Raw genomic sequence first — 57671 nt, 5'->3', positions numbered from 1 at the left:
ACGCGGTGTGAAGCTGTCGGGCGGACAAAAGCAGCGCCTGGCCATCGCCCGGATGTTCCTGAAGAACCCGCCGATTCTGATTCTGGATGAGGCTACCTCCGCGCTCGACACCGAGACCGAAGCAGCCATCCAGCAGTCCCTGGCCGAGCTGTCTGTCGGCCGCACTACGCTGGTTATCGCGCACCGCCTGACCACCATCAAGAATGCCGACCGGATTATCGTCGTGAACGAGGACGGCATCTCCGAGGAGGGCCGCCACGAGGAGCTGCTGAACGCCGGCGGCACCTACAGCCGCCTGTATCAGGCGCAGTATAACGCGTAACGTATACCGTACAACAAAATAAACAAGCAGAAACAACCTTCCGCTCCCCGGCCTGCTGGCCGTCCGGCGGAAGGTTGTTTTGTTATGGCGTGAAGCCTCCGGTGCCGGTATAAAAGGGCATATACGGAGACCGGATCGGCGGTGTTACACTTTTTTGTTTACTGCTTATGATTGCTCTAACACCACTGTTACTGCTAAGTTTGCTACTTCTGCTAACTATGCTAATACTACTGTCAATATTAATAATACTGCTTGCTCTGCTAAAACTACTTTCTACTAACACTAACACTGGCATTGCTATTATTCCTATTACTGCTGTTACTGCTATTACTGATCCTGCTGCTCCAACTTTCGGATTTCTAACGGACCCCAGTGACCTTATCCTACCAAAATAGCTTCGTTTTCTATTCTAAACATTCCTGTATTCGCTAAGTTATTGGCTTAGACAAAAACAAGAGCGCCTCGTATGATGAGAGTATAAGGGGTCGGAAGCCCAAAAACTCATCAGGAGGCGCTTACTATGAAGTTTAACCGAAACGAAACAACGAATCAACGTATTGAGCGAATTACGGTGCAGCATGTAGTGGTTGGGATCGACATTGCTAAGGATATGCACGCCGCGCAGATGACCGATTTTCGCGGGCGTTCGCTTACTCCCCGCCATCTGTCTTTTCCCAATACGCTAGAAGGCTTTGAGAAGCTTTTGCGTTGGGTAAAAGAAGCCCAGAGCAAGCACCGGCTAACATCCCTTCTTATTGGACTTGAACCTACGGGGCATTACTGGTTTAACCTTGCCAATTGGCTGCTTCAACAAGGGATTGAGGTGGTGTTGGTGAACCCGGTGACCACCCACCGTAATAAGGAAAACCGGGACAATAGCCCATCCAAGAATGACCCCAAGGATGCGCTTGTCATTGCAGACGTGGTCAGTCGCGGCTACTACACAGACTATGTGACTCAGGAAGCCACTTTTGAGCGTCTAAAGACACTCATGAGTGACAGAGAGTACTGGGTAAAGCAATCGATAAGCTTGGGCAATCGAATCGTCCGCTGGATCGACCTTTATTTCCCCGAATTCCGCCAAGTCTTTCCGGACTGGACAGTGCTTCGTTCGCTAGCATCGCTCCACGCTTGTCCTTTGCCATGTGATCTAAAGAGACTGAGTGTGGATGAGGTGATTAAACTTTGGCGCAAGCAAGGGATGAAACGGGCCTCCGGCGTCAGTGGCAGAGCGAAAGCAGGCGCGTTACTTGCAGCAGCAGCGCGCAGTATTGGGGATACGAGAGCAACGGAAGAAGCACGGCAAGACCTCTACCGCCTGATTCAAACCTACAAGCAGGTAACCGTCATGCTCGGTGAAATAGAGGAGGCCCTCGGGCGGATCCTGCAAGAAATTCCTTTGGCTGAGCAATTACGAAGTATCCCGGGTCTTGGCACGATGACGCTGGCAGCCATTCTAGCCTCAGCGGGCGACCTGCGCCTGTATGCGCACGGCAGGCAATTGTTACGACGAGCCGGTTTGAATCTGGCTGAGTGTACCTCCGGTAAGTTCAAAGGGCAAATCAAGCTCTCCAAGCGGGGGGACAGCATGCTCCGCAAGCACTTCTACTGGGGAATGCTGAATCTGGTGCGGCAAAACCCGGATTTTAAGCGGTGGCATACGCACAACCAGGAACGGGGCATGAAGAAGCAGGCGTCGCTTTTTAAACTGATTGGCAAGCTGGCTCGTATCCTGATCGGTATGGTCCAGCGAGGGGAATCATACCAAAGTGCATCTGCAGCCCCAGTTGCCGCATAAATTGGAACCACGAGAATTGACTTGTTCGCAGGATTCTACAACATTGCATGTATAAGAGAACCGAGTGTGTGTGTCCGGAAGGGCCTTGACCCGTTAACTAAACGCTATCGGTCTCCACGCCATGGACAGGTGTAACGAAGGAATGTGAGGGCATAGACCCGTAGAGATCTGGGAGGGTGAACCTCCATGGGCCAAGTGGAGTATGCAGGATATCCTTGGATTAAAGCACGTCATACGCTGCTTTTGTTCCTGCATGCCCCTAGCGCTCCTGGCAGCTCAACCCCCACCATTAACTCGCACTCCCTGTTACTCCAGTACGTTGAAATCCTGCGAATGAGTGAGTATTTGTGAGAGAAACTCTTAAATACGAGGGACGGACACCTGCGCCTTTATCTGGAGCTATTCCGGCAAAAAAGCTCCGTTTTGCGGCAAATAAGTGCATCTGGGTCCGTTAGGTTTGCGGCAGCCAGATTTTTCGAAGAATAACGTCCTCTGTGTCCGTTAGAATGAACAAATTCGAGGAATGAGGATGCATCCTACTCCCCAGCTGCTCCAAGAAAACGAACCGCCAGCTCCCGGTAAAAGCTGATCGATTCCAGATACGCTTCAATATCGATCCACTCATCCGGCTGATGGGCCAGCCCGGGGTCACCGGGACCGTAGATCAGCACGGGCAGCTTGCCGTGATTGTGAAGCACGGATGCATCCGTGTAATAGGACACGCCCTGCACAGCTGGAGAAGCTGTCCCCCGTCCTGTTGGAGCAATAACATTCCCGTCCACACCTCCGCCCGTTGTAGCGCCAACGTTCCCGTCTACTCCCCCAACCTCATGATCAACAGCCAAACGGGTACCCGCAGCGATCGCCTCAACTCCTTGTCCAGCCGTCCTCCCCGGCTCGCCGGCAAGCTCAAGTGCGGTCCGGATCAGCTCCTCGTCCGGCTGAGTATAGACTCCGCTGCGGTCCAACAGCTCCTGCACCTCATAGCGGAAGCCAGCCTTCAGCTGCTGAATATCGGCCAGCCTGGCTGTTATCTCAGCCAGCAGCTCCGCATGCTGCAGCGGCGGAACGGTGCGGATGTCCACGTCGATGGTACAACGGTCAGCTATGACATTCGTCTGTACACCGCCGGAGATGGTATTGACCGACAGGCTGCTTGTCCCCAGCACAGGATCATGGGCCTGCCACTCCAGCGCATGCCGGTGGAGCAGTGCGATGACTTCCATCATCCCCTCCACCGCATTCAGCCCAAGCTGCGGCATGGAGCCGTGGGCGCTCCGGCCAAATAACGTAATCCGCAGCCATAAGGCTCCCTTATGGCCGATAGCGACCCGGCTGCCTGTCGGCTCGGCAATGACCAGGCCGTCCAGCTCCTCGAGGTTATGCTCCTGTGCATACTGCCGTGCCCCGCAGCTGTCGACCTCCTCACCGGCTGTCGCCAGAAAGATCAGGTCACCGCCCAGGCGGATCCCCTCCTGCTGCAGCGACACCGCAGCGAGCAGCATGGCTGCCAGCCCGCCCTTCATATCAGAGGTGCCCCGGCCGTACATCCGGCCGCCTTCAATTACAGCGCCATGCGGCGGGTATTTCCCCGCTTCGGCAGTCCAGGCGCTGACCGTATCCAAATGTCCGCAGAACATCAGCTTTCTGCCTCCGGCGGCGCCGGCAAACACAGCCTCAAGATTACTTCGGCCCTGCCCGATCCCCCGGACCGTGCTGTCAACCCCGGCCGTTTGCAAAAAATCATACAGCAGCAGGGATAAGCGGTGCTCATTCCCCGGCGGATTACAGGTATCCGTCTGAATCAGGCTCTGCAAAAAGGGAACCGCAAATTCCCGGCTTCTCACGTCTATCATCTTCCCCATCCCCTTCAGCAGCATACTTGTGATAGTTATGTTGAAATGTACGCTAATCCGCAGATGTTTGCAGCCCAAAATATCACGTTACTTGCACCCGGCCTGCTCCGACAACAAAAAGCCCTGCTTCACTGCGGGATCAAATCTTCCGCAGTGAAGCAGGGCTCCCGGAGGGTCTCATTGAACTGCGCTTCACCGCAGCTGCCGCTTTAACCTTCTCCCGTTTTCCGGTATTACTTTTTCGCAATATGCACTTTAAGCAGCTTGCCCTTGATTGTTGTATCCTTCATTGCCTGCAGTACCATTGGGCCTTTACCGTTCAGAATATCCACATAGGTTACATTATCCTGGATAGTGATGATCCCGATATCATCGGCGGTCATTCCCTCAAGCCTGGCAATCGTGCCGACAAAGTCGACCGCACGCAGCTTCTTTTTCTTGCCGCCGTTGAAATAGAGCTTCATAATGTTCCGGTTCATAACTTCCGTTTTGCCTGCCTTGCGGACCTGCTGTTTGCCCAGCTTCTGTTCAAAGGCCGGCCTGGCATAGGCCACGGCATCCTCCGACGGGGCCTTCATCTGCGGGAGTTCAAACCCGATGTAGCCCTCGATGTCCTTCACCCATTTATGCTCATTAGGGGTAACGAGCGTAATTGCTTTGCCGCTTTTGCCTGCACGGGCGGTCCGGCCGGTGCGGTGCACGTAGCTCTCTTTTTCCATCGGGATATCGTAGTTGATCACATGGGTAATGTTCTCGATGTCAATGCCGCGGGCAGCTACATCTGTAGCAATTAGATAACGGAACTGGCCCCGCTTGAACGCGTTCATCACCTCAAACCGCTCATCCTGCATCATCCCGCCGTGCAGCTTGTCCGCAGGAAGCTCCTGGTCAGCCATCCCCCGGAACAGATCGTTTACCTGCTCCTGCGTCCGGCAAAAAATAATACAGCTGTCCGGATTCTCCACCGTCAGCAGGTCCAGCAGCAGCCCGAATTTGGCAGCCTGTCTGACCACAATCAGCGCATGCTCAATCGTCGCCGTCGTAATCCCGCTGGCTTCAATTTCAATATCCACAGGCAACGTCATATATTTGCGGCACAGGTTCTTGATCGCCTCAGGCAGCGTGGCCGAGAACAGCATCGTAACCCGCTCCTTAGGCAGTTGCTTGATAATCTTCTCAATCTGCTCGATAAAGCCCATGCTGAGCATCTCATCCGCTTCGTCAATGACTAGCGTTCTGATCTTGTTCAGCGGCAGGGTGCCGCGCTCGATATGGTCGAACACGCGTCCCGGCGTACCAACGACGACATGTGTTTTTTGGGCCAGCTCAAGCTTCTGTGGGGCAAAGGGCTGCTTGCCGAACAAAGCTACCGCCTTGATCCGTTTGAAACGGCCGATATTCGTAATATCCTCTTTCACCTGTGCGGCGAGCTCACGTGTCGGCGTCAGTACCAGCACCTGGGGCTTATTCTCGGCCCAGTCCACCAGCTCACAGACGGGAATGCCGAACGAGGCGGTTTTGCCGCTGCCGGTCTGGGATTTGACAATCAGATCCTGGCCGCCGAGGGCTACAGGAATGACCTTGCTCTGCACCTCAGTCGGGCTCGAATAGCCCAGTACGTCCAGCGCCTTGATAATCTCTTCATTTAAATCATAATCTCTGAATTGTAACTCGCTCATGTAGTTGTTCCTTCCGTGTTAAGCATTGTCCCATTATAACAGCTTCCGGCTGCCCTGATTCCATTCTTTATAAAATTGCTCCAGATACAGCAGCATGAAAGCATGCCGCTCTTCAGCCAGCTTGCGCCCGTAGGCGGTATTCATCAGGTCCTTCAGCTTCAGCAGCTTCTCATAAAAATGGTTAACCGCCGTCCCCTTGGAATAATCGCGGTATTCCTTCTGCAGTGATTCATCACGCGGAGCCTCCTCCGGATCGTATACCGGACGGCCCTTGGCCCCCGAGAAAACCATTGTCCGCGCAATCCCGATTGCCCCCAGGGCGTCCAGCCGGTCTGCATCCTGTACACATTCCCCCTCCAGAGTAGACATGGGAGACCCTCCGCCCCCGCTGAAGGACATGGTCTCTATAATGAGCATGATATGCCTGATCTGCCCCGCATCCTCCAAATGCTCATTAAGCCATTGCTGTACCTTCCTTAACCCGGCTTCCTTGGAAGTATTCAGCTTCTCATCGGCTACATCATGCAGCAGTGCGGCAATTGTACAGATGAGGACATCCGCCTCTTCCATTCCGGCGATCAGTGCTGCTGTATTCCGTACACGGTCAGTGTGAAACCAGTCATGTCCGGTGGTGTCCCGGCCCAGCTGTTCCTTGGCAAAGCCTTCGGCTGCAGCTATTATTTGTTCATAATTCATTAAAAATGCCTCTTTTCACGTTAGTCATCATGTAACCGCCCCCGGTATTTTGCCGCTTGCACGGCTCCTTCTCATCCGTTATAATGTGCATTAATCAAAATGTAAAGGGAGCTGATCTCGGTGAGCCTTATAAACAGCATTTCCATCATACAGAATCAGCTTCATCATCACAAGCAGCGTTAGCACACCTGAAGGCATTCAGGGAGGGCTAACGCTATTCGCGTTTGACCTCCCTGCGGAATAGGAACGCGCAGGACCACGAGGTCCTGCGCGTTTTTTTATATTCCAAACCCAAGGAGCTGTTAAGGATGCAAAATATTAAAGGAACCTATGATTTTTTTGGAGCAGAGCAGGCGGCCAGACAAAAGGTCCAGACTGTGCTGCGCAGGCTGTTCGGGCTGTATGATTATGAGCCGATGGAGACGACTATGCTGAATGAGCTGGAGCTGCTGGCCTCCAAATATGCGGGCGGGGACGAGATCCTCCGGGAAATGTACCAGCTGACCGATCAGGGCGGACGCACACTGGGATTGCGTTATGATCTGACCATCCCGTTCGCCAAGGTGCTCACGCTGAATCCTGGCATCAGCATGCCGTTCAAGCGTTATGAGATCGGCAAGGTATTCCGCGACGGTCCCGTCAAAAAGGGCCGTCTGCGCGAGTTCCTGCAATGCGATGCTGATGTGGCCGGCATTGCCGGTCCGCAGGCGGAAGCCGAGCTGATGCAGCTGGCCGCAGATGTGTTCCGGCAGCTGGATATTCCTGTGGTGCTCAAATGGAACAACCGCCGTTTCCTGGGGGAGATTCTGTCCTCAGCCGGCGTGCCTGTGCAGGACAGCCTGTCCGTAATGCTTACACTGGACAAGCTGGCCAAAATCGGCATTCCCGGTGTGCTGTCTGAGCTGCAGGCTAAGGGGCTCAGTGGAGCCGCGGTTGAGTCCATTGCCCGGCTGCTGGAGACTGACAACACAGACTTTAGCAGTCTGACAGACAGCTATAAGCTCACCGGGCAGCCGGGAGCTCTTGAAGTACAGGCGCTGCAGCAGCTGATTGCTGCCACCGGACTGTCTGCCATCTGCGTCTTCGACCCGTTCCTCTCACGCGGCCTGTCCTTTTACACCGGAACGGTATATGAAATCTTTGATGCAACCGGCAGCTATACCTCAAGTCTTGGCGGCGGCGGACGGTATGATAACATCATCGGCAGGCTGGTGGGGCGGGATGATCTGAATGTCCCGACCGTTGGCATTTCCTTTGGCATGGAGTCGATCATGGCACTGCTGCTTGAGCGTCCCGCCCGGGAGGAATATTCGGGCGTGCTGCTTATTCCTGTCGGTGAGACGATGCCCCTGGCACTGTCAGCCGCTGCCGGGCTGCGGAATGCAGGCATCCGGGTCAGTGTGGACACCGGCACGCGTAAGCTCAAAAAAGTACTGGCCGCCGCCTCGGCCCGGGGCATCCGGTATTGCCTCCTGATCGGAGAAAGCGAAGCTGCGCTTGGCAAGCTCCGGCTTAAGGATATGAAGGAGCAGACTGAGCGGCTGGTTACAGCGGAGGAGGCACAGCGGATTATTTCCGCCTGAGCCCGTGCCTGCGTGCATGACTAACCGGCTTGCAGACGATCTCTTTGATCCGCCGGTTAGCCTGTTAGCCTGTTACCCGGAGGCAAATGACTTAGCGGCTTCTCTGGTACCGCTCACGGTATTCCTTCGGGCTTCTGCCGCTGTATTTCTTGAAGGCGCTCACGAAATGACCCGGGCTGTCATAACCGACGAGCAGGGCCAGATCGTTAAGCTTCAGGCTGGCGTCCGGCAGCAGCTGCTCCGCTCTGCCCATTCTGATCTTGACGGCATAGTCAGCAAGCTGCATGCCGACATGCTGTTTGAAATGCCTCAGCAGACTGTCCTCCTCCATCCCGAAGAGCCGGGCTGCTAATGCAGGCTGGAGCTCCCAGCCGTAATTTCGTTCTATATATCTTCTGAGCGCCTCGGCAAGTGCTCTTTCCGGGGACTGGCGGGCCAGCCTCACTTCCTCCATGACAAGCAGGGCCAGCGCTGACAGCTGAGCTTTCAGCTCCGGCGCATTCGTACAGGCTGCAAGCGTGCTGTGGCTGTTCCACACATATTTGGACAAGGCAGTCCCCCGGAAGGCGAACTTTCCGGCAGTAACGGCCAGCAGATGCAGAACCCGCAGCCCCTGATACAAATGCAAGTCTGACAGCGGCGCTTCCTGCCTGCCTGCTTCAAACAGCGCATCCAGCTCCTGCCCGAAGGCGAAGGTATCCGCAGTCCCTATCAGGTGCAGCAGCCGGCGTTCCTCATCTGCGGACAGCCAGGTCACGGCGGAGACAGCCCAGCTGCCTTCTACCTGCTGCGTCTCCGCCAGGCTGCTCCTGCCGAGGGCACACAGGCAGGAGACAAATGCATTTTTCAGCCGCTTCAGGCCCTTGAGCTCAACACCTGCTGTAACCGTACATGCGTATTTCAGGCTGGAGCCCAGCCTCCGCTCCAGCTCTTCCATAAACCGTCCGGCGCGGTCCGTATGCTCCGCCCCTTCCTTGGCAGGGATCAGAAAAAAAAGCTGCAGCGGATTCGCTTCACTGGCAAACGGATAAATATGCTTCCAGCCTGCTGCCGCCTCCCGGCAGGCAAGCTGAAACTCCATCCCCGCGGCATGCTGTCTGCGTCTGGAGGCGGGAGACAGCTCCTCCGGGGGCAGCTTCAGCTCAGCCGCGGCAAAGCGCAGCCTGAGGCCCTCGGCAGCCAGCTGGGGGAGCTTGAGCTGGCGAAGCCGGGCTCTGGCCTGCTCCGTACTTAGCCAATCCTCCCGGATCAAATCCAGCAAAAAGCTCTCCTGCAGCTGCTTCACCTGTAAGCTTCCCGGCAGCTGCTCTTCTTTAAGTGAGATTTCTACCATGCTGTTCCCCCCTTTCAATATGCAATAAACGGTAAACCTGACATCATATTATATTCTTACTATAATTATGGACTGAAATACCAGGAAGAACCGCTGCAGCGCCAAATTTATGGTGTACCCGGAATAATCCCCCGGGAAAGCGCAAAGAAGCGGTCCCTGCAAGCAGGAACCGCTAATTGTTTTTCGGTTATATTTTGAATTTTTCGACCAGGCTCTGGAGCTCCTTGGCGCTTTGGGTATTCTCATCCGCCATCGCTGCTTCGTGGAAGGTCTTCTCAACGATGTCAGCGGTTTTCACGGCAATATCCTGTACTCCGATCGCTCCTTCATTAACAGTAGCAGCCACTTCATTCACAGCAATGGCAATACTGCCTACGGTTTCATTCAGATGATCGGCGGCCTCGGCAAATTGTCCCATCAGCCCGTTGATCGTTGAAGCATCCTCGTTATACTGCTGGCTGACTTCATTTAGCCGCTCATAGTCGGCAAGCACGTTCCGGTCAATAAAGTCCAGTACGGCTTCCGAATGCTCCTTCATCAGTCCGACGGAGGTGTAGACATTTTTGACTACATCGTGAATGCCTGATGCGGTCTCCGAGGATTTCTCGGCCAGCTTGCGGATTTCGCCGGCCACAACCGCGAAGCCCCGTCCTGCCTCACCCGCCCGGGCGGCTTCAATCGCCGCATTGAGCGCGAGCAGATTGGTCTGGCTTGTAATCGACAGGATGGTATCCGCGAGCACGTTGATCTCGTTGATGGCTCCGGATTGTTCGATTGCCTGTTCCATTTCAGTGCGTACCGCCTCGTAGATCCGCTTGGCTCTGTCCGTCGATTCCAGGGCATCATGCTGCAGGGCAAGCGCACGCTCTGTAATGTGGCCGGACACCTCCGCTCCTTCTCTGACCCGGCCGGAAATCAGCTGGACATTGGTCTGCACCTCATGGATCGCTGCCGTCATCTCCTGGGTGGAAGCCGCCGTCTCCTCCATGCCTGCAGACAGCTGCTCGGTTGTAGCCGAGTTGTCATGCGCGTTCTCGCGCACGTCAACCGAAAGCTTTTCCAGAGTCACCGCATTATCCAGCACTTTGGTTGAAATGTTCACCAGACTTCCGGCCATATCGCGCAGAACCGCACGTGTGTGGAACATGGCTCTGGCAATTGTACCGGTTTCGTCCTTATTCCGTACCAGATGCTCATATTGCATATCATATTTCAGATCCAGCTCGGCCGTACGGTTAATCAGCTCGGTCAGCTTGATGATCGGTGAAGATATCCGGGTTGCCACAATCATTCCGATCAGAAGCGTCAGCAGCAGGCTGCCTATACCGAGCAGGATAATAAAGGTTGTCATATTGTCGACAGGCTTCATGATTTCACCGATGTCACCGGTCAGCACAAGCGTCCATTTGGTATCCGGCATTACGGTAAACGCGGCCTTTTTTTCCACTCCGTTAAAAAGATACTCCACATTATCGTCCGGAACCTCAGCCCCGGTCTTCACCTGCTCTACCACAGCCTTTATCTGCTCATTTTCAACAGGGAGGCCAATCTTGGTTTCATCAGGATGATACAGCATATTCCCGGTCTCATCCACCAGATAAGCGTAGGAGGAAGGGGCATTGGCCACCTTGGCGTCCGCCAGATATTTAATAATGCTGTTCGCGTTGACGGCTGAGGCGACGAACCCGATCATCTCACCGTCCTTCATTACCGGATGGGCAAAAGCCAGCACATAAGCCCCTGTCGATTTGGACTTCAGTGTTTCGCTGATCACAGCCGCCTTGGTCTTGATCACGTTAATCGTGTAATTACGTTCGCTGAAATCTGTGCCCACCAGAGCAGTGTCACTGTCAGCAACCGCGATGCCCTGCATATTAACTACAAACATGTGCTCGAGGTTACCCGCATCCTTGACCTGTGTCTGCAGCCGTGTATTAACCTCAGCCTGCAGCTCATCACCGGCGCTTAATTCACCGGCCGCCTCCCTCGCCAGCAGCTCAATAATTTCTGATTCGCCGGCCGCCTGCTGCATGCTCCGCTTTTCTTTGTCGATCATTGCCTCAATTGTCTGTGCTTTGTTGGTGTTAACCTGTGCCATCGCGGATTCGGTGAGGTCCATTATAGTGCCAGTGGATTTGTTATACGTGAAAACCCCCATCATTGCTGTAGAAATCAGTGTAACGACGATCATCATAACCGATAGCTTCATCCGAATTTTCATTTAATAAGCACCCTTCCGCCCTCATCTTATCCATCTTCTTTAAAAAGCCTAATTTTTGTAACATTTATTACAATTTATATCGGATTGTACTGGTGGATAGTGAAGATGACATGAAGAATTTCAGCGAATAATATCACACTTTGTCGAATTATAGGGTTATTTGGCATGGAAAATAGAAAAGGACCACGGCATAGAAGCCGCAGTCCAAATTAAATCAGGCTATAGCCCCATATCCGGAGCATGCCGTCTTACCCCTCTGCGGGGAAAAGAGCGTCCAGCGCCGGGCAAGGCAGCTTTTCCAGGTACCGCTCCAGCGGCTTCGGCATATTGCTGTAGATTTCAGTAAGTGAGGTGCCTTTATAAATGTTGCCGATAATGACCGGATGACACAGCTCGGAGATCAGAATATCGCCGTTGCCGTGCAGATGCAGCTGCTTCTTGCCTTCAATACAGTGCGGGAAGTAGACGCCCGGCTGCTCTTCAAAGCCCAGTCTGTCCATGAACCGGTCCATACAGGTAAAGTACAGCGTGGTGTCCTCCTTCCGGTTAGCGATCAGCTGGTTCACGGCATTCTTCAGGTTCTCCTGCGCCGCAATTGCCTTCCAGCCGGTATGGCCCATAATGATGCTGTTTTGGATTTCGTGGGTCCGTACTCCCATGGAATATACATGGTCGCTGATCTCCTGCATGTTATCCTGCGTCTGGTCGAACAGCAGCGTTTCCAGCACAACGTTCACGTCTGTTTTGGCGAACAGGGTGATGTTCTCTCTGATTTTTTCGTAGACTGTCGGGTGGATGTTGTAATATTTCGAGAAGCCTTCAGCCGTCGTAAAGTTAAATGAAATATGTATCGTGGTCAGGCCGGCCTTCACCAGCTGTTCAATCCGCTCCGCGTTCAGCAGACTTCCGTTGGAATTAAGCTGGGTCTGGATGCCGCGGGAGGAGCAGTAGGACACAATCTCCACACAATCCTGGAACTTCAGCGTAACCTCACCGCCGGAGAGACGGACCCGCTTCAGCCCCGGAAGCTCCTCCAGAATGCGGATAACCTCCTTGCCGTTGATGGCCTCCCCGTCATTTCTATTATAGGCGCAGCAGTAATCGCAGCGGAAATTGCAGTTCGAGGTAACGCCTACTTCAAGCCCCTCCAGCTCATACGTCAGCGGCTTATCAAGCTCCAGTGCTTTATATTTTATGCTCATGCTCAAATGTCCTCCTGTAAGTAAAGTAGTCAGCCCAAGGGTCAACCTTAAAAATTATAAAGGTTTCGCGCCCAGGTTTATGTGACATTTGTTGTGTTGAGCTTGTTCCATATGCCGCGAGCAGGCAAAAAAAAGAGACTGCACGCAGCAGCCTCTTCATTATTAATAACCTTATAATTCCACGGATTTACTCATTTCGTTCCATACCGGCTGGCCGATCAGGCCCAGACGCCAGATGGCGATGCCCTTCAGCCCGTAACGCTTCGCCAGGCCGATCTTTGCATTAACAGAGGTCTCGTTCTCACTGTATACCGAGATGCCGAGAATCAGCTTGTCCCTGCTGACCTGCTCCAGCGCCAGGCGGATTCCCTGATCAACCAAAGCCAGCGGCTCCGGTCTGGATTCATCTTCATAGGCATACGCCATTATGACCAGATCATCAGCCAGCGATGCCAGCGTCTTGTAATCATACCCCTTATAAGAGCCGTTCAGCGGCGGCAGAATGACCGTCAGCTTGAGTCCTGCCGGACGGGCCACCGCCGCCAAGTTCTTCACGAATGTATTGAACTGGCTCTGCACCAGCTGCTTATCACCGGTCAGCCCCAGTCCCTCCAGATCAAGCCCGATGCCCTGGAAGCCCTTCTCCGTTGCCAGCGACACGATGCTCGAGATGGTCTGCTGCTGCAATGCCGGGTCCTCCAGGTTCTTCGTCAGCTCAAGCTCCTTATCTCCCGAATAGACCATCAGATAAGGGGCCGTGCCTCCGGCTGCGGCGTTCTGGACAATCGACTCCGGCGTCACATCACCGTCAGCCTTCGGCCACCAGAAATCCGTACTGCTTGTCGTAAACTGGCCGCTGCGGTCAAGCCGGCTCCAGCCGAAATGAACAGCATCGAAGCTCTGAATCAGCGACACCTCACCGTAGGATTTCTGGGCATAGAAGCCGAGTGTATACAGGTCTCTTTGGGGCGAAGTGATGGATACAGTCTTTGTAGCCTGATTCCAGCTCACCCCGGCTCCGAACTGCTGGCCGAAGAAGCTGAGCGGGATCATCGTCGTGCCGCGGATATTCTGCGGTGCTACAGCCAGCTTAACTGCTGCACCGTCTACTGTTGCCGTTGTACTGCCTAAAGTGAGAGTGACCACCTTGGAGCCTGAGGCTCCGGTGCTGGTAGCTGTAATTTTCTTGGCTGTCTGGTTCCACTCCACCTTAATGCCGAGTGCTTCGGAAATGGCCCGGAACGGTACCATTGTTGTTCCGCTCATTACGGCCGGTGACACGGGAAAGGGCAGCGGATAACCGTCCAGCATAATGGTCACGCTGCCTGCGGCAGCAGCTTGTGCCTGCTGTACAGGAAAAGCAGTAAAGCCGCTCATCGTTATCGCAGCGCATAATATCAGCTTGCTCAGTCTTTTCATATCTTCTATTCTCCAATCTGCAGATTCTGAATGCCGGACTATCACGACCCTATCATTTTACCAAACTAGCACAATTTAGCAAATTAATAGATTGTCACTTTTGAATGCCGGCGCTGACATTTCTTCAGAACCCTGCAGACGGGAAAGCTTACATAAACGCGCTTAAAAAGACACCGACCGCACGCCGGGCATCCACTCCAACAGCCACCTCAATGAACTCTCCGACCTTGGGCTGCGCCCGCAGATCGGCTACGACCATCCCGCAGGTATGCTCCCCCTGATGCTCAACACGGACCTTCATCCTCCGGCAGGTCAGCAGATCCGGCTGCAGCGCAGCCATCAGTGCCAGCGGATCGTGCAGCGGTGCTGCGTCAATAATGTAGTTCGCCTCCCGGTAAAAGTTGAAATAATGCTGCAGGGAACGGTCCATAAAGTCAATGATCGCCCGGTTCTCTTCCTTGCCTTGGCGTTTCAGCAGCTCCATATGCTCTGCAGTAATCAATGTCTCCAGTGTCACATCCAGACCCACCATCAGCACGGGCAGGCCTGAAGTAAACACCCGGTCAGCAGCCAGCGGATCTCCCCATAGATTGGCTTCGGCTACCGGTGTCACATTCCCCGGCTTGAAAATAGTACCGCCCATCACGGCCACCTTTTTCAGCTTGCCTGTCAGCCCGGGGTCAAGCTCAAGCGCCAATGCCAGATTGGTCAGCCGGCCCAGTGTCACCAGCACGAATTCGCCGGGATGCTCATTTGCCAGCTTTACGATAAATTCTGCGGCAGTCTCCTTAACCGGCTGCCGGGAAGACGGAGGGAGCTGAACGCCGCCAATGCCGTTCTCCCCGTGCACATGGGGCGAGAAGCCGCCGAGCTCCCGGGCCAGCGCCTTGGGAGCGCCGATGGCAACAGGAATATCGTAGTCCGGTTGAGCGAGATCCAGCAGCCTGAACGTATTCTCTGCTGCCTGTTCAACACTGGTATTGCCAAAGCCCATAGTAATTCCTTCTATTACAACACCCGGGGTACGAAGCGCATACAGTATGGCAAGTGCATCATCAATGCCGGTATCACAGTCAATTATCATTCGGGTTGTGCTCATGTACAGTTTCTCTCCATTCATCTCTGTATTCCGCATAGTCAAGCAAAAAGCCTGCCGCGCTCCCCGCGAACAGTATGTTCACAGGAAGCAGCGGCAAGCTTACTTGTAATGTGTTATAGCGATAGGTTATTTGGCTGCTGTAAGATAAGGTGCAGCCGCCCGGCTGAACCGCTCCAGTGCCTCAGCAAGGATAGAACGCGGACAAGCGAGATTGATCCGCAGATGGCCTTTGCCTTCTGTACCAAAAACGGAGCCTTCATTAAACGCTACCTCCGCCTCCTGGTACATCAGCTTCTTAAGTCCGGCTGCATCAAGCCCGAAAGCAGAGCAGTCCAGCCAGAGCAGATAGGTAGCCTCCGGGCGCATAACCTTAACTTCAGGAAGCTGCTCTGCGAGATAGCTGATCGCATAATCAGCATTACCGGCAATATGCAGGACCAGCTCGTCCAGCCAGGTCTCCCCTTCATTATAAGCCGCCTCTACCGCCTCCTGGGCAAAATAATGCGACATATGCAGGCTAAGCGTCTTCAGCTTGCGCTCAAACTGGCGGCGCAGCTGCGGATTTTTGGCTACTATATAAGAGGTTTGCAGGCCCGGCAGGTTAAAGGTTTTGGTTGCTGCCAGTGTGGTTACCGTAATATCTGCCAGCTCCTCCGACAAGGAGGCAAACGGGATGTGCTGATGTCCGGGCATAATCATGTCACAATGAATCTCATCGGAGATGACGGTGACGCCGTAACGCAGGCACAGCTCGCCCAGGCGCAGCAGCTCCTCACGCTTCCATACGACTCCGCCCGGGTTATGCGGATTGCACAGCAGCAGCAGCTTGGCGCCGCCCTGCATCAGCTCCTCGAGCTGGACATAATCCATCTCATAGCGTCCGCCGCTTAAGATCAGCGGATTCTTCGCTACCTTGCGGTCATTCATATTGATGACATCATAAAAAGGATAGTAGACCGGCGATTGCAGAATCACCTCATCCCCCGGCTGTGTGAACAGCTCAACTGCCAAGCTGAGCGAGGTGACGATTCCCGGAGAATCTGTAATCCATTCCGTCTGAAGCTCCCAGTTATGGCGGCGGCTATACCAGCTTACAATCGCCTGTCTGTATGATTCACCAGTCACGCTGTATCCGTAAATTCCGGATTCCACCCGGCGCAGAATAGCTTCCTTCACCGCCGGCGGGCTCTCAAAATCCATATCAGCCACCCACAGCGGCAGAATATTGCTGTTGCCAAACAGCTTTTCGCTCTGGTCCCATTTGTAGGAGCGGGTATTGCGGCGGTCAATTATGCGTTCGAAATCATACATTCCTTCCATCCCCTGTTCTTTGGCTTTTCAGAATATTGTATCACAGGGGAAGTCCTTCCGGCATCCTTTCCTGCGGTCAGCTGCCCTTACGCAGCCGTTCCAGGGACTGGACCAGGCGTTCCTCTTCAAACGGCTTTAACAGATAATCCACAATAGCCTGGTCAAAAGCCCATAGCGCGTGCTGTTTACTCTCTGTGGTGACAACAATCTGGATCGCAGGCAGCAGCTGCTTGATTTGCTCGGCAACAAGTACTCCCTGCAGGCCCTGAAGCTGGAGATCCAGAAACAGCACATCCGGCTGAAGCTGGGTCATCTGTTCCAGAGCGCTCTGCGGATGAGAAGACCTTCCGATCACAGCGACTTTTCCTGACCTGTGCAGCATCGCATCCAGCTTATAGAGATCCTTCTGATTCACATCCAGCAAAAACGCTCTAATCATTCCTCTCCCGCCTTTCTCCAGGAAATTGTTTTTAAAAAAAAGCTGTCCTGCACGCCTAAAATCAGACGCCTTGGGACAGCCATCATTTTGTAATAAGACCTGTTTATTCAGCTGCACGGGATGGCAGCTTATTTCAGCACCGCCGGCAGCAGGCTGCGGAGATCATCATTGTTAACGATCAGATGAATATTATTCATCGTCCGTAAAGAGCCGGAAATCACGCCGGCCAGCTGGCCGTGCGCATCCATCAGCGGTCCGCCGGACATTCCGCTTGCTATCTGTGCCGAGGTCAGAATTCTGCTGCGGCCGTTAATCTCCGCTGCAGGCGTGTTGACGATGCCCTCGGTAATAATATTCGTATTCTTTAAAGGATAACCCAGTGCGAATACAGCCTCGCCATGCTCTACCGCATCTTTGCGCACCTGAAGATAAGCATAGACATTGTTCTTCATCTTCATCGCGGCGGGCGAAGGCAGCTCAAGCACTGCTACATCCTTCAGCTCATCGTATTTCGTAACTTTGATCGGACTGATCACAGTCCCGTCTGCCATTACACCTTCCATCCGGTCAGCACCTTTTACAACATGGTACGCGGTTACCGCCGTGCCGCCGGGGGACAGGATGACTCCTGTACCCGTGGCACTTGCCGTCCCGTCACTTTTCAGCACCCGAAGGTAAAACATCGCCTTTTCGGTAAGCTGATAGGTCTGTTCGGCATTGTTGACTACCTGCGTATCGGCACTGGTTGTGCCGTTGTAGAAAAGGGCTGCGGACAGCAGGGATACTATGATGCACAGATAAGCCAGCTGTTTTTTCATCCGCTACTCATTCCTTTTTCGTTTATTGCACTGCAGACATGATATCTTTGAACGCCCAGTGTGTGGCTGGCAGATCCTTGTACTTCACAGCCGATACTGTCAGCTTTTTGGTGCCGACAATGCGGTTGATCATAACTACAGCCTCTGCACGTGTAATCGGAGCGTTCGGTTTGAAGGTGCCGTCAGGGAAGCCTTGCACATACCCGGCCTTAGACAAAGCATTCACATACTGCTCTGACCAGTGGCCCTTCAGATCAGACTGCTTCGTCAATCCGGCAGCTGTAACATCCAGATTCAGGACAGTGGTCATGATCTTCGCGAACTCGGCTCTCGTCAAGCCTTTGGTGCCGCCGAAGCCGCCGTCAGGGTAGCCCTGGATAATGCCTGCCGAAGCAAAGAATGCAGTCAGCTTGTCGTGCTCCGCTGTCACATCGGTGAAGAGATTGCCTACATTTACGTTCTCCATATCAAGCAGCGGTGCCAGGGAAGCAATCAGCTCATATCTTGTGATCGCTGCGCTTGGTTTGAACGTACCGTCTGTGTAACCGGTCATGTACTTAACCTCATCCGCTGTGCTCTTCAGATTGTACTTGGCGTTTTCAACCGCGTACTCGATAGTGATCACCTTATCATCCTGATCGGTAATCATTTTGATCGTCATGTTTCCGGTAATCAGAAGCTCACCGGTGTATTTCGTGCTGTTCACCGTCGGTGTGCTGCCGTCCAGCGTGTAGTAGATGACCTGCCCTTCCGGAGCAGTCAGCTTCAGCTTGCTGTTTCTGGCAACCTTCACCGGTGCCTCGCTGTCACCGTTAATGCTTGCGTTGCTGGTGACTGCTGTGATTGCAGGTTCTTTTACAGGGATAATCGCTACCCCGCCACCACCACCGCCGCCGCCTGTGAATGGTGCAAGCGTCCATACACCTGTCAACATATCACTGCGTACTTTTCCAGGCGCAATTGTAATTGCATTAACTGTTGTTGTGTCGGTCAAGAGAATAGGATCTTTGTAAAGCAATGATGTTTCATTCGGCGTACTTCCATCCAGCGTGTAATAAATGATGCCGTTCGGTTCCTTCGTTGCCAGCTTTACACTAACACTGTGCATAAAGTTTTGCTCTCCCGATACCAGTTCAGGAGCTTTTGCCTTTTGGAACCAGGTTTCCGTAAGCACATCGCTGTACACTTTACCCTTAACAACCGTAATTGCATTGATTGTAGTGGTTTTTTCCAAAACAATCGGTGTACTATAGCGCTGTGATTTTTCATCTGGCTTACTGCCATCCAATGTGTAGTAGATACTTCCGCCCGGCTCTTCTGTTTTCAGAACAACTGTCAGATTATCAACAAAGAATCTGTCAGCGGCTGCAGCTGTTGGAGCTACTGCCTTCTGGAACCAGGTATCCGAAAACACATTACTATACTCTTTGCCCGGGATAATTGTAACTGCGTTGATTGTAGTAGTGCTCTTCAGTACAACCGGCTTGCTGTACAGCAGCGAGGTCTCATTTGGAGTGCTTCCGTCCAGAGTGTAATAAATTCTGGCTCCCTGCTCCTGTGTAACCAGTTCAACTGCCATCTCAGTAATAAAGTACTTATCTTCCGAGTTCGCTGACGGTGTTACCGCCTGCACCGGATATTTTACGGCCGGCTCGTTAATTACAATGCTTCTGCTTGCCCCCTCAACGGAGACGGTTAACTTAACACCGCCTTCGGTAACAAGCTTTCCTGCATTTCCATTCCATTCAACCTGGCTTGGCTCTGCGCTCCAATTAACGGATTCATTGCCGCCGAGTGTAAAGCCGGAAGCCACACGGTTGATCAAATCCTTGGAATCCAGGATAACTGAAGCCGTGCTCAGACTGCCTTCAGCAGTTTCTGCAAATGCCTTAAGCCCGGGATTAAAGGCTTGGACAGCTGTCCAGTGCTCTTCATTCAGACCCGCATAAAGCGTACCGGTTACCAGGTCTACACTATTAGCTGCGTATACCTTGTCTGCAACTTCCATATTGCCGTCCGCAATAACATTATCTTCCGGATTGCTTGGGTTACCTGCTACCGGCTTAGACGCTGCATCAAAGTAAGCAATATTATTCTTCAGCATCTGGAAGTTGAATACGGAATCGCTTATATCCGCAGATGCACTCTTCTGGCCTGCAATTCCTCCGAAGAATGCTGCTCCCGGTGTCAACAGACCGTTAACGGCTGCTCTCACTTCTCCTGTATTTAACGAGGATTCGATAGAACCGCTAATTGCAAAGCCTGCAATACCGCCGCTCCAGGCGTTCACTTTACCTGCGGAGGAAATTCTTCCAGCGTTCAAGCTGTTGTCAATACTGCCGCTGTTAAAGCCCGCGATACCACCGGCGACAGCTTCGTCAGCATTCACATTGACATCTGCATAAGAGATTGAGTCAGTAATACTGCCCTTTGCCTCATTAAGGCCTGCAATTCCTCCTGCAGTCTTAATCTGTCCGCTGAAGCTTCCGCCAAAGCTGGAGGTGCTGATTGTACCAGCGTTTGCTCCGGTAATACCGCCGGCCGCTTCAGCACTGCCGCTGATGCCTCCGCGTGCGCCGGAATTTTCAATTGTACCTGTGTTCTCTCCTGCAATACCGCCAAGCAGCTTCCATTCACCGCCTAGCATAGCACTCGAGGTTGAATCTTGAATAGCTCCTGTATTCAATCCGGCAACACCGCCGGCTGATTGTCCCCAGCCGCCAATTCCCTGGTCTGAGGCAGAAGAATCTATGCCGCCTTCATTCACACCCGCAATACCGCCGGCATAAACTTCGGCTCCGTAGGACTCAACCACTGCATTGGACACTGCATTATTAATAGTTCCATTCTCTGTGTTCCGGCCGGCAATGCCGCCAAGAGCTTTTCCGCTGCCGCTATCTGCAGAGATAGAGCTATTGATGCCCGTTGGGATAACGCCGCCGCCGCCGGCGGACGATTCCATGAGACTGCTAATTCTTCCGCCTGAGCTGGAGTTATTGATTGTCCCAGTATTTATTCCGGCAATACCGCCGGCACTGAACTCAGAGCCAGGAGCATTTACACGCGTATTGGATTCCGCAGCTGTAATGGTACCCGCCTGGGCATTTCGGCCGGCAATACCGCCAAGCGCCGTCCAGTTGCCGCTAATGCTTGCTGTGGAGCCGGCATTTTCAATTGCTCCGGCATTTACTCCGGCAATACCGCCTGCTGCGTCTCCGCTGCCGTTAATGTTTCCGCTGGAGCTGGAAGCACTAACAGTACCTGTGTTCATTCCGGCAATTCCGCCAAGGCGGTCTGTACCGGTCAGCATCAGGTCTGTAGCCACAACCTCATTGATAGTACCTTCGTTAACACCTGCAGCACTTCCAGTTGCTTCAGTACCCTTCAGGGTTGCACTGATTGTAACACCGGAGATCACTCCAGTACTGCGGTTAATTCCCGCAACTACACCTGTGTTCTTACCGGCACCTGCTGCTCCTGCAACATTAACATTTGTAATTTCCCCAAGGTTTTCTGTTACAAAGCCTGTATACTGGCCTTCTGTTACAGCCAGCTTCAGTCCGGAGAGCGTATAGCCCTGTCCGTCAAACTTGTCCTTGAAGCTGTCAAACGCTACCCAGGCTTTACCGCCAAGGTCAATATCCCCGCCAAGCAGCAGTGTATTGATCTCAGGTTTCCCGTTAGCTGTTCTGTTGTACAGGTGGTAGTAATCCAAACCTGTCTCGTTATAGAGCAGAACCGCTCCAATCAGTTGTGCCGGTGTGTTAAGAGTAACGGCACCTTCGTTAAAGCTGTCCAGGAAGGTAATGTCATAGTCAATATTCCACATTCCTGATGCAAGCGGATTAAGCGCCTGACCCTTCGCAAGCTTCACTGCATCTTCGTTTGCGCCTGCATTTTTGCCTACGGCACTTAGTTCTCCTACATACCGTGAGCTGTTCACCTTACCATCCCGGAAATTGTAGCCGACCAGCGATCCCTGCTGGAAGTCTGCTCCCGGTGCACTTGCACTGAGTCCCGGCACATTTGCATAAACATCATTCAGCGTACCGTCGTTATAACCGGCAAAGCCGCCGGTAAATGAACGGGTTGCCGATTTGATACCCGTTGTAGAAACCTTAGATTGCAGCGCATAAGAGCTGCTGATGCTGGCATTTCTTTCTACTGCTGCTGCAAAACCGCCGCTGCGTGTATCTAGAGCAGTATTGGTTACATTGCCTGCAGCATATGAATCACTGATGCTGAAGCGATCGACCGAGCCAACAAAGCCGCCGACATAAGCTCCAAGCTTACCGCTGATATTCAAAGCGCCAGTAGCGTAAGAGAGCTTGATCTGACCTTCACGAATATCTGTTTCGCCCAGCAAACCACCGAAGCCGCCTGCATATATTGTGTTGTCTTTATTAGTATCGGTGATATTAACCGGAATACCGGCATGGGTGTACGTAATAATCATATGGTCGCCCAGACCCACAATTCCACCTGCACGTGTCGAAGGCAGCGAATTGTCCAATGTCAGCGCCGTTCCAATTGTAATCGATTGGCCTGCTCCGGAGGCTGCTTCACTGTGATGAATTTCCCCATCTGCTCCCCAGCCGACAATACCGCCGACATTATAAACACTGCCGGATTCTGCAGTCAGGCTGTTATCGGCAAAAGCATCAACGATGATGCCATTGCTGTAGCCTGCGATTCCGCCTGCATTCACAGTCTTTCCGCCGCTTACCTTAAGGTCAACAGCCGAATTAGAAAGATAGATGGAGGCATCCGTGTTGCGGCCGGTCAATCCGCCTGCATACAGATCCATCTTATTGTCTGTTCCGGTTACTGTAATAGCACCGTTATGAACATTGGCCAGATAAATGCCTCTGTATAGCGGATATGCTTTACCAAAATCAAAGCCAAGATCAATGTCATCACTGTAGCTCGTTCCGGCAATACCGCCTGCTGCAGCTTCACCCGTTTGGGTTGTAACAGTCATTACAGGAGCTGCTTCTACTTTATATAGAATGGTATTCTCGGATTGGCCGACAATCCCGCCTGCTGCCACTGTTTCACCAGGAGCTGCTACCGTGCCTGCGAACGAGCTGTCATTCATGGCTACATTTACAGCCCGGCCGGTGATTCCGCCGATTACTGCTTCCAGAGAATCTGTCACCGTAGCCAATTTAACATTCTCTACTTTTACATGCTCAATATCGAAGGTATTGCTTTCTGAGCCGGCACCCAAGAGTTTCATGCCGCCAAGAGCTCCCTCTTTGATCCCTACAATACCGCCAACTGTGCCGTTACCGTTCAGCTGCACACCGCTGGCTGGTCCTGTTACTGTAATATTCTTAAGCTTAGTGCCGGCAGCAGCCTGTCCGATCACTCCGCCCAGAATGGAGTCAGCGCCCCGTGCTTCGAGCACACCGTCAGTGAAATTCACTTCCAGATCACTAGCCGAACCAGTGCTATAAGCACCGATCAGTCCGCCGGTCATACTGTTCATACCGGATGCGGAGACCCTCAGGTTTGAACTTACTTCAGCCTTCAGACCTGTTACATCACCTGCCTGGCTGCCGACGATTCCGCCCACAACAGCCTGATCAGCAGAGCTGCCGATGCTTCCGTCAATGGCCTGGACAGAATAAGTATCAGCAATCAGATCAGATACGTTCTCACCGATAATACCGCCGGCGATACCTCCGCTATATACGGTCTCAATCCGGCTTCCGCCGTCCAGGGTAAGTTTTAGTCCAGAGACATCTCCAGTATTCTTACCGATGACACCGCCAACGGTTCCGCCGCTGATTTTAATACCGTTCAACAGCTTCAAATCAACGTTAGATACTGTACCAAGATTCAAGCCTGCCAGAGCGCCGCTGAATTGATTGCCTGTTACAGACAGCGGTTCAAGATTAATATTGGATACTGTCCCGTCCACCCCTATTACTCCGAACAGACCGGAATACGTGAAGACTGGCTGGAGTGTAAGACCGTCAATCAGCTGATTGCCGCCGTCAAAGGCTCCTTCAAAAGCATTTTCTTCCTTGTCGCCGATTGGAACCCATTGCTTGGATTGGATATGAATCGGATTCAGGACCGTGATTGTTCTTCCTGTGAAATTGAACTTGTCCACCCCTGCAATTGTACCGTTAACAATTGCCGCAAGTCCTGCAAGCTCAGCTTCAGTAGTAATCTGGAAGTCTATAGCATCCTTGTCCTTCATGTACCAGTTGATGTTGGCATTCACCTCATTGCCGACATCCCCGCCTGTATTCGCTTCGCGGTTCACTTCAGGATATTTGTAGCTGGCGTTCAATGAGCCGTATTTCCAGGCGCCGTTGAAATCCCAGCCGGACAATTCAGGGAATACAGTGCGATCCTTCAGTGTAGCTGAAAGAATAGTAGTGAGCCGTACATGCACGTTCAACCAGCGGTGGTTGCCCTCTGCAAAATCCGGCAGATCCTTGTTGATGTTCAGTGAATCATCTTTAATATAGTAGGTTTTGTATAATAGCTCTTTGCTGGCATTGTCATAACGACCCGCAAACCCGCCGGCATAAGCCCCCGCTTTAGTTGATACTTCTGCTGCGGAGTAGGCGTTAGTTACTTTACCGTCTTTAATTCTGCCGATGAAGCCGCCGGCATAAGAATTAGCTGCAGTTGCAGAGACGCTCTTTGCTACGTAAGAGTTCTTCACGGAACCGCCGGTAAGCTCACCGATTAGTCCTCCGACATTTGTATAGACACCTTCTGCCGTAACTTTGGAGGATGTATACGATTGTTCTACTGTTCCTGCACTGTTACGCCCGATCAGACCTCCAAGGAAGACGGATTGGCTGGCTGTACCCGTAGCTTTTCCCGTAACATCAATATCGATATAAGAGCCTTTCACTGCTCCGGTATTCTCTCCAACCAGACCGCCGGCCAGAGTTCCCGCACCTTCAATGGTCAGATTCGCATTGGAATACGTGTAATACAATGTTCCTTTTTCAGTGTTAATTCCTGCCAGGCCGCCAAAGATAACATTATTTCCTCTGGAGGAGACAGAAATTTTATCTGTGATGCTGTTGTTGGCAATCAGAGTGCGGTTCTCACCAACCATACCGCCGAGCTTAGAATTCGGTGCCGTTACTGCGATGCTTCCCTGCGTACGGCTGTTCTGAAGAGAGCTTACTGCAGTTCCCGGATTCAGTACAGGGTCACCTGTACGGGCATCGTTCAGGCCGGCAATCCCTCCGATTGTAGAGTTTGTTGCTGTAGCATTCACCTTAAGGCTAAGGCCGGTGATGTAACTGTTTGTGATAACTGCTGAATCTGTACCCAGATTATAGCCGGTCATCCCCCCTGTAGTTGCGGAAGGACCATTAATTGTAAGGTTCAGTGCTTTACCGACCAGACGCTCAATTCTGGATTTGTCATTGTATCCGACAAACCCGCCGGTATAGCCGTTGGCTGCTTCTTTTGTTGTATTCAGAAGCAAATTTTCCAGATTGACTGTAGTGGCATCTCCGCTTAAGCTACTGTTCTCCAGAACACCAACTAAGCCTCCTGCGTTAACATTTGCTGTCTTCACTGAGATGCTGGCATAATCCGGTACTGTCGCACCCACTACAGGATTAACAATATCTGTAGCTGTGGCATATCCGACCAAACCGCCGGCTTTGATATCCGGCGCGTTAACAGTAAGAATAGCTTCCTCACCAGCATGGAGTACCGGAGTAATAATGCTGGCCCGGTTTGATGCATCTGCACCTGCTGAACGGCCGGCAATTCCTCCTACCTCAGTCCGTGCGCCTTCAGCTGTAATGTTAACTACATGCGCCGTCGCATCTGTCAAGGATCCGGTATTAAGACCGGTAACCCCTCCCAGCAGCGCGTCAGTGCTCTGAGCGTTAAGGGTGATATTTTGAGCCAGTACATAAGGAGCTGCCCCATGGTTCTCACCGAAGATTCCCCCAACATGAGCTGCTGTTCCTTTGGCATTAACCGTAATCCGGCTTGCTTCAATATACATTGCTGATGAACGGCTTATCCCGATTGCACCGCCGGCAATGCTATTATCGGCATTCAAATCTATTAAATAATCCTGTACAACAACAGGAGCCTCTTTTGTCCCGATCACGGCCAGCGCGTTCAGCTTCCCTGCTGCTGCTCCAAGCGTATAGGCGCTTTTTCCGCTTTCGTTAAGAAGTCCTACTCTGAAAGCACGGCTGTCTGTAAGCGCCAGCGCTTTATCATTGATACCAACCAGACCGCCGAATGTAATATTGTCTGCACCGGCAGACGTATTACTAACGGCCGCCTCAATAATCAGGCTCTTATAATCTGAAGATTCTGAATCACCGGCAATTGCGCCGCTGATTGTACCTTGTGCACTGCCTGCGATCCCGCCGACAATACCTCCTTCAGATGTAGCCTTAAGCTTAATGTATTTAACGGATACGTTATTAAGCGTTCCATCCAAATAACCTGTGATCCCGCCGGTTGTACCATCTGAAGTAATAGTTGGAATAGAAGCAACATCGCCCGCCTGGGATGCCTGTATGCTTCCACCCAGCTCATAGCCGGTTATTCCGCCTGTATACACTTCGGATGTCCCTACAGCATTGATGCTGCCTGCAAAGGAAGCATTACTGATAATCCCGCCAGCATCATAACCGGCAATACCGCCTGTATAAATTACAGTATTACCGCTAGCCTGAATATCAGCTGTATTCTTATAGGCGTCTGCGGTTGTATTGTTCAAAATGATACCTTTGGCTGCGTAACCGATTAATCCGCCGGTGTAGATATTCTGTACACCAGTCGCGGTTACATCCGTAGCGTTAGTATACGGCTTAGTCCAGGTAACAGTGCTGCCTGCGTAGCCGGCAATACCTCCTGTATGCACATTGCTCCCGCCATTATTAATAATAGCTGCAGTATTGTCGAATGCAATACTCATATCCGGACTGGTTATCACACCAGCCGCACCAAGCAAGCCGCCTGCATATGTTGCGTTTGCGGCAGGAGCCTGAATAGTAACCGGTCCGCTATTGCTGGTTGCGTCCGAGAATACTGCCGTATTGTCAATTTTACCGGTAATGCCTCCCGCAAAGACTGTAGCACCACCGTTTACAGTAACTGGAGCACTATTACTGATTACCGTGTTCTCATCATTGAGGACCAGCGTACCGATTGCATAACCTGCGATACCACCGGCGTAGACGGTGTCCCCGCCTTGTGCGTTAGCAAGTACAGAGCCTGAGTTGGTTACTTTCTTTACATTCAGTCCTGCTGCATCAGCGTAGCCAACAATTCCGCCAGCTGCAGAAGAACCGTTAGCAGTAACTGCACCATAGTTGAAAGAGTTGGCAATAGAGCCTTCCCCCATCCCTACAATCCCGCCTGCGTAGGCAGTGAAGGGAGCACTATCCGTTGTAACAGTAATGTAGTTGTTGATGTCATAGACGATACTGGAACCCGACATTTTTCCGACTGCCGCTCCTGCATAGACATCATAGGTAACACTTGTTACACTGATCGATCCGTTATCCCGGAACTGAAATCCCCCAACGGTACCCCCGATCATATTACCTACCAGCCCCTGGTAGGACAGATCAGGCTTTACGTTCATCCCGGAAATTTCGATTATTTGTCCATCCTTTGATATGAGCGTTCCTAGAAAAGGATACTCTCCGGTTCCGATAGGTACCCATAGATATCCGCTCAAATTAAGGTCCTGGTCTACTTCCATAATTTTGCCGCTGAGACCGTTAATCTTATTTCCATTGTCATCCGTATCTTCATTTACAAGCTTCGCTACCCCAGCGAGCTTCTGAACCGTATCAATCTTAAAGGTCGTATAGTCCGGGTCGTACCATGACGTATCTGCCGGGGTTAACCAGGTTTGGCCGTCAGCTTTGGCCATCAAGCCGCCGGTAACTGCCGCGATAGTCAGTACGATCAGTACAACCGCCAACCCGAGGATTGATTTTGTCTTTAATGCCATCATGACACCACCTTAAAATAGAAATGTAATTCAATACAGTAGGATACCCACACCAGTTCTTCAACAGGTGTGGGTCCTCTGATCTATTGTTTGTCTGTAATATACTGGCTGAGTCTGATTGCAATAACTGCAGCTTCGGCTCTGGTTAATACGCCGGATGGATTAATGCTGCCGTCAACACCACGGATAATACCGTATTTGATGCTGAGCGCGGTCGATTGCTTAGCCCAGGCCGGGATTGAATCTTTATCGGCGTAGGTACTGAGTAATTGCGTAGCTTCTGCATCACTAAGGATCTCACCGCCGGCACTGACCACATTCAGCAGTCTTCCAACCATCGTCATTGCTTCCATTCTTGAAACAGTATCCTGAGGAGCATATTTACCGGCACTTTGTCCGGTGACGATACCAAGTCCGGCTGCAATGGATACACTGCGGTTATACCAGCTGCCAGCTGACACATCCGTGAAGTTCTGCCCGATGAACGTATTGTTCATAAGACCTGCTACTCTAAGCAGAATAGTCGGCAGCTCTGCACGGGTAACTTGTGCCTGTGGAGCAAAGCTGTCAGCTGATTTACCCAGCACGAACAATTTGCCGGAAGCTTCATTAATACCTGCTGCTCCCCAGAAGCTGCTGGATACATCTTTGAAGAGCTTGCTGTTGTTAATAAAGAACAGGCTGCCTTCTCCGGTAATCTGCACATCCACATTGCTTCCGCTGCTATCCTTCTTCCAAGGGATAGTTGTCCAGTTGCCTTGTCCATCCTTCAGTACCACCGCTGTAATTTCAGCTGCTGTTATTCCCGCAGGAATGGCTACTTTAGCCTTCATAGACGGTGTCCATTTGCCGGAAGCCAGATTGGCTGTAACTGTGGCTCCTTGTCCAGACCCCAGTACACTGAAGTTCTGCGCTTTCGCCAGTGCCGTCATTGCATTCTTGTCTGATACAGCGTTGTTTGCAACCGTAATCTTGAGCGGGCCTGTAAGTCCGGCCAGGTTCTCCGGTGTCAGCACAAACTGCCCAAGCGGTACATTGACCGCAATATTCTTCTTCGCTGTAACAGCCTGCTGTACCACACTCAGATCCAGTGTTATATCGTAGCCTGTTGCTGTAGCATCAGTGCTGTTGATCACAATATCGCCACTGCCTTCTGCAGCTTTACTGCTGTCAGTAACATGGATTACTGCTGTCGTATTATTCCACGCAGCTTCAACATCCTGACCGTTTAATGTTACCGACGGCAATACGCCAGGTGCTGGTGTAGGTGCCGGCGATGCTGCCGGTGCAACAGGGCCTCCACCTCCAGGACTACCACCCGGTATACCATTAAAGATTTTCGCAGTGGTCATATTAGACGAAACAGCCTGCTTCTCTTTGGAAGTCCGTTTAGCTACAACAATTACATCATCAGGCTTGGCAGCAACTACTCCGGTTGCCGGCAGCAGACTCCAGCTGCTCAAGTCCGAATTGAATTGCGGAAGCACAGCATTCTTACCACCGATGAAAACTTTGTAGACAAGTTCTTGACCAGCCAGATCACCAGGTTCAAGGATTAATTGAGTATGTCCGGTATCATTGGTGAGTTCTGTTGCTGAAACCGATATTTTGGAATAAATAATTGCTCCAGCCATTCCTGCCCCCATAGAGAGCTTGTCCTGGGTAGTCCGTTTAGCTACGACAACGACATTACCGCTGCTTACAGGAAGCAGTCCATTATCTGGAAGCTTACTCCATGCGCTTAAATCAGACTTAAATTCCGGAAGTACTGCTGTGGCAGCACTATTGTATACCTTGTATACCAGTTCCTGGCCAGCCATATTACTAGGGGCTACTTCAACCTTTGTATGAAGCTCATCTTTGTTGACTGCCTTTGTTGAAACAGACAGACCAGTAAAGACAATTGCCGGTACGGTAGCAGCCGCCATGGCCAATTTGTTCAGGGATGTCCGTTTGGCTACTACAACGACATCACCAGTCTTAGCAGGAACCTTTCCGTCCGCAGGGAGTATACTCCAGTCACTCAAATCCGCTTTAAACTCCGGAAGAGTAACTTTGCTGTCTCCGCTGTAAACTTTATACGCCAGCTGCTGGCCGGTCATATCACCAGAATCGGAAACAATAACTGTACTATGTGAGGTGTCATTGTTTATTGCATGTGATGAAATAACCAGACTGCCCAGCTTCACAGGCTCAGGCACTTCAACCGAAGCAACCGTAAAGCCCTGGATTGTTACTCCATCCGCTACTGTGTACTCCCCTGTAATCAGGCTTGAGCCTGTTGCAAGGGCGGTGACGGTAGTGGTGCGCTGCTGTGTTGCTTCATTAACCACGGTCTCCACATCAACCGAATCTCCGGATGCTACAGAGTAGGTGATTTTGCTCATGTCTTTTTGACTTACTTCGACTTGCTTATACTTCGTTTTACCGTTCTCGTCCTTGCCGTCGGCCACTTTTAGATAAGCCTTAGCAATGATGCTCTTGTCTCCAGGCTGAAGAGAAGGAACCTGCTCGAGAATCAGTGCCGAAGGAACATCAAAGCTTTCATTCGAGATGTTCACAACAGCCGAGTTTTCATTTCCCGCACCGTCTGTAGCAATGAATTGAAGCGCAACGGTCGGATCAGCCGATGCTACAGGCACTTGTGCATTAAAGGTCCCGTCCTCAGCAACCGGAACTACCGTGCTGCCTACTTTCAGCAGAGTTCCTTTTGTAGTAGTACCTGCAACAGTGATCTTATTGCCCGAACCGTCGTTAGCCGTTCTTGCTCCAGTCGCTGGCTGGTCAATGTAGAGCACAGGCGCAATGGTATCAACTGTCAGATAAAGCATGGTTACGGAAAGGTCCTTGGTTACTGTATTCGTTGCACGCAGTTCTACAGCAAACGGTCCGTCTGTCTGGAACTTGGTCAGCTTCAGCGTGCCCTGGCTTCCGCTTGCAGTGTTGCTAAGCGCTGCCTTACCGATCGACTCTTCCGCGTAGAATGCTTCAACGGTTACATTTTTCTGATCTGAAGTAAACGTCAGTGTCTGTTCCGTTTGCTTGGTAAGCAGATTGATGTAATCTCCGGTGTTCTCCACGGTACCTTGGCCTGTCACATTCAGCTTAGGCTTAACAGGTACAGGAAGCAGCTTCTTCGCAGCAGCAATCCGGTCTGCGTAGTGGTAATTCTGGTTCTTGTCATCAGCCTCTGTCGGAACTGTTGCTGCCGACACGCCGATTTCGTATTCATATCCGACTTCAAGACCGACATACTTCACATCCTTCAGGTCCATTGTGGTACCTTCCAGACTTCCAAGCTCCACAACATCTGATGTGGAGGTTGCGGACCAGCCGCCGATCAGAATGTCTTCATACTTGCCTGTTGCCGCATTCCAGTAAGGGGCAAGCTCCGATTCTGTAAACAGGATTTCACCGAAATTGTCATAATCCTTCATTTCGCCGTCCTGCAGACGTTTTGCATCAATAATATAGCTGTGCTCATAGCCGCTGTGTCCGGCTTTCTTCGCTCCCGGCTTGAAGGAAAGGGCAAACAGTCCGTTTCCTGCCGGTTCTACCTTCAGATCGCTGACGTTCTGCGGTGCAAACGGATCAACAATCTCAAACTTCTGCACCGAGGTCTTCGTAGCGAAGGTCGCGCTGGATTTCAGCTCGGCACGCAGATAGTAATTCCCTTGTCTCAGCAGTCCGCGGATATCCTCCGGATTGCCCATCAGGGTTACATTCGTTACGTCAATACTGGTGCTTCCGCTGGTTACTCCGCCGCTGACGCCGCCGTTCTGGCCGACCGGAATATCCTTGGCAATAAGCAGACCAGGATCACCTGCTTCAAGCACGGACTCTCCGTTATCCAGCGTTGTTGTTTCCTTGGAAACCGCATCCTGGGCCAAATACAGATTGATTGTATCCCCTTCGGCTGCATTGGCTACTTTCCAGGAAGCGTTGAACTTATTCGCATTCGAGCCGTCCTTAGCCAGAACGATATCGTTCAGCTGTGGTGCAGTCGGTACGTTCAGCAGCTTGGTTTTGACCGGGGAAACAGCCGTCAGTGTCCATGTGCCGCTATTTACCTTATCTGCAGGAACGATGACATATGCTTTACGCACATCGACCTGGTCTTTGGAGTTTGCTGCCGGAATATATTGAGTGAACGCATTGGCAGTCGGGTCCGTATTCGTGTTATCGAATTTAACCGGGAATAGCTTGCCGTTTGCATCCTTCAGTGTGAATTCCGGACGATCCTTGGATTCATATTCTATTTCGATAACCGCATTACCGGTTACATCACCCATTGGAATCTCATGTACTCTGCCGCTGTTTTTAACCGTGATGCCGCCTACGCTGACGTTCAGAGAACCATTTTCAACGTATTCCACACCTTCGGCTACTTCGCGGTAGACAATTTCCTGATTCTCCTGCTCGGCTGCCGGAACAGCTGCTGCGGAGGTTGCCAAAGTTTCAACACCTTGACCGATAACCATCAGACGAGGTCCGAGCTCAGGGTCATCTACAACCAGATGAATAACGCCATCCGGCAGCTGGTCTGTCGAAGTTCCGAATTCAACCCCGCCGCCCCAGTAATAGGTGATTCCGAGCGAGATCAGCAGAATGCCGATGCTGCCCCATACCTTATCATTGTTGACTCCGAGGAACATGCTGGATAGCGGCATACCGCCGACAATCGGCACATCATTAGGAATCTGAATTTTGGAGCCGATATAGCCTTCAAAATCAGTACGGTTCTTCTCGAGGTTCTGCCCGACAAAGATCCCCGCTTTACCGATAATGATATCCCATCCGCCGATATCCATCTCTGCCTCCACGCGCACGAACCAAGGGGTTACCCACTGGGCTTCAAGCAGCGCTTTGGTGAGCATCGGCAGCTTATCATCATCTTCCGGATCTGCCATAGTGGAGAAATCCATCTTACCCTCCACTTTAAGTCCGGTCCGTTTTACCGTCAGATCGACATCTCCGAAGAAGTAAGCCGGAGCCATACCAAAGCGTAAGCTTACACCTGCTGATACAGTCAGCGGGAACGGATCATCCTTGCTTCCGCCGGCAATCGTATCCGCAAGCTCACGAACCGCGCCGCGGATTCCAGTCAGATACGTAGCACCCGTGATCAGAATACCCGGAGAAGGAAGTCCCGCCCCGAAGGCGATGACATCCGGCAGAATCCGGCCGTCTCTAACCTTTTTCAGGGACAGCTCAACCGACACTTCGAGCATGTTCTTAAGCTGGGCATCAAATGCCAGCCCGTACTGGTTCTCTACCGGCTCTCCGCCGATATCCTGGACAAAGTGGGTGACTGTAATTTCACCGCTTGGGCTTGCCGGTCCGTCGTCATCCTTTTTCTTGGCGCCTTCCTTCTTAGGTCCGAATAAGCCAACTTCCTCACCCAAGTCGAATTTGAGGGCCGCATCAATGCCGACAAAACCTTTATCATTGAATACAACGTTGTTGATTTCTGCATTGATAATCTTCATCGACAGGGAGCCGCCGAAGGAGATCCCTCCTTCTCTTAACATAAAGTCGTTAAAAGAAAGTCCGAAGCCGTCAATTGAGAAGCTCGGCGCTGCGAACAGCGACTGTCTGTTGAAGTATACATCCTCGATCATTACCTGGCGCAGCGGATTCAATCTGTCGCCTACGCCGCCGACTGCCCATTTCAGGCTGCCGTTCTGGGTATCATCTTCAGGATTCGTATTTTCTTCTTCCTCTTCTTCTTCATCATCATCACCCGTGCTGGCCGATGGAAGGTTGAAGTTCTCATCCCCCAGCGACTTGTTGAAGCCGTTAAAGAAGTCCAGCGTCCATTCCCCTTTGTGGAAAATAAAACCGCTGCTGGCTACGCTAAGCGTTCCGTCCCCTTTGATGAACAGGGTATCCAGGAACGGCATATCGTCAGACTGCTTCGCGCCGAAGATATCCAGCTTCCCGCGGACAAACGCCAGATCCTTACCCGTATAAGCTACAGATTCATTTATAATGGCCGGTTCAGTCTTTGTATCTACAATAACCTGCTCGTCAGCCTTGGAGCCGACCTGCTTGATCATCCCGCGAATGACTACGACTACTTCGCGGTCAATCTCCTCTTCCTCTGCTTCAGCCTCGAATTCCTCCAGGTCTTCCTCGGAGTCAAACAGCATGTAGTTATAGAGAGGTGTTTCTTCAAGCGCTTCATCATCCATGAATTCACTCAGCTCGAATTCCGGATCAACAGCCTTGCTGGCCATTCCGATTACCGCTTTGGTCTTCTTGTATTCTGTTACTGCGTTATAGAGGAACGCTCCGTCTTCAAACGGCTCATCCGGGAACAGGCTGTTCAGATCGTCAAGCAAATCTCCGCTTACAGATGAACCGTTCGCGATGCCGCTGACGTCCACCAGCTGCTTGTATACGACCATAATGCCGGCTTCGCGGATACGCGATTCGTCATTGTCGGATACAAGGATGGTCTGTTCAGTGGTGATGTCATACATGGAGGCAATTTCCTCATCGCCGCCGGCATCACCCTTATAATCAATCTCCACCTGGTATTCACCGAGCGGAAGCTCAGGTCCGAGGCCTTCTTCAATTACATTGCCGGCCTCATCCACTTTATCTCCGCCGCGGTAGGTGATTCTCATATCACCGGACATTCCGTCGTCGGTCGGCTGCATTACGACAGCATCCTGTACGTTAACCTTGTAGCGTTCACCCGTCACTGTCTCTTTCAGATACAGATCAAAGTTAGCTGCTGTCGTCTCGTTGCCTGTATTGTAGGCCTCAATGTTCGACAGGTTGACGGTCATATACTTCACGTCGGTGCTGTACAGCTCCTCAGGCGACATTCCGTATACGTAGGTTGGAGTAGCTTCGCCCACCGGAGGCAGCAGGATGAAGTTCGATTTGTTCGACTCATACTGTGCCTTGATGCTTTCATCCGCCATACCCTCAATCTCACTTTGGGTCTCCGGACTGCGTGCTGTAATCATATATTCGCGGGTTGTAGGCCAAGGTCTGCCTTTAGCCTGCACCTTAAACGATGCGGCAATGGTATCACCCGGCTTGTACTTCGGCAGGATGCCCTGCTCCGCTTCTTCAGGCGATGCCGTTTTCTTGAATTCCAGTGTCCGGCTGCGCGTGTTCTCAAGCACTGCATTGCCGTTCGCATCTCTTACGACGTTCCCTTTACTGTCCAGTCTGACGAAGTTCAGTCCGCTTTCGAGCGTAAGCTGCACTTCAATCTTGGAGTGCTCCATGTTAAAAGCGGCCAGATTCTCCACCTCGGCGGTGATATCGAAAATCCCCTCATCCCTGTAGGCACTGTCGTCCTCAAGGGTGGCCAGCTGTTGAATCTGGTCTACATAACGGATTGAGAATACCTTATCCGGAGCAATGATTTCCCCGAGACCGTATATGGTCTCAAAGCTCTGGGAACCCCCGGCTGCAATCTTGTCCGGGTTCCAGTAGAAGGCTACTGCAGAATCGGCGCTTCCGAAATCATTGGTATCACGGGTGAAGTCCAGATTCGGGTTCACCTTGTAATCCCATTTCGTGTTGGCCAGCCCGTTCCAGTGGCCGACAATCATCTCATCAACAATGTTGATGTTCTGCTCGGCAATATTGTTGAAGCCGTAGGCGACAACATTTGTCGCCTGCGGATTGGTCAGGTCCAGCTTGTCACGCATAACCCAGTAGGAAGGAAGCTTGTACAGCGCAGCATCCTCTTCAGGAATGCCTGCTGCACGCGGGTCATGCACCAGCTTTCTTTCTACCATCAGCGGAGCCTGGTAGGCTGTGCCGATCTGTAACAGCGGTCCGTCATTGGCGCCGACCATCGTATCCAGCAGGATACGGCTCCCGACTTCAACTACAGCTCCGCTTTTGTTGTTGACTTCATAACGGATATTGATATTACCGGAATTCACCATATCCTTGCTGTCGGTGTAAAGCATGAGGATCTGCTTGATCTCAACGCCTTTAATTTTCCACAGCATTTCAAGCTGCTTCGTCCCGTTAGAGTTCTCTACAATCTTTGGTGCTGTTGTTTCGGAATAAAACTTGCTGTCGAACTTGTATTTGTTGCCGTAGATATAATCTGTTCCGTCAATCCGGAACGTCGTAAACGACGTTTCCGGATCATCTCCCTGGAACAGCAAATTTGTATTCTGGTCCTTTTTGCGTATTGGCTGGCCTTCAATGGTACGGACACCGTAACGGCCTGTAGCATTATCCACGGTCACCTTGATGAAATCATTCTGGATCGTGGTTGTATTTGTTGCTTTAGCCGCATCCGCCAGGGCATGCAGGCTCTCTGATGTGGACAGGAATACCATCACAAAGGAGAGCATCATCGCACACGTTTTTTTAAGCAGCTTCACCTATAGTCCCCCTGTTCATAGTTCTTTTCTAGTTCGTGCTGCTGACGAAGAAGGTCGCATACTCACGGTCGCGCTCCTGCGTTCTCACGATAATTGTGTACCAGCCGGCTTTCGGGAAAGTAACCTTGTACTGGCCGCTTACCAGCTGATCATAGGTGATTTTGGTAGCGATGGATTTCATTTGCCCTTCGCGGTAGAGTCCTGACTGATACATCAGATCGAATGTACCCCACTCGTTAACTTTATCAGCGCCAGCTACCTTCATAGTGTTGTAGCCGCTAATTTTGAATGTAATGGTATTGCTGCTGAACAATGCCGATTCTCCGGAGGAAGCTGAAATCAGTGTATCGTCTCCGAAAATAAGCAGTCCGCCGTCTTTGACTACAATGACATCCTGTGTCGCAGTCGTTTTGTTGCCTACCTGGTCTGTTGCTGTGTAAGTAACCTGCTGGCGTCCCAGCTTGGTCAGGTCAAGACCGGTAACCTCTACCTTCACATCAGCTGCTGCGGAGACATTATCGGATACAGTGTATCCGCCGAGATCAACAGCAAATTTAAAGTCCTGCTTGTTCTGGGCAATGCCGACCGCGCTCTTTTTCAATGTCAGCTCAGGTGCTGTATTATCCAGACCCTTTACCGTCACCGGAATTTTGCTGGAATTGCCGAGCAGATCGGAAATCGTCATCACTGTTGAGCCGGCGCTCTCAAATTCTCTTGAGTAAGTGAAGGTTCCGTCAGCTGCACTGATTTTGTTCGTGTAGCTTGCACCGGACTGGATCGGCTTGAGACCCGAGAACACCATATTCGGAGCGGTCGTCTTGCCGGATACCGTCACTTTGACCTTACCCTGTGCGTACTCCTGTCCGCCAATCTTAACGATCTTGCTGTCTGGTACTGCTTTTCCTGCGGCATCCACGAACGTATAAGTGACTTTATCCGCATCCGGCGCAGTGTTCAGGATATTGGTTACTGTTTCTTTAACAACTGTTGTATTACCGAACTGGTCAGCTACTGTAAAGGAAGCTACACCGTTCTCTTTCATTGAGATAGTCTGGTTCTGGCTGGTGATAAAAATCTGCTTCGCCGAATTGTCCGCTTTTTGCACTTCCAGCGTCACTCCGGAGGAGAGAACCACATTGCCATTGCCGTCCAAAATCGTGCCGAATACCTTACTGCCATCAGCTCCGTATTGGTAGGAGCGGACAATCTTCACCTTAGGTGCTTCCTTATCAATATTGTTAACTGTAGCTACCGCTGTGCCGGTATTGCCTGCGGCATCCTTGAATTCAAAGGTAAACGAGCCGTTCTCGGTAAAGGTATAAGAGCTCTTGCCGTTGTTGTTCGTAATAATAATCGGCTCAGAAGAGTCAACCAGTGTGGCTGTAACATTGCTGTTAGTCAGTGCCGTGAACGGATATTCAACGGTAGCCATTGGTGCCGTCCCATCCACATTCTTAACAACGATGTACAGGGTGTCGGTACGCTCGGCATCATTAAGGTCAATCAGATCAAAGCTGTAGAAGCCGTTCTCTTTAACATTAAAGGTATTGCCGGTGCGTACCGGTACGGTCGGATTCACCTTGCCGACAATAACCTTCACGCCTGCCGGAACCGCCACTTCAATGTTGGCACCAACAGTGGCATTTACCGGACTTGTTGTATTCATGCCGGCCAGCGCATACACCGGAGCCTCATCCGGCATCTGGGCCGGAATCTCCAGCTTGGCAGCGTCGCTGATCTTGCCGCCCGGCGTTCTGTACTTGACCATGACTTCCAGGAATGCAGGATTGCTTGTCGGAACCTTTACCGATACAAAGTTCGTGTAAGGCTTCCAGTTTACCCAGCTTGCACCGTTATCCGGCGAAATGGAGTATTCATAGCCTGCTTTGTCCTCTGTTTCGAGGCTCAGCTTCACAATGGCGGTATAGCCGTCTTCTTCATCACCCGACAGATACAGGAGGGCCGATTCGGCAGCCGCCGGAGGCGCTTCTTTATCTCCGCTTGCTGAAACCTTGAAGCTTTCTGGAGTGCGGGAAATGACACTGTTGCCTGCTCCGTCAACGGACCATACATACAGGATGTAGTCCACTACTTCACCCGGCTTCAAATCCTTGCCCGTAATATCAACGGCTCCGCCAAACGGGAGGTCTGTCCATCCCTGGGAGACTGCCTCAGGTGCAGCCGCATCCGCTTTGACCCATTGATATTTCGTCTTCGCGCCTGTCTTGCTGTACAGCTCTGAAACAGTAACGTTCAGTGTCTGTTTAGGCAGCGGATAATTCACGCCGTTTTTGCTGTACGTTACAGAGGACGGCTCGTTATCAAAATAGTAGGCTTTGGAGTAGTAATACGCCTTGTCGCCTTGTTTCACGATTAAGTGCACATACTGTACACCGTTCTTGGTGCTGTCCGCTGGAATCAGATAGGTGAGCTTCTCAGGCTCTTCTGCTGCCAGCAGCATAGCCGCCTGATCTGCAGCCTCTTCCAGCTGGGCATCAGCTGATGGTGCGGCAGAAGCTTGAGCTCCGCTTTCCGCTTCCGCAGCTGCTGCGGCAGTTGGTGCCACAGTTGGCACGGCAGCTGCTGCCGGTGTAGCTGAAGCTTCAGCCTCAGGTGTTGCTTCCAGTGCATTGACAGCTACTTGCTTAAAGCTGCCTGTATTCAGCAGACCAACGGACAGCAGCTTCATCATTGCCGCTGGTCCGGCCGCTGCGCCTACTACCGGCTCCAGAGCCGGATCTGCTGCAGGTGTTGGTTCCGGAGTTACTTCCGGCCCGCTTCCGCCACCGTTTTCCGCTGGAGATGGTGTTGGTGCTGGTGCTGGCGTTGCTTCCGCTCCGCCGCTGCCTCCTTGAGTGGATGGAGACGGTGATGGCGAGCCTTCAGGAAGCAATTTTTTCTGGATGATTTCCACCGGATCAAGTGCGGTGAATTCACCTTCGCTAACCGGATGATTGGAGCTGCCTGTAATCGCATATCCGACGAAGTCCGGTGTGATGCCACCTATGCTGAACATAACATCGTGGCTTTGCACATAATTTGCGTTTGCTTCCGGCAAGAAAGCTGCCGGCATGCTGTCCTGTGAATTAACAGTGATCGTATTGCTGTAAGCTACATCTGTAATCTCATTACCGGCTTTGTCAGCCGCCTTGAGGTAGAGCCAGTAGCTTCCGTCTTCAAAAACATCCTCGTAAGTGGATTGGGTTACTGTTGTGCCGTTGTAGTTGGCCGGCTTCCAGTCCACATCCGCCGGCTGATTGCCGTCTTTAACCCACTGGTACTTCACGGTATCGATTCCGCTGTGCGGATCAGATACAAGGGCTGTAATCTCAACGCTATTCGAGTTGTCGTTGCTCGGAGTTCCGTTGGCAATAACAGGAACCTGATTATCCAGCTTCAGGATTCCGACATTATGAGTCCAGTTGGAATCAGCCTTCATGAAATAGTCCAGCTTCCATACATTTGTGTCGCCGTATTGCCCAACAGCAACCAATGCCTTATTGTCGGCATACAGAATTTTTTCATCTTCAGTGCCTGGAGCCTCTGCAAGCCAGGCCTTGTACTGCTCATCATGCTCTCTGACATATTGCTGCTTCAGCTCGTACTGCTTCAGCTCACGCGCTGAATCCCAGGTCATGTCTGCAGTCCATGTGTGCAGATACCACTCTCCGCTGTTCTCAGAGGTAAAGGCTTCTGCCGGAGGTGTCAGCAGGTTCGTCTTGTTATTGGCAACCTGGAGCTTGATATCCTGGAACTCGTCCGGATACAGCTCCTCTGAAGGCTGCTTCGCAGACAGTGCGTACCGTTTGAGCGCTGCATAGTTATCATCCGCTACAGATGCGAATGGATCTGCCGGATTCTGGCTCCACAGGTAGTACACCAGACCAACCGACGGCGAAGCCGAGCCGGTCATATTTGACGGGCGGTAAATCCCCCGGCTTGGTCTGTCAAGGCCGCGGTCTGCTGCAATCGGATCAAGGGCAGGAACCTTTACTGCCGGATCATTGGCATCAATCGTAACCTTGCCTTTTTTCTGATAAGTCGTATTGCTGCCTCCGCCGGTTTCATAACGGTAGCCGATGATCGGCAGCGTATTGTCGATGGACAGATTCGCCCAGTCGATCTTGGAATTGACCAGCGACGTATCGCCGTCCACATGCTCGCCGTCATAGTTGGCCGGCTGGAACAGCAGGTTACCTGCATAGTCCTGAATGACGTTGATGTCCGTGTTATCGCCCTTCGCATCATGCGAAAGCGCAATGACCTTGAGCAGCGGCGCTTCAACAGCAGTACCGCCAGGAACGGTCATCCGGAACGTCCAGTTCTTAGTATTGGAGCCGCCTGTGTAGTAAGCCTTCATGCCGTTATTGAAGCGCAGGAAGGTCTGGGCGGTAATCCAGCCTTTTTTAACAACAGCCTCTTCGGTCATTTGTACCGTAAAGTCAATAATGTCGCCTTCGTTAAGCGTTACCCCGGTCAGAATCTCCGGCTGGATGCCGTTTCCGACCTTGGTATACTTCGGTCTTACCGCATCGACAATGACCCGGTAGCCGCCGCTTTTGTAGTTGAACGGGTCAACTGTCTTGCCCTGTACATTCGGCAAGCTCGCTGAGCTGCCGGCATTCGGGAAGCTGATCGTTGCCATGTTACCCGCCGCATCGGCAAGTCCGGCTGCCGTGAATTTCTCCTGCATCGTCTGCTCCATCGGAGGATTGTTCGGGGTTGTCCCTGCAATCTTCGGCTCCACCGGAAGATTTCCGCTCTGGGAGTATTCATTCGGGCTGTAGGAGAAGGCGATCGAATTATTCAGCGTACTCAGATTAGAGGAGCTGTAAGTGATGTTCTCCAGATACTGCATCTGTCCCGCACCGGGAAGACCCGTACCCGCCGGGTTCATAAACAACGGATGCCGGAGGAAAAACTCAGAGTTGCTGGCTACCAGCGTTGTAGGCTTGACCGGCTCTGTGAAATTATAGGCGACTGTTACATTTTCGCTCTTTTTCACATACAGCTCAGTTTGATTGATTGTTGTATTCTCACGGGTTGCACCGTTGCCGGTGAAGGTGTAGTTGTTCAGTACCGGACGCTGCATGTCCTCAAAATTGAGGTAGAAGCCGCGTACACCTGCCGCCTCGCCATCATCATCCCCTTCACCGTAGACCCACACATTGATTACGGAGTTTGGAGTAATAACAGCAGTTGCAGATTTGTTGTAAACCTGGCTGCCCCCGGTTCTTTCATTAATAAGCTCTCTTCCATCGATGCTGATTTTAATAGCAGAATGACGTGTCCATAAAAATCCGGAGTGACGTCTCAGAACCGCGAAGCCGGTCTTCATTTCGGCATGTCCGCTCTTGGCCATTTCCCGCAAAATAGGATTATCCGCTACGCGGACTTCAAATTGTACTGTCGCTTCATTATCGTTAACCCCTGCAAAAATATCTCCGCGGGACCAATCATATTGGGCATCCTTATCCGTCTCGGTCTGTCTAAACCCTTCTACCTGATTGTTATAGAAGTTAATAAATGTATTGGTAGCAGAGTAGGACAGATTTCCTATACGCGCCCCGCTTTTAAAGACCACTTCGATGTCCTTCGCCGCAGCCTGCACCCGCCCTGTCCACACATCGGGTATCAAAGACAGCAGCATAATAATAGTCAGACTTAACGCGGTGTATTTCTTTGCTTTCCTGCTCATCAGCAATTCGATGCTCCCCCTTATTGTTTCATCATTCTCCGTCCGCCGTCCTACAAGAATTGTTGGTGTTTAGTCTTTTTTACCTTATAGCTGCACGCTCTCTCCTTTCGGCTCCCTTACGACGGACAAGAATAATTAGCTTCTTAATACCTATTTTTTCATATCTGAAGTCCATTCTATCAGGACGCTCTAAACAAACTCTTAACAAATCTCGACAAAATTCTGTTTCAGAGGGGTAAAAAGGGGGTAATTTGCATGAATATGTGATTTTTCTAAAAATAAATTTTTTTATTCGACTTTTTGTCTCAAAACAAACGTCGTTTTCTTAGATTTAGAGCCACCTTTTATCTGTCCGCATGAATGATTTTCATTAGTGAAAAGGAAAAAAGCCACATGGAGTTGATCACTCACATGTGGCACTATACGTTTTAAATGTTATTCATTCTAATTTCCTGGAGCTTCCCTTCTCAACGTCTATTTCAAACTGCTCTTGTGGTAATCGGAGTTTCTCTGTTGTGGACAGAAAGTAACGAGATGAGTTTTTAGCCGGTTCAAGAATCACCCAATTATTCACTTTTCCCACTATAAGACTATTAATTTCACGTGTCTGAATATTGATAGGGATATATTTTTCCTCTTCAGATTCAACCTCCTTTAAATAAAGCCTCGCATTACTATTGCTTTGAAATAGATTAATTAATTCAATTCTGTATTCATATTTGCCATCTGCAGTTATCTTTAATGAATCACTTTCTATCTTTTTTTCTGTCCAGCCATTGGAGGCGACACTATGTATTAAGATGACACAAAGTACTATTGATAGTAATATCCCTACGAATACGCCAAAGTGGTGAACACTAGTTGCCGGAGTCCATCCTTCAAGTAAGATTTGTGTAAAGCCTAAAACCAGCCCTAGCAAAGGAACAGCTATCAGAATTAAATAAGCGGTCCCGACAATATCCATTCCCCGTTGGAAATATGCAGTTGAACCAGCTATAAACCATATAAGAGAGGAAACACTCAGAATTAGTATTGATACTACCACAACTTTAAACCATGTCGGCATACTCGATTTTCCCATTTTGATCTGTCTGTATATTTCCAAGTAATCTTCATCTCCCTATTCCAGCTACCTCACCCGGGCACCTTTACGACGATGCATTAAATCTACCACAGGCCTCTGAACAATCTCTGAAATCCCTTCATTCTTCTCTCCCCGCAAAAAAAGCCAACCGCACCGGCTGGCTCCTGCTATCTTCTATATATAAAATATCACTTCGTCACCGCACTCCGGTTGATCGCCTTGCCCACCTGCTCCAGGATGGCAGACATCGAAGCCGGGTCATTGACATCATAGTCGTCGATGTTCAGGCGCAGCACCGGGCAGGCGCTGAATTCGTTGATCCACTGGGAATAACGTCCGTGCATATGCTCCCAGTAGGAGACATCGGTCTGGATTTCCATCTCGCGGCCGCGTTCATTGATCCGGGTAAGGATCGACGGCAGGCTGCCTTCGATGTAGATGAGCACGTCAGGATGCGGAAAATACGGCGTCATCACCATAGCCTCATACAGGCTGGTATACGTGTCGTAGTCGGTCTTGGACATGGTCCCTTGATCGGCATGCATTTTGGCAAAAATCCCGGTGTCCTCATAGATCGAACGGTCCTGCACAAACCCGCCGCCCAGCTCGAACATCTTCTTCTGCTCTTTGAACCGCTCCGCGAGGAAATAGATCTGCAGATGGAAGCTCCATCTTTCAAAATCATGATAGAACTTTTCCAGGTAAGGATTGTGGTCCACCTGTTCGAGCGAGGTCTGGAAGTTCAGGCGCTGCGCCAGCGCTCCGGTCAGAGTCGATTTCCCGACGCCCACCGTTCCGGCTACTGTAATAATGGCGTTGTCCGGGATGTTATATGTGTTCATTTCATAAGCTCCTTTAATTGTGCGGCGATTGCACGGTAGTCTTCCTGATTTTCTACAAAATCGACCTTATTCCCGTCAATGGTCACGATTACGGTCGAGGGCTCACGGACGGCCAGCTGGGCCATCGCATCGTCATAGTCTTCGATCAGCTGCTGCAGATAGGCTTTGGAGATTTCCTCCTCAAACGCCCGGGCACGCTTCGCAATTCTCTTCAGCAGGGTATCCAGATCCGCTCTAATATACAGAATAATATCCGGCTTCGGCAGATCATCGGTGAGCACGTGGTAAATCTCACGGTATTTGTCCCGCTTCGTGCCTTTGAGTGTCCGTTCGCTAAAAATCAGATTTTTATAAATATGATAATCCGAAATGACCGGTTTTCCTTTCTCTATGTACTCGGTCACGGTGTCTTCAAGCTGCTTGTAACGGTTGCAGAGAAAGAACATTTCCAGCTGGAAGCTCCAGTCGTCCATATTCTGATAAAATTTGTCCAGAAACGGGTTCTCCTCCACAATTTCCTTGACGACCGGAAGCCCCAGCTCTTCGGCCAGCATCGTAGTCAGTGTCGTCTTACCAGCCCCGATTGGGCCCTCTACTGCAATAAAAGGTGCATGTTTCATTAACGCTGATTTCCTCCTCAGATACGGACAAAACTAAAAAACAGACTAGGATATTGTATCACAGGTCAGCCGACAATGAGCGACATTTTTCTTCAGAAACTTTTTATAGGGATGGAGCGTCTAATTGTAAGTTAATGGATTTCAGTAAAAGGGGTTTTTATATGAAAAAATGGACCAAACTGCTCAGCCTGGCGCTAAGCTTAGCCGCAGCAACCGGTATTCCTGCAATCGGCAACGCTGGAACGGCGGAGGCTGCTGATACTGTAGCCGCAGTTTCCAGTATCACCGCCTACGGGCCAACACACCTGATCAAAAATGACGGTTCCCTCTGGGTCTGGGGCGACAGCCATTCCGTGCCAACGAAGGTACCGGGACTATCCGAGATTAAAGCTTCCTTTAGTCTAGCCGGAGGCGGACTAGCGGTTAAGCAGGATCTCTCCGTCTGGCAGTGGCAGACCAATACCAGGACCTTAGCAATGGAGACAGAACAAATGCCGGAAATGGCCGGTCTGACGGACCTTGCACTGGTGCAGGGTACATACCTGGCTGTAAGCGGGGCGGGTGCTGTCTACCAGGGGGCTTTACCTGACGATGATGCCAGAAGGGTTACCTTCTCCCCTGTAGCCGGGATAGATAAAGTAACTGCCGCCGGAGGCTATTCTGAGGATAACAACCAGGGGTACTGGAACAGATACCTGTTCCTGAAGCAGGACGGGACGGTCTGGACCTCTACAGATCAGCTGGCCTCCTTCCAGCCCGTCCAAAAGCTGAGCGGCATCATACAGCTGGAGAGAAACTTTGCGCTTGCCGGAGACGGTACACTCTGGACCTGGCCCATCGAATCAATCTATAATCCGGTTGCCGGCAGCGATGTAATGAATCCCGTGCCTGTTACCGGACTTAAGGATATCCGTATCCTTCGTGACAACGGGCGCAGCACGCTTGCTATCGACGACAGCGCCAGCCTCTGGTTCCGGGGCATGACCATTACCGGCAGCTCCGACGGTACGACCTTTCATGAGCAGGCGGTACCGCTGCGTTTTAGCGGAATCAATAATGTAACGGATGCTTATATTATGGAACGTTCTATCGTAGCTCTAACATCTGACGGCAAGGTATATACGGCCTCTATCGGCGAAGAAACAATTTCTGCAGATGCAGTGTTCACATTGCTGGCCTCCAATATTACCTCCATTGAGGGCGGCGGACGCCACATCATTATGCAAAAAAGTGATGGCACCCTCTGGGGCTGGGGCGTCAACAAAAACGCGCAGCTCGGCTACGCCAACTATGACTTTAGCTTTGATCAGCCGGTGCCGATGCAGAAGCCGATAGCCGTTACCCTGAACGGGGAACCGGTTTATCTGACCAACGGTGTGATTACCCGCAGCGGCCAGAACTTTGTCCCTTTGCGCTCGCTGTTCGATAAGCTGGGAGCTATCGTCGCCTATAAGGAGAATCATACAACCACTCCAACCAGTAACGGCGGCACAACATCCAAGGTGGACAAAATAGTAACCATTACCCGCACCGCCGCCAGCAAACCGGCCCTTTCCATCTCCATTAATACCGTGAGCGGAGAGACAACGGTCAATGGTAAAAGCGTAACCCTGGCCACACCGCCGTTCATTGTGAACGGTACAATCTATCTTCCGCTGCGCTTTATCAGCGAGCAACTCGGGGCTACTGTCAGCTGGCTGCCGCTGCAGGAGGAGATTGCAATTAGTATGAAGTGATGCGGGGCTGCTTTTTGAGCATAACTGCACTTTCTGCAACTATTCGGCGCGAAAAGAGTCCATTTTTCATTTTAACTGCAGTCTGTGCAATTAAAAGTCCCCATTTTGCTTGATAGAGCCAAAATTGCCGCTTTTAGTTGTATGAAGTGCAGCTAAAGCCGTGGCGACAGCGAAAATGTGCATAATAAGTGTACAAAGTGCAGCTATTCACTATTCACTCTCTACTTTCCACGAGAAATCAAAAAAGCGCCCTGCAAGCCAGCCACAGCCGGCTTACAAGGCACTTTATTATACAAAGAATTAAGACAAACGGCCGCTGAAGTCGCTGTATTCAAACTCGCGGATGATCTTCAGGCCCTCTTCATCGTTGTAGGAAGCGATGGCCGGCAGGTTCACGCCGTTGAACATATGGTTCTTCACCATGGAATAGATCGCCATGTCAAGGAAGACCAGCTTGTCACCGTATTTCAGCGGTTCAGGGAAGGAATAATCCCCGATGATATCCCCGGCCAGGCAGGTCATGCCGCCGAGTCTGTACGTGTACGGATATTCTCCGGGCTGCCCGGAGCCGATGATGTTCGGCCGGTAAGGCATCGCGAGCACGTCAGGCATATGGCATTCAGCCGAAGTGTCGAGAATGGCAATATCCATGCCGTTATGCATTGTATCCAGTACAGTGGCTACCAGGTACCCGGTATTCAGCGCAACCGCTTCACCCGGCTCCAGGTAGATCTGCACATTGTAGGTCTCTTTCATATGAAGGATACACTTGATCAGTGTCTCCAGATCATAATCGTCGCGGGTAATATGATGGCCTCCCCCGAAGTTGAGCCATTTCATGCCGTGCAGATACTGCCCGAACTTCTCCTCTACAACCTTGAGCGTGCGCTCCAGAGTATCAGAGTTCTGCTCACACATGGTGTGGAAATGCAGACCTTCAATGCCGTCGAGCTCTTCCGGACGGAAGTTCGGCAGCGTTACACCCATACGGGAGTAGTTGTAGCAAGGGTCATACAGCGGCACTTCAATCTCGGAATATTCCGGATTGACACGGATACCGCAGCTGATTGGCTTGCCGGCATTCTGCACCCGGTCCTTGAACCGGCTCCACTGGTCAAACGAGTTGAACACAATGTGGTCGGTATAGCCAAGCAGCTCATCGAATTCACGGTCCATGTAGGCCGGTGCATAGACATGCACTTCCTTGCCCATCTCCTCGAAGCCCAGACGGGCTTCGAACAGGGAGCTGGAGGTAACGCCATGCAGGTACTTGCCGACCAGCGGGTACAGCGCGTGCATGGAGAACCCTTTTTGCGCCAGAAGGATCTTCGCTCCGGTACGCTCCTGCACGTAGTTCAGGGTCTCCAGGTTCTTCTTGAGCAGCCGCTCATCAACAAGATAAGCAGGTGACGGCAGCGAGCTGATGTCGATATCGATTTCTTTCATTGCCTTACGCCCTAGTCCAGCAGCGTCGGCGAGAAATCTTCTTGCCAAGGCAGCCCGTGTTTGTTAAGTGCATCCATGAACGGATCCGGATCGAACTCTTCGATGTTGTGTACGCCCGGCTTGTTCCAGATACCCTTGATAATCATCATAGCTCCGATCATAGCAGGAACGCCGGTTGTGTAGGAAATGGCCTGGGAGCCCACTTCTCTGTAGCATTCTTCATGATCACATACATTGTAGACATAATACGTTTTTGGCTGGCCGTCTTTTGTACCCTGAATGATGCAGCCGATGTTGGTTTTACCCTTGGTTCTTGGTCCGAGGGATGCCGGGTCAGGCAGGATCGCCTTCAGGAACTGCAAAGGAATGATCTCTTTGCCTTCATATAGGATCGGCTCGATCGAAGTCATACCGACATTCTCCAGCACCTTCAGGTGAGTCAGGTAATTCTGCGAGAAGGTCATCCAGAAGCGGATTTTCTTTACGCCAGGAATATTCTTGGCCAGGGATTCCAGCTCTTCATGATACAGCAGGTAAATGTCCTTAGGACCGATCTCCGGGAGATCGTAGACTTTCTTCTCGGACAGCGGAGCTGTTTCAATCCACTCGCCATTCTCGAAATAACGTCCGTTAGCGGTAATTTCACGGATATTAATCTCTGGATTGAAGTTGGTGGCAAACGGGTAACCGTGGTCGCCGGCGTTCGCATCAACGATATCAATTGTGTGAATTTCGTCAAAATAATGCTTCTGGGCATACGCAGTGAACACACCGGTTACGCCAGGGTCAAAGCCGCTGCCCAGCAGGGCTGTAATGCCGGCCTTCTCAAATCTTTCCTTGTACGCCCACTGCCAGGAATACTCAAATTTCGCAGTATCCTGCGGTTCGTAGTTAGCTGTATCTACATAATGTACTCCGGTAGCCAGGCAAGCATCCATGATCGTCAGATCCTGGTATGGGAGAGCCACATTAATCACGACATCCGGCTGGAAGCTCTTGATCAGTTCAATAACCTCGTCCGTGTTGTCCGCATCAAGCTGAGCCGTAGAAATCTTCGTCTGGCCGCCATCCAGTTTCTCCTTAAGAGCATCGCATTTCGACACCGTACGGCTGGCAATACAGATTTCTTCGAATACATCCGGGTTCTGGCAGCATTTATGAACAACAACGCTTGCTACGCCGCCAGCGCCAATAATTAACGCTTTTCCCACAATTAATAACCCCCTAAATTTGCTTAAGTTATTAGTTATTAGCCTTGCTGCTCTGGATCCGTTTCGTTGTCAGTCGTTTCGTTTCATCAAGCTTGGGCAGGCTACATCCTATGAAAAATCAACAAGGCTGATTATACAGAAACATTTTCAATAAATCAATAAAAAACGACAAAAATTGATACATAGTCTGTAAAATCTTGCGATTATCCTGTTAATACTCCCGAACGCATGTAAATACACGCTTATGCTTCGTTTTTCTAAGATTTATAAAGTGTCACTTTCAGAAATTTCGGTCTGACGGAACCTCAAATCCGGTAAGAAGGACAACTAGATTATTGTAACACAGCAGCGCCTTTCTTCATACGAATTTATTTTAAAATCAAACAACCCGCTCACCTCCGGCTTCAGGCGCACTAATTAACCTTACCCGTTTTGGCTTGCCGGCTAACTGATTTCTTCCCGTCCATGCAGCCGCCAGCTCCAGCTACGCCGTTATCTGCGTGATTCTCCAGTTGTAGTATGTGTAGCCGCCGGAATCCAATACCTTAATCTCTTCTCCTGCTATAACGCACAAAAAGAGTCCAGGAGCGCTGAAACACAGCGTCTTGGACTCTCTTCTGTATTATCTCACACGCGCCTTGAACAGCAGCAGGATGAAATAAGGTACACCGATTATGGAAATAACGATGCCTACCGGCAGCTGAGCAGGGGCAAATACGGTTTTGCCGATAAAATCGGCCAGTACGACCATCAGCATGCCGATCATGCCGCATAAAGGAACGATATATCTGTACGTATTACCAATCAGGCGTCTGGCGATATGAGGGGCAATCAGCCCTACAAATCCGATGCTGCCTGACACGGAGACGCACGCGCTGACCAGTCCGACGCAGCAGAGCAGCAAAATCTGTCTCTCCCGGCCGGTTGCGACGCCGACTCCCCTAACGCTTACCTCATGAAGCTGCATCAGGTCCAGCACCGCTCCCCTCTGCCAGATGATTGGCGTCAGAATGATTAGCCAGGGCAGGGTGGACAGGATCTGGCGCCAGCTGGCATTACTGATGCTTCCGGCCAGCCAGACGGTAGCCATTTCAAAGTTTTGCGGGTCCATCTTGAGCGAGATATACAACGTAACGGCCCCGAAGCCCGAGGCCAGCGCAATCCCGACCAGAATCAGCTGCTGGGGATGGAACTCCCCGTCCTGCCTCGCGAACACGAATAGCAGTACAACGGCGACCAATCCGCCGATGAAGCCGAACATCGGCATTGACATGACCGACAGCCAGGCGGGAGCCTGCATCGTGCCTGCGGTAATGAACATGAACAGCACCACGAACGCCCCCGCGGCAGCATGAATGCCCAGAATACCCGGATCAGCGAGCGTATTGCGCGAAATCCCCTGGAGCACAGCTCCGGCGATGCCTAGCCCGAAGCCGACCAGCGCGCCGAGCACAATGCGCGGCAGGCGGAATTCAAAGATGACAAGATCATAATCCTCTACAGGATTAATCCGCAGCAGCGTGCGGAACACATCCTTAACGGTAAGGTCAAATGTGCCGTTGGTCACGCTGATATACGTGGCGGCCAGTGTCAGCAGACTGAGCAGCAGGAACAGTGACCAGAATCTCCGCTGCTTGGACTGTGGTGCAAGAGAAGGCTTGCTCATGCCTGGCTGCCCCCTCTCGTCTTCACGAGATACAGGAAGAACGGTACCCCGAAGAGTGCTGTAACGACACCGACCGGCGTTTCGAACGGATAATTGATAAACCGGCTGATCAGGTCACACGCTGCCAGAAACAGCGCCCCGAAGAAGGCAGCGAACGGAATGATTTTGCGGTAGTCCTGTCCGATTAGCAGCCGTGTAATATGCGGGATAATGAGTCCGACGAAGGCGATTTTGCCGGCGATGGCCACCGATATGCCTGTCAGCAGCACCACGCTCAGCATCGTCAGCCCCTTAACAACAGTAACCTTGAGCCCGAGTCCAGCAGCCGTTTCCTCACCAAGCGACAGCATGGTAACCGGACGGGACATCAGCATACCGAGCGTCAGGCCGACAACAGCAAACGGAATAGCGAGCTTGATTACCGCCGGGTCCATCATATGCAGCCTGGCATTGTACCAGAAGCTGATATCCTGCGAGACTTGAAAATAGACCGACAGCGCCTGGGACACTCCGCCGAGAAAGGTACCGATAATTGTGCCTAGGACGGCCATCGCCAGCGGTGAAGCACCGCCTGGAACCAGCTTGGCGATTCCGAACACCAGCGCAGCACCCAGGGCAGAGCCGGCCAGTGAATATAGAATCATCGTCATGGATGAGGTAGCCGGCAGAAACACCATGCATAGGGTTATTGCAAAGACAGAACCGTCGCTGACCCCCATAATCGACGGTGAGGCCAGATAATTCCTGGTCATTCCCTGCATCAGCGCCCCTGAGACCGCCAGAAAAGCACCGATCAGCAGTGCTCCGGCTACCCGGGGAATACGTGAGGTAAGGATGATCTGGTGGTCTATATTATCCGGGTCAAAATGGACAAGCGCATTCCAGATCGTTATGTAACTGATATCCTTGGAGCCGTAAAGCACCGATAACACACTGACAACTACAATTAATACAATTCCCAGCACCAGCAGGGAGGCTGCTTTGAATCCGGCCGCATGTTTCATCTCATCCCACTCTTTTACATTTACTATTTATGATAATGATTATCATTACCGATTATAGCGGGACAGCTTCCGGTGCTCAATGGACTAATTACGGAATATGTATGGACGATTGGCCGAGGAACAGCTGCCCGGCCTCGCGAATCATCCGTAATTGCGCATATGCGGACTGCTCACGCCACGGATCTGAGGCCAGAAAATGTACACGGTGCCGCTGTACAGCCGCTATCTTCAGCCACTCGGGATCATTTTGCAGCCGGCTCCATTCATTCAGCGTATCGCTTTCCCTGCGGATCAGCATCAGCAAATGATCCGCACCGAGCGCGGCAACCTCCTGCGGAGTTACCGGGATGTTATAGATTCCGCCGCCGTCATAGGCAGGCTGGAGCTGAAGCTCCTGGTAGAGCATACTGGCCATGCTGCGGCTGCAGTGCAGGTATAAACGGTTGTGCAGCATCCGGACAACCGCAACGGTCTCCTTACCGATCTGTGTCTGCAGCTGCTCCCTGGTTCGTCCTGCCTCCCGGTCAAAAGCGGCAAGCCACTGCTCCGCCTGCCAGGATTCCCCGAGCCATTCTGCCAGGGTGAGAAACTGGCTGCGCCAGTCAGCCGGCTCGGAGGACAGGTAATGGACCGGTGCAAGCCGCTCCAGCGCCGCCTTTTCCTCCTCCTGAAGCATGTCCCCGGCCAGAATCAGATCGGCAGGAACCTGCCGCAGCACCTCCAGATTGGCCTGCCAGTCCTGGTTGCTGCGGTAGGCGCTGATATGAACCGGAATTTCTGTCCGGTATTTCCGGTAATAATATTCCGTCCACTTCGGATGCAGTGCAGCCGCATAAGGCATCAGATTCAGCGGCAGCAGCTGTCCCAGCAGCGATGAGGAATAGGCTACCAGCTTGCGGCGGCGGCTCTTCATGTAGACCGCCGGAGGTACCCCGATCATTTTCTTGAATTTGCGGCTGAAGTAGAATTCATCGGCGTACCCGACCTGGTGGGCAATTTCACGCAGCTTCGAGCCGCTCTGCGCCATCAGTCGCTTGGCCTGCTGCAGTCTAAGCTCTGTGACATATTCAAGGGCACTTTTGCCGTATTTCCTTTTAAACAGGTCATTAAAATATTTAGGGCTGAACTCGGCAGCCTGGGCCAGCGACTGGGAGGTTAAATCCTGAGTGAAATGCTCCTCAATGTATTGCTTGGCCTGTTCCAGCGCATAGCCCGTATCCCTTGGCCGCTGCCTGCCGCTCACCCGGATGCTGTGCAGCAGCTCCTGAAAAGCAATCTGGGCACGAAAGCTCACCCTCCGCCGCTGTATTTCCTCCTTGTGTGCCAGCTCACTGCATATTGTCAGAATAGACTGCACCGGTATCTGTGCCAGCAAGCCCGTCTGCGGGAGCAGCTGAACCGTCGTGATCAGCCGGCTTCCCTCATTTTCCGGACCGTATTGATATACATTGAAATAAAAAATATACATCTCGAGACCTCCGGACTGCTCCACAGCCCCGAAGGTCTGCCCCGGCAGGGAGAGACAGACTGAACCTGCTGTCAGCTCCAGCAGTCCGGTGTCTGCCAGCAGCTGTACCGTTCCGCCCGTTACCACAATCAGCGCATAGGATAAGGCAAGCTGCTGAGGCAGGTTCACCTCGTCTGCGCCCTTTACAGCCTGAACAGACAGCAGGCGGAAGGCCAGCTCCTCCCAGTCCTGCAGGTCCGTCTCCTGACCGGCCGTTATTTCCTCTTCTACCATTGCCAGCTCACCACCATCATATCAATCACTCTATCATTCTTTTCAGTATAATTGATAATGATTATCAATGGAATCCTGCCTGCATAAAAAAGACTACCCCTGCGCCTTCCGGCGTAAGAATAGTCCCCTTATTTTAACTACTAATGCCCGAATCCGACCCGCGGACGCTCCCGCTCCTTGGTCTCCAGCGCTACCGCCCGGATTGAGGTCAACGGGATGTACAGCAGCTGAAACTCTGTGCGGTATTTTACAAAACGCTCGTCAAGCTCCTCCAGCACGCCTTCCCTGACACTTGTTCCATCCAGAAAATGCACGGCTACCTTCTGTCCAAGCAATTCCTGCAGCATGCTCATCAGCTCCTTTATGATTATAAACTTGAAATTTCCTTGTCAATAACGCCGTAGTCAAGTGCCTCGTCTGCCGTCATGAAATAATCGCGGTCCATATCTTTTTCTACACGCTCTGCCGGCTGGCCGGTCCGTTCTGCCGTAATCCGGACGATTTTTTCCCTGATCTGCAGAATCCGCTTGGCACTGATGGCAATATCGCTGGCCTGGCCCTGCGCTCCTCCATGCGGCTGATGGATCATGATCTCGCTGTTCGGCAGCGCAAACCGTTTGCCGGGAGCTCCGGCCAGCAGCAGCAAGGAACCGAAGGAAGCAGCAAAGCCTGTGCAAATAGTGCTGACCTGCGGTTTGATTACCTGCATCGTATCATAAATGCCGAACCCTGCGGTAGTCGACCCGCCTGGACTGTTGATAAACATCTGAATATCCTTCTCCGGGTCCTCTGCGGCAAGATACAGCAGCTGGGCGATAATGCTGTTCGCCAGCTGGTCATCAATGGCTGCGCCGACAAAGACGATGCGGTCCTTTAACAGCCGCGAGTAAATGTCATATGACCGCTCGCCTCTGCCTGTCTGTTCAACTACATAAGGGATAACACTCATCCTTCATACCTCCTTGAATGTTGCTTGAGTGATACCCTGTAGCCGAACAGCTGACGGAAAAGGATACGAAGACTGCTAATAAAAAAACTGCAGAAACCCCGTATCTTTAATCCGGACTTATTCGCTTATATAATAGAGGGAACTAAAACTCCGGTGAGGATTGCCAAAAAGGAGATGACCGCACATGCTTATCCTGGATCAGCACGATACGGCGGATAAAGCCGCTGATGACGAGAGATTACACCCGCTTCATACAGCATTGGACCGCTACTGCCTGGCACTGACCCGCTCCAGACATGAGGCCGATGATCTGGTTCAGGACACCTGGACCAAGGCGCTGGGCTACAGCGGGTGGGCGGCCAGTCCCAACCGGCAGGCACTGCTGCTGCGGATTGCCAGGCATACCTGGATTGACAGCCTGCGGCGTAAATCTGCACATCACCGTGCAATGGAGCGCGGGCTTCAGCAGGCTGAGACTGCTGCGGAACAGGGCCAGAGCAGCCTGAGTGAGCTGGAAACGGTATTTCATGCCCTGATTAAATCGCTGCCTCCGCTCCAGCTGACGGTCTTTCTGCTGCGCGATGTGCTCGGCTACCCGGCCCAGGAGGCGGCAGAGCAGCTGGATACCACGGAGGGTGCGGTCAAAGCCGCGCTGTACCGGGCAAGGCAGGCTCTTGCAGCTGTACGCGAAGAGCTGGCCGGCGACGGTCCCGCTCTGCCGGCAGACAGTGATTTCCGGCTGCTGCTGGCCGCACTGGCCGGGGCCTACGAGCAGGGGCAGGTCCCTGTGATGCTGGAGCTCCTGCGCCGGCAGAAGGCTGCAGGTATTACAATGGCCACCGGCTTCAGTAAGGTTGAAGCCCGGCATTATGCTGTCCCTGCCCCTAACGGATACACCGGAAGTTACGGCGGGCTGCGGATGTCTGCCTGATACCTGACCAAGGAGGAGAATGATGAGAAGCATACTTGTACTCGGAGGAACACGTTTTTTTGGCAAACGGCTGGTTCAGCGCCTGCTTGAGGATGAGAATACCCGGGTGACGATCCTGACAAGAGGACAAACGGCCGATGATTTCGGCAGCCGGGTTACACGGCTGAACGCCGACCGGTCTGACGCGAAGGCTCTGGCTGAGGCGGTTAGCGGCCGGCACTTTGATGTTGTATACGACAACATCTGTTATTCCCCCGACGATGCAGCTGCGGCGGCCAATATCTTTGCAGATACTGCAGGGCGGTACATTCTGACCTCCAGCCTGTCTGTATATGATCCCAGCCCGGAAATGCTGCATGAAGCCGGCTTTGACCCGGCTCATTATCCGGTCCGTCTGGGCCCGAAGGACGATTTCAGCTATCAGGAGGGCAAACGGCTGGCCGAAGCCATACTGCTGGGCCAGTCCGCTTTTCCGGCTGCTGCCGTACGTTTTCCAATTGTACTAGGGACTGATGACTACACGCGCCGGCTGCATTTTCACATTGAGCAGATCACGCAAGGCAAGCCGGTCGGCATCCCGAATCCGGAGGCGCTGATCTCTTTTATCCGGTCGGATGAAGCTGCAGACTTCCTCTACTGGCTGGGCTTCTCGCCGCTGACCGGACCGGTCAACGCCTGCTCGGACGGGGCCATTGCCATTCAGGAAGTCATTTCACTGATCGAAGCCGTGACCGGAAAACAGGCAATAACGGCGCAACGTACAGCGGATAAGGATATGTCACCGTTCGGCATCACAGAATCATGGTATATGAATACAGCAAAAGCCCGCTCTGCGGGCTTCGTCTTCCTGTCATTAACCGCCTGGCTGCCGGAGCTTGTAGCTGTGCTCAATGCCTCACTCAGCCAAAGCGAGTAGCGGTGCTTCTTCCTTGCCTTGTCTCGCCTCATCCATGCTAATCAGCCGGCCGGCGGAGGCCGGCCCGGCTCCATCCTCTTCAATTCTAAATACATTGATCTCCCTGAACAGCCGCTGTGAGAGCTCGCTGATCTCCAGCGCCTGGCGGGCGATATCGTGTATGGCCTGATCCTGCTGGGTGCTTGATGCGTTCACTTCCTGAACGCCTGCCGCCGTCTGCTCAGCAACAGATGCCACGGAATGGATGGATTCCCCCAGCCGGGAATTAATCCGCTGCGTCTCCTCCACCTTACCGTGAATCTGCGTAATCTGCCGGCTGATTCCGGAAATCGAGTGGTCTATCGCCTTGAAGGAGGCCAGGGTTTCTGCAACCTGGGAATCCTGCTCCTCAAGGCTTTTTTTCGTGTCCAGCATCTCTTTCTCAAAGCCCGCCATATTCTCCTGCAGCTCCCCGATAATCCGGCTGATCAGGATGGAAGAATCGCTGGTCTGAACCGACAGGTGGCGGACCTCATCAGCGATAACTGCAAAGCCCTTCCCGGCCGCACCCGCCCGCGCCGCTTCAATCGCCGCATTCAGTGACAGAATGTTCGTCTGCTTGGAGATTTCTGTAATGGAATTCGTGATCCGCGAAATATCGCCCGACTGCTCAACCAACTTTTCCAGCGCTTCATATACTTTGCCGATAGAGAAACGCGAGCGCTCTGAAATCCGCTGCAGCTCACCTACCGTATCCGAGCCTTTGCGTGCATTAAGGTCAGCCGTTCCGCTGGTCGCCAGCATTTTGTCGGTATAATCGGTAATCTCCGCCACTTCCCGCTCCAGCTCCTGCAGCAGCAGCGCACTTTGCTCAGACTGGACAGCCTGCTGGTCCGCTCCTACCGAAATCTCCTGGATGGTTCTTACAATTTCCTGGTTTGTATTGGCTGTAACCGTCGACGACTCCTGGAATGAGCGGGAATAGTCTGCAAGCGTTGAAGCTACCTGCACCGTCTGGCGCAGCATCTCGCGCACCCGGGTCACCATATGGTCAAAATGAAAGCTGAGCCGTCCCAGCTCATCATCGTACGGAGAATTAATCTGCTGCCGCAAATCGCCCTCTGCAATATTACGCAGCGCATGCTGGAGCTTGCCTACCGGTGCAAGGAACGAACGGATCAGCAGTACAGCCAGTATCAGCAACAACAAAACCACTATGCCTGCAGCATAATAGACGATGGACACGGTGTGCTCCAGGAGCGTAAAGGATTCGGCCTGCGCCTTGTCCGCATTATCAGAAGCTGCCGTATAGAGTGCGGTATTAATTTTAAGGAGCTGCTGATGAACAGCAAGCGCATTCGTATGGAGACCGTCAATCTCCTCAAGCACTGTCAGCGGGTCAAGGCTTGTATCCCCCATCGTTTCAACCAGCTTCCCGACATAACCGCTATACATTTTTAAGGCCGACTGCAGCAGCTGCAGATCCTTCCACGCAGAGGTCTCCTTTTCAAAATCAACCCTGGCCACAGCCTCTTCCAGCTGCTGCTGCTTGTCCATAAACGGCTGTGCCAGCTCCAGGTCACTGGATTCTGCAAGCTCTGTCTCCAGGCTGTTCAGCTCCTGCAGCAGCTGGGTGATCGTCGAAACGGTAATTCTTTTTTCCATCTCCGACTTTTGGCGTTCCATCGACAGCTCCACCTGACTAATCTTCTGCCCCTGAACCA

The 57671-nt window shown here is 51.9% G+C and carries 31 protein-coding genes (2 of these 31 only partly in view); 6 read left to right on the top strand and 25 right to left on the bottom strand.

Translation table 11 applies throughout. The features are described from left to right. Both R70723_RS10700 and R70723_RS10695 read left to right on the top strand, forming a co-directional pair. On the top strand, positions 1-322 hold the final stretch of the coding sequence (locus R70723_RS10700; RefSeq protein ID WP_039871909.1) for an ABC transporter ATP-binding protein. It extends 1394 nt beyond the left edge of the window; only the last 322 of its 1716 coding nucleotides appear in the window; its start codon lies beyond the left edge, outside the window; it ends in the stop codon at positions 320-322. Between the two features lie 520 nt (positions 323-842). Then, a complete protein-coding gene (locus tag R70723_RS10695) occupies positions 843-2120 on the top strand; it encodes an IS110 family RNA-guided transposase (protein ID WP_039870016.1) in 1278 nt (425 codons plus the stop codon). A 536-nt stretch (positions 2121-2656) separates the two neighbouring features. On the opposite strand, the gene R70723_RS33980 is transcribed toward R70723_RS10695, so the two are convergent. From R70723_RS33980 to R70723_RS10680, 3 genes are all read right to left on the bottom strand, one after another. Beyond that, complete coding sequence (locus R70723_RS33980; RefSeq protein ID WP_039871908.1) at positions 2657-3976, bottom strand: M20 family metallopeptidase; 1320 nt, start codon at positions 3974-3976, stop codon at positions 2657-2659. Positions 3977-4209: 233 nt separating this feature from the next. Then, the gene (locus R70723_RS10685) at positions 4210-5655 is read right to left on the bottom strand and encodes a DEAD/DEAH box helicase (protein WP_039871906.1); all 1446 of its coding nucleotides are present in this window, start codon (positions 5653-5655) and stop codon (positions 4210-4212) included. A 33-nt stretch (positions 5656-5688) separates the two neighbouring features. Further along, a complete protein-coding gene (locus R70723_RS10680) occupies positions 5689-6351 on the bottom strand; it encodes an HD domain-containing protein (protein WP_039871903.1) in 663 nt (220 codons plus the stop codon). Between the two features lie 308 nt (positions 6352-6659). On the opposite strand from R70723_RS10680, the gene R70723_RS10675 reads away from it, so the two are divergent. Next, positions 6660-7934, top strand: a complete 1275-nt coding sequence (locus tag R70723_RS10675) for a histidine--tRNA ligase (protein ID WP_039871901.1) — start codon at positions 6660-6662, stop codon at positions 7932-7934. Positions 7935-8025: 91 nt separating this feature from the next. On the opposite strand, the gene R70723_RS10670 is transcribed toward R70723_RS10675, so the two are convergent. The 14 genes from R70723_RS10670 to R70723_RS10605 form a co-directional block, all read right to left on the bottom strand. Beyond that, positions 8026-9267: a helix-turn-helix transcriptional regulator gene (locus R70723_RS10670; protein WP_039871900.1), complete on the bottom strand. Its 1242-nt coding sequence runs from the start codon at positions 9265-9267 to the stop codon at positions 8026-8028. A gap of 187 nt (positions 9268-9454) precedes the next feature. Further along, complete coding sequence (locus R70723_RS10665) at positions 9455-11488, bottom strand: methyl-accepting chemotaxis protein (protein ID WP_039871897.1); 2034 nt, start codon at positions 11486-11488, stop codon at positions 9455-9457. 248 nt (positions 11489-11736) lie between these two features. Beyond that, positions 11737-12696, bottom strand: coding sequence for a radical SAM protein (locus tag R70723_RS10660; protein ID WP_039871896.1), 960 nt, complete (start codon positions 12694-12696; stop codon positions 11737-11739). Between the two features lie 165 nt (positions 12697-12861). Next, positions 12862-14109 (bottom strand): stalk domain-containing protein, encoded by a 1248-nt coding sequence (locus R70723_RS10655; RefSeq protein WP_039871895.1) that lies wholly within the window; start codon positions 14107-14109, stop codon positions 12862-12864. A gap of 148 nt (positions 14110-14257) precedes the next feature. Further along, positions 14258-15208, bottom strand: a complete 951-nt coding sequence (locus R70723_RS10650; protein ID WP_039871893.1) for a nucleoside hydrolase — start codon at positions 15206-15208, stop codon at positions 14258-14260. Positions 15209-15334: 126 nt separating this feature from the next. Next, positions 15335-16519, bottom strand: a complete 1185-nt coding sequence (locus R70723_RS10645; RefSeq protein ID WP_039871892.1) for a MalY/PatB family protein — start codon at positions 16517-16519, stop codon at positions 15335-15337. A gap of 76 nt (positions 16520-16595) precedes the next feature. After that, the gene (locus tag R70723_RS10640; RefSeq protein ID WP_039871891.1) at positions 16596-16958 is read right to left on the bottom strand and encodes a LytR/AlgR family response regulator transcription factor; all 363 of its coding nucleotides are present in this window, start codon (positions 16956-16958) and stop codon (positions 16596-16598) included. A gap of 128 nt (positions 16959-17086) precedes the next feature. Then, complete coding sequence (locus tag R70723_RS10635; protein WP_039871890.1) at positions 17087-17776, bottom strand: S1 family peptidase; 690 nt, start codon at positions 17774-17776, stop codon at positions 17087-17089. A 22-nt stretch (positions 17777-17798) separates the two neighbouring features. After that, entirely contained in the window at positions 17799-27758 is a 9960-nt protein-coding gene (locus R70723_RS10630) for a chitobiase/beta-hexosaminidase C-terminal domain-containing protein (protein ID WP_156123806.1), read from the bottom strand. Between the two features lie 80 nt (positions 27759-27838). Beyond that, positions 27839-36124, bottom strand: coding sequence for an S-layer homology domain-containing protein (locus tag R70723_RS10625; RefSeq protein ID WP_039871885.1), 8286 nt, complete (start codon positions 36122-36124; stop codon positions 27839-27841). A 28-nt stretch (positions 36125-36152) separates the two neighbouring features. After that, positions 36153-41822 carry a DUF5011/hyalin repeat domain-containing protein gene (locus R70723_RS10620; protein WP_144027182.1) on the bottom strand — a complete coding sequence of 1890 codons (5670 nt, stop codon included), beginning with the start codon at positions 41820-41822 and terminating at the stop codon, positions 36153-36155. A 439-nt stretch (positions 41823-42261) separates the two neighbouring features. Continuing rightward, complete coding sequence (locus tag R70723_RS10615; RefSeq protein ID WP_039871880.1) at positions 42262-42927, bottom strand: hypothetical protein; 666 nt, start codon at positions 42925-42927, stop codon at positions 42262-42264. Positions 42928-43094: 167 nt separating this feature from the next. Then, complete coding sequence (locus tag R70723_RS10610) at positions 43095-43748, bottom strand: deoxynucleoside kinase (protein ID WP_039871878.1); 654 nt, start codon at positions 43746-43748, stop codon at positions 43095-43097. Next, positions 43745-44368 (bottom strand): deoxynucleoside kinase, encoded by a 624-nt coding sequence (locus R70723_RS10605; RefSeq protein ID WP_039871876.1) that lies wholly within the window; start codon positions 44366-44368, stop codon positions 43745-43747. Before R70723_RS10605 ends, R70723_RS10610 begins: the two co-directional genes overlap by 4 nt. Positions 44369-44529: 161 nt before the next feature. On the opposite strand from R70723_RS10605, the gene R70723_RS10600 reads away from it, so the two are divergent. Then, positions 44530-46104, top strand: coding sequence for a stalk domain-containing protein (locus tag R70723_RS10600; protein WP_039871873.1), 1575 nt, complete (start codon positions 44530-44532; stop codon positions 46102-46104). A 300-nt stretch (positions 46105-46404) separates the two neighbouring features. Here the strand turns inward: R70723_RS10600 and nspC are convergent, their stop codons facing one another. The 7 genes from nspC to clpP form a co-directional block, all read right to left on the bottom strand. Further along, positions 46405-47541, bottom strand: a complete 1137-nt coding sequence (nspC, locus tag R70723_RS10595; RefSeq protein ID WP_372238277.1) for a carboxynorspermidine decarboxylase — start codon at positions 47539-47541, stop codon at positions 46405-46407. 20 nt (positions 47542-47561) lie between these two features. Continuing rightward, on the bottom strand, positions 47562-48761 hold the full coding sequence (locus R70723_RS10590; RefSeq protein WP_039871869.1) for a saccharopine dehydrogenase family protein: 1200 nt from the start codon (positions 48759-48761) through the stop codon (positions 47562-47564). Between the two features lie 622 nt (positions 48762-49383). Further along, positions 49384-50427 (bottom strand): FecCD family ABC transporter permease, encoded by a 1044-nt coding sequence (locus R70723_RS10585; protein ID WP_039871866.1) that lies wholly within the window; start codon positions 50425-50427, stop codon positions 49384-49386. Further along, positions 50424-51431: a FecCD family ABC transporter permease gene (locus tag R70723_RS10580; protein ID WP_039871865.1), complete on the bottom strand. Its 1008-nt coding sequence runs from the start codon at positions 51429-51431 to the stop codon at positions 50424-50426. The genes R70723_RS10585 and R70723_RS10580 overlap by 4 nt, the downstream gene beginning before the upstream one ends. Positions 51432-51519: 88 nt before the next feature. After that, positions 51520-53172, bottom strand: a complete 1653-nt coding sequence (locus R70723_RS10575) for an AraC family transcriptional regulator (RefSeq protein ID WP_039871864.1) — start codon at positions 53170-53172, stop codon at positions 51520-51522. Between the two features lie 140 nt (positions 53173-53312). After that, the gene (locus R70723_RS10570; protein WP_039871862.1) at positions 53313-53519 is read right to left on the bottom strand and encodes a hypothetical protein; all 207 of its coding nucleotides are present in this window, start codon (positions 53517-53519) and stop codon (positions 53313-53315) included. Positions 53520-53539: 20 nt separating this feature from the next. Then, a complete protein-coding gene (gene clpP / locus R70723_RS10565) occupies positions 53540-54121 on the bottom strand; it encodes an ATP-dependent Clp endopeptidase proteolytic subunit ClpP (RefSeq protein WP_039871860.1) in 582 nt (193 codons plus the stop codon). Positions 54122-54305: 184 nt separating this feature from the next. Here clpP and R70723_RS10560 point away from each other — a divergent pair, with 184 nt between their 5' ends. Both R70723_RS10560 and R70723_RS10555 read left to right on the top strand, forming a co-directional pair. After that, the gene (locus tag R70723_RS10560) at positions 54306-55052 is read left to right on the top strand and encodes an RNA polymerase sigma factor (protein WP_047171095.1); all 747 of its coding nucleotides are present in this window, start codon (positions 54306-54308) and stop codon (positions 55050-55052) included. Positions 55053-55074: 22 nt separating this feature from the next. Beyond that, complete coding sequence (locus R70723_RS10555; RefSeq protein WP_039871859.1) at positions 55075-55968, top strand: NAD-dependent epimerase/dehydratase family protein; 894 nt, start codon at positions 55075-55077, stop codon at positions 55966-55968. On the opposite strand, the gene R70723_RS10550 is transcribed toward R70723_RS10555, so the two are convergent. Next, positions 55948-57671 carry the 3' portion of a methyl-accepting chemotaxis protein gene (locus R70723_RS10550; RefSeq protein WP_039871858.1) on the bottom strand. The gene runs 88 nt beyond the window's last position, so only the last 1724 of its 1812 coding nucleotides appear in the window; the start codon falls outside the window, past its right edge; its stop codon occupies positions 55948-55950. The genes R70723_RS10555 and R70723_RS10550 overlap by 21 nt on opposite strands.

The sequence above is a fragment of the Paenibacillus sp. FSL R7-0273 genome (assembly GCF_000758625.1).
GTDB lineage: Bacteria > Bacillota > Bacilli > Paenibacillales > Paenibacillaceae > Paenibacillus_AQ.
This window is presented reverse-complemented; position numbering and strand designations above follow the sequence as displayed.

What these genes read in the sequence shown, in the direction of transcription:
- R70723_RS10680 (WP_039871903.1), bottom strand. Translation starts at nt 6,351, where the DNA reads ATGAATTATGAACAAATAATAGCTGCAGCCGAAGGCTTTGCCAAGGAA.
- R70723_RS10605 (WP_039871876.1), bottom strand. Translation starts at nt 44,368, where the DNA reads ATGAAACATGCACCTTTTATTGCAGTAGAGGGCCCAATCGGGGCTGGT.
- R70723_RS10695 (WP_039870016.1), top strand. Translation starts at nt 843, where the DNA reads ATGAAGTTTAACCGAAACGAAACAACGAATCAACGTATTGAGCGAATT.
- R70723_RS10600 (WP_039871873.1), top strand. Translation starts at nt 44,530, where the DNA reads ATGAAAAAATGGACCAAACTGCTCAGCCTGGCGCTAAGCTTAGCCGCA.
- R70723_RS33980 (WP_039871908.1), bottom strand. Translation starts at nt 3,976, where the DNA reads ATGATAGACGTGAGAAGCCGGGAATTTGCGGTTCCCTTTTTGCAGAGC.
- R70723_RS10555 (WP_039871859.1), top strand. Translation starts at nt 55,075, where the DNA reads ATGAGAAGCATACTTGTACTCGGAGGAACACGTTTTTTTGGCAAACGG.
- R70723_RS10575 (WP_039871864.1), bottom strand. Translation starts at nt 53,172, where the DNA reads ATGGTAGAAGAGGAAATAACGGCCGGTCAGGAGACGGACCTGCAGGAC.
- R70723_RS10585 (WP_039871866.1), bottom strand. Translation starts at nt 50,427, where the DNA reads ATGAGCAAGCCTTCTCTTGCACCACAGTCCAAGCAGCGGAGATTCTGG.
- R70723_RS10685 (WP_039871906.1), bottom strand. Translation starts at nt 5,655, where the DNA reads ATGAGCGAGTTACAATTCAGAGATTATGATTTAAATGAAGAGATTATC.
- R70723_RS10635 (WP_039871890.1), bottom strand. Translation starts at nt 17,776, where the DNA reads ATGAAAAAACAGCTGGCTTATCTGTGCATCATAGTATCCCTGCTGTCC.
- R70723_RS10650 (WP_039871893.1), bottom strand. Translation starts at nt 15,208, where the DNA reads ATGAGCACAACCCGAATGATAATTGACTGTGATACCGGCATTGATGAT.
- R70723_RS10560 (WP_047171095.1), top strand. Translation starts at nt 54,306, where the DNA reads ATGCTTATCCTGGATCAGCACGATACGGCGGATAAAGCCGCTGATGAC.
- R70723_RS10620 (WP_144027182.1), bottom strand. Translation starts at nt 41,822, where the DNA reads ATGAGCAGGAAAGCAAAGAAATACACCGCGTTAAGTCTGACTATTATT.
- R70723_RS10610 (WP_039871878.1), bottom strand. Translation starts at nt 43,748, where the DNA reads ATGAACACATATAACATCCCGGACAACGCCATTATTACAGTAGCCGGA.
- R70723_RS10675 (WP_039871901.1), top strand. Translation starts at nt 6,660, where the DNA reads ATGCAAAATATTAAAGGAACCTATGATTTTTTTGGAGCAGAGCAGGCG.
- R70723_RS10570 (WP_039871862.1), bottom strand. Translation starts at nt 53,519, where the DNA reads ATGCTGCAGGAATTGCTTGGACAGAAGGTAGCCGTGCATTTTCTGGAT.
- R70723_RS10670 (WP_039871900.1), bottom strand. Translation starts at nt 9,267, where the DNA reads ATGGTAGAAATCTCACTTAAAGAAGAGCAGCTGCCGGGAAGCTTACAG.
- R70723_RS10665 (WP_039871897.1), bottom strand. Translation starts at nt 11,488, where the DNA reads ATGAAAATTCGGATGAAGCTATCGGTTATGATGATCGTCGTTACACTG.
- R70723_RS10640 (WP_039871891.1), bottom strand. Translation starts at nt 16,958, where the DNA reads ATGATTAGAGCGTTTTTGCTGGATGTGAATCAGAAGGATCTCTATAAG.
- R70723_RS10645 (WP_039871892.1), bottom strand. Translation starts at nt 16,519, where the DNA reads ATGTATGATTTCGAACGCATAATTGACCGCCGCAATACCCGCTCCTAC.
- R70723_RS10580 (WP_039871865.1), bottom strand. Translation starts at nt 51,431, where the DNA reads ATGAAACATGCGGCCGGATTCAAAGCAGCCTCCCTGCTGGTGCTGGGA.
- R70723_RS10655 (WP_039871895.1), bottom strand. Translation starts at nt 14,109, where the DNA reads ATGAAAAGACTGAGCAAGCTGATATTATGCGCTGCGATAACGATGAGC.
- clpP (WP_039871860.1), bottom strand. Translation starts at nt 54,121, where the DNA reads ATGAGTGTTATCCCTTATGTAGTTGAACAGACAGGCAGAGGCGAGCGG.
- R70723_RS10630 (WP_156123806.1), bottom strand. Translation starts at nt 27,758, where the DNA reads ATGATGGCATTAAAGACAAAATCAATCCTCGGGTTGGCGGTTGTACTG.